45 protein-coding genes are annotated in these 57,671 nt (G+C 58.5%); 10 read left to right on the top strand and 35 right to left on the bottom strand.

Annotation, left to right across the window (positions count from 1 at the left end; translation table 11 throughout):
• Positions 1–18: 18 nt before the first annotated feature.
• From AC5RE1_RS07245 to AC5RE1_RS07270, 6 genes are all read right to left on the bottom strand, one after another.
• On the bottom strand, positions 19–792 hold the full coding sequence (locus AC5RE1_RS07245; RefSeq protein ID WP_103632854.1) for an amino acid ABC transporter ATP-binding protein: 774 nt from the start codon (positions 790–792) through the stop codon (positions 19–21).
• Positions 792–1,640 carry an amino acid ABC transporter permease gene (locus AC5RE1_RS07250; RefSeq protein WP_493938528.1) on the bottom strand — a complete coding sequence of 283 codons (849 nt, stop codon included), beginning with the start codon at positions 1,638–1,640 and terminating at the stop codon, positions 792–794. Before AC5RE1_RS07250 ends, AC5RE1_RS07245 begins: the two co-directional genes overlap by 1 nt.
• Positions 1,641–1,743: 103 nt before the next feature.
• Complete coding sequence (locus AC5RE1_RS07255; RefSeq protein WP_219585571.1) at positions 1,744–2,613, bottom strand: ABC transporter substrate-binding protein; 870 nt, start codon at positions 2,611–2,613, stop codon at positions 1,744–1,746.
• 124 nt (positions 2,614–2,737) lie between these two features.
• Positions 2,738–3,271, bottom strand: coding sequence for a cupin domain-containing protein (locus AC5RE1_RS07260; RefSeq protein WP_103632852.1), 534 nt, complete (start codon positions 3,269–3,271; stop codon positions 2,738–2,740).
• On the bottom strand, positions 3,268–4,569 hold the full coding sequence (locus AC5RE1_RS07265) for an amidohydrolase family protein (RefSeq protein WP_103632851.1): 1,302 nt from the start codon (positions 4,567–4,569) through the stop codon (positions 3,268–3,270). Before AC5RE1_RS07265 ends, AC5RE1_RS07260 begins: the two co-directional genes overlap by 4 nt.
• Positions 4,562–6,304 carry an adenosylhomocysteinase gene (locus AC5RE1_RS07270; RefSeq protein ID WP_103633002.1) on the bottom strand — a complete coding sequence of 581 codons (1,743 nt, stop codon included), beginning with the start codon at positions 6,302–6,304 and terminating at the stop codon, positions 4,562–4,564. The genes AC5RE1_RS07265 and AC5RE1_RS07270 overlap by 8 nt, the downstream gene beginning before the upstream one ends.
• A 152-nt stretch (positions 6,305–6,456) precedes the next feature.
• Here AC5RE1_RS07270 and AC5RE1_RS07275 point away from each other — a divergent pair, with 152 nt between their 5' ends.
• Positions 6,457–7,329 (top strand): Cof-type HAD-IIB family hydrolase, encoded by an 873-nt coding sequence (locus AC5RE1_RS07275; RefSeq protein ID WP_179370097.1) that lies wholly within the window; start codon positions 6,457–6,459, stop codon positions 7,327–7,329.
• A 329-nt stretch (positions 7,330–7,658) separates the two neighbouring features.
• On the opposite strand, the gene AC5RE1_RS07280 is transcribed toward AC5RE1_RS07275, so the two are convergent.
• Positions 7,659–8,288 (bottom strand): hypothetical protein, encoded by a 630-nt coding sequence (locus AC5RE1_RS07280; protein ID WP_103632850.1) that lies wholly within the window; start codon positions 8,286–8,288, stop codon positions 7,659–7,661.
• Between the two features lie 142 nt (positions 8,289–8,430).
• On the opposite strand from AC5RE1_RS07280, the gene AC5RE1_RS07285 reads away from it, so the two are divergent.
• Together AC5RE1_RS07285 and AC5RE1_RS07290 are read left to right on the top strand one after the other, a co-directional pair.
• A complete protein-coding gene (locus AC5RE1_RS07285; RefSeq protein ID WP_006680637.1) occupies positions 8,431–8,952 on the top strand; it encodes a peptidylprolyl isomerase in 522 nt (173 codons plus the stop codon).
• A 252-nt stretch (positions 8,953–9,204) separates the two neighbouring features.
• Positions 9,205–10,059, top strand: coding sequence for a rhomboid family intramembrane serine protease (locus AC5RE1_RS07290; RefSeq protein ID WP_103632849.1), 855 nt, complete (start codon positions 9,205–9,207; stop codon positions 10,057–10,059).
• A 148-nt stretch (positions 10,060–10,207) separates the two neighbouring features.
• On the opposite strand, the gene AC5RE1_RS07295 is transcribed toward AC5RE1_RS07290, so the two are convergent.
• On the bottom strand, positions 10,208–10,471 hold the full coding sequence (locus AC5RE1_RS07295; RefSeq protein ID WP_103632848.1) for a cell division protein CrgA: 264 nt from the start codon (positions 10,469–10,471) through the stop codon (positions 10,208–10,210).
• Positions 10,472–10,723: 252 nt separating this feature from the next.
• Between AC5RE1_RS07295 and AC5RE1_RS07300 the strand changes: the two genes are divergently transcribed.
• Genes AC5RE1_RS07300 through AC5RE1_RS07310 form a run of 3 tightly spaced genes read left to right on the top strand, consistent with a single transcriptional unit; the run spans position 10,724 to position 12,460 of the window.
• Positions 10,724–11,491: a DUF881 domain-containing protein gene (locus AC5RE1_RS07300; protein ID WP_285069533.1), complete on the top strand. Its 768-nt coding sequence runs from the start codon at positions 10,724–10,726 to the stop codon at positions 11,489–11,491.
• A gap of 18 nt (positions 11,492–11,509) precedes the next feature.
• Positions 11,510–12,259, top strand: coding sequence for a class E sortase (locus tag AC5RE1_RS07305; protein ID WP_103632846.1), 750 nt, complete (start codon positions 11,510–11,512; stop codon positions 12,257–12,259).
• A gap of 48 nt (positions 12,260–12,307) precedes the next feature.
• A complete protein-coding gene (locus AC5RE1_RS07310) occupies positions 12,308–12,460 on the top strand; it encodes a hypothetical protein (protein WP_006680642.1) in 153 nt (50 codons plus the stop codon).
• 384 nt (positions 12,461–12,844) lie between these two features.
• Here the strand turns inward: AC5RE1_RS07310 and pknB are convergent, their stop codons facing one another.
• From pknB to AC5RE1_RS07365, 11 genes are all read right to left on the bottom strand, one after another.
• Complete coding sequence (pknB, locus tag AC5RE1_RS07315) at positions 12,845–14,851, bottom strand: Stk1 family PASTA domain-containing Ser/Thr kinase (protein ID WP_493938517.1); 2,007 nt, start codon at positions 14,849–14,851, stop codon at positions 12,845–12,847.
• Positions 14,824–16,488, bottom strand: coding sequence for a serine/threonine-protein kinase (locus AC5RE1_RS07320; RefSeq protein WP_179370098.1), 1,665 nt, complete (start codon positions 16,486–16,488; stop codon positions 14,824–14,826). The genes pknB and AC5RE1_RS07320 overlap by 28 nt, the downstream gene beginning before the upstream one ends.
• Complete coding sequence (locus tag AC5RE1_RS07325; protein WP_103632843.1) at positions 16,485–17,939, bottom strand: peptidoglycan D,D-transpeptidase FtsI family protein; 1,455 nt, start codon at positions 17,937–17,939, stop codon at positions 16,485–16,487. Before AC5RE1_RS07325 ends, AC5RE1_RS07320 begins: the two co-directional genes overlap by 4 nt.
• Positions 17,936–19,327, bottom strand: coding sequence for an FtsW/RodA/SpoVE family cell cycle protein (locus AC5RE1_RS07330; protein WP_103632842.1), 1,392 nt, complete (start codon positions 19,325–19,327; stop codon positions 17,936–17,938). Before AC5RE1_RS07330 ends, AC5RE1_RS07325 begins: the two co-directional genes overlap by 4 nt.
• Positions 19,327–20,649 (bottom strand): PP2C family protein-serine/threonine phosphatase, encoded by a 1,323-nt coding sequence (locus AC5RE1_RS07335; protein ID WP_103632841.1) that lies wholly within the window; start codon positions 20,647–20,649, stop codon positions 19,327–19,329. The genes AC5RE1_RS07330 and AC5RE1_RS07335 overlap by 1 nt, the downstream gene beginning before the upstream one ends.
• Positions 20,649–21,143 carry an FHA domain-containing protein FhaB/FipA gene (locus AC5RE1_RS07340; RefSeq protein WP_006680648.1) on the bottom strand — a complete coding sequence of 165 codons (495 nt, stop codon included), beginning with the start codon at positions 21,141–21,143 and terminating at the stop codon, positions 20,649–20,651. The genes AC5RE1_RS07335 and AC5RE1_RS07340 overlap by 1 nt, the downstream gene beginning before the upstream one ends.
• Complete coding sequence (locus AC5RE1_RS07345) at positions 21,140–21,844, bottom strand: FHA domain-containing protein (RefSeq protein ID WP_103632839.1); 705 nt, start codon at positions 21,842–21,844, stop codon at positions 21,140–21,142. Before AC5RE1_RS07345 ends, AC5RE1_RS07340 begins: the two co-directional genes overlap by 4 nt.
• A 265-nt stretch (positions 21,845–22,109) precedes the next feature.
• Entirely contained in the window at positions 22,110–23,072 is a 963-nt protein-coding gene (gene nrdF / locus AC5RE1_RS07350; RefSeq protein WP_103632838.1) for a class 1b ribonucleoside-diphosphate reductase subunit beta, read from the bottom strand.
• A 218-nt stretch (positions 23,073–23,290) separates the two neighbouring features.
• A complete protein-coding gene (locus tag AC5RE1_RS07355; RefSeq protein WP_103632837.1) occupies positions 23,291–24,649 on the bottom strand; it encodes an alpha/beta fold hydrolase in 1,359 nt (452 codons plus the stop codon).
• A 183-nt stretch (positions 24,650–24,832) separates the two neighbouring features.
• Positions 24,833–25,777, bottom strand: a complete 945-nt coding sequence (locus tag AC5RE1_RS07360; protein ID WP_103632836.1) for a ribonuclease H family protein — start codon at positions 25,775–25,777, stop codon at positions 24,833–24,835.
• Entirely contained in the window at positions 25,774–28,152 is a 2,379-nt protein-coding gene (locus tag AC5RE1_RS07365) for a S9 family peptidase (RefSeq protein ID WP_006680653.1), read from the bottom strand. Before AC5RE1_RS07365 ends, AC5RE1_RS07360 begins: the two co-directional genes overlap by 4 nt.
• Before the next feature lie 56 nt (positions 28,153–28,208).
• On the opposite strand from AC5RE1_RS07365, the gene AC5RE1_RS07370 reads away from it, so the two are divergent.
• Positions 28,209–28,403, top strand: a complete 195-nt coding sequence (locus AC5RE1_RS07370) for a hypothetical protein (protein ID WP_006680654.1) — start codon at positions 28,209–28,211, stop codon at positions 28,401–28,403.
• Between the two features lie 317 nt (positions 28,404–28,720).
• Here AC5RE1_RS07370 and AC5RE1_RS07375 read toward each other — a convergent pair whose 3' ends face one another.
• The 10 genes from AC5RE1_RS07375 to AC5RE1_RS07420 form a co-directional block, all read right to left on the bottom strand.
• Entirely contained in the window at positions 28,721–31,276 is a 2,556-nt protein-coding gene (locus tag AC5RE1_RS07375) for an ABC transporter permease (RefSeq protein WP_493938518.1), read from the bottom strand.
• Positions 31,273–32,034, bottom strand: coding sequence for an ABC transporter ATP-binding protein (locus tag AC5RE1_RS07380; protein WP_464813068.1), 762 nt, complete (start codon positions 32,032–32,034; stop codon positions 31,273–31,275). The genes AC5RE1_RS07375 and AC5RE1_RS07380 overlap by 4 nt, the downstream gene beginning before the upstream one ends.
• A gap of 108 nt (positions 32,035–32,142) precedes the next feature.
• A complete protein-coding gene (locus tag AC5RE1_RS07385; protein WP_493938519.1) occupies positions 32,143–33,906 on the bottom strand; it encodes an ABC-ATPase domain-containing protein in 1,764 nt (587 codons plus the stop codon).
• 155 nt (positions 33,907–34,061) lie between these two features.
• Positions 34,062–37,613: a proline dehydrogenase family protein gene (locus AC5RE1_RS07390; RefSeq protein ID WP_493938520.1), complete on the bottom strand. Its 3,552-nt coding sequence runs from the start codon at positions 37,611–37,613 to the stop codon at positions 34,062–34,064.
• A 200-nt stretch (positions 37,614–37,813) separates the two neighbouring features.
• Positions 37,814–39,310: a sodium/proline symporter PutP gene (putP, locus tag AC5RE1_RS07395; RefSeq protein ID WP_493938521.1), complete on the bottom strand. Its 1,497-nt coding sequence runs from the start codon at positions 39,308–39,310 to the stop codon at positions 37,814–37,816.
• Positions 39,311–39,594: 284 nt separating this feature from the next.
• On the bottom strand, positions 39,595–40,428 hold the full coding sequence (locus tag AC5RE1_RS07400) for a hypothetical protein (RefSeq protein ID WP_493938522.1): 834 nt from the start codon (positions 40,426–40,428) through the stop codon (positions 39,595–39,597).
• Between the two features lie 268 nt (positions 40,429–40,696).
• Positions 40,697–42,853, bottom strand: coding sequence for a class 1b ribonucleoside-diphosphate reductase subunit alpha (nrdE, locus tag AC5RE1_RS07405; RefSeq protein ID WP_493938523.1), 2,157 nt, complete (start codon positions 42,851–42,853; stop codon positions 40,697–40,699).
• On the bottom strand, positions 42,823–43,239 hold the full coding sequence (nrdI, locus tag AC5RE1_RS07410) for a class Ib ribonucleoside-diphosphate reductase assembly flavoprotein NrdI (RefSeq protein WP_103632827.1): 417 nt from the start codon (positions 43,237–43,239) through the stop codon (positions 42,823–42,825). The genes nrdE and nrdI overlap by 31 nt, the downstream gene beginning before the upstream one ends.
• Positions 43,240–43,433: 194 nt before the next feature.
• Positions 43,434–43,697, bottom strand: a complete 264-nt coding sequence (gene nrdH / locus AC5RE1_RS07415) for a glutaredoxin-like protein NrdH (RefSeq protein ID WP_101628451.1) — start codon at positions 43,695–43,697, stop codon at positions 43,434–43,436.
• Positions 43,698–44,251: 554 nt separating this feature from the next.
• Positions 44,252–46,030 (bottom strand): L-serine ammonia-lyase, iron-sulfur-dependent, subunit alpha, encoded by a 1,779-nt coding sequence (locus AC5RE1_RS07420; RefSeq protein WP_493938524.1) that lies wholly within the window; start codon positions 46,028–46,030, stop codon positions 44,252–44,254.
• A 53-nt stretch (positions 46,031–46,083) separates the two neighbouring features.
• Here AC5RE1_RS07420 and mtnN point away from each other — a divergent pair, with 53 nt between their 5' ends.
• A complete protein-coding gene (gene mtnN / locus AC5RE1_RS07425; RefSeq protein ID WP_285067729.1) occupies positions 46,084–46,836 on the top strand; it encodes a 5'-methylthioadenosine/S-adenosylhomocysteine nucleosidase in 753 nt (250 codons plus the stop codon).
• Positions 46,837–46,879: 43 nt separating this feature from the next.
• A complete protein-coding gene (locus tag AC5RE1_RS07430; protein ID WP_040318353.1) occupies positions 46,880–47,368 on the top strand; it encodes a low molecular weight protein-tyrosine-phosphatase in 489 nt (162 codons plus the stop codon).
• A gap of 24 nt (positions 47,369–47,392) precedes the next feature.
• Here the strand turns inward: AC5RE1_RS07430 and AC5RE1_RS07435 are convergent, their stop codons facing one another.
• From AC5RE1_RS07435 to AC5RE1_RS07460, 6 genes are all read right to left on the bottom strand, one after another.
• Positions 47,393–48,763: an MFS transporter gene (locus AC5RE1_RS07435; RefSeq protein WP_285067730.1), complete on the bottom strand. Its 1,371-nt coding sequence runs from the start codon at positions 48,761–48,763 to the stop codon at positions 47,393–47,395.
• A gap of 59 nt (positions 48,764–48,822) precedes the next feature.
• The gene (locus AC5RE1_RS07440; RefSeq protein WP_493938525.1) at positions 48,823–49,689 is read right to left on the bottom strand and encodes a nucleoside/nucleotide kinase family protein; all 867 of its coding nucleotides are present in this window, start codon (positions 49,687–49,689) and stop codon (positions 48,823–48,825) included.
• Complete coding sequence (locus AC5RE1_RS07445) at positions 49,638–50,195, bottom strand: phosphoribosyltransferase (RefSeq protein ID WP_103632824.1); 558 nt, start codon at positions 50,193–50,195, stop codon at positions 49,638–49,640. Before AC5RE1_RS07445 ends, AC5RE1_RS07440 begins: the two co-directional genes overlap by 52 nt.
• A gap of 242 nt (positions 50,196–50,437) precedes the next feature.
• Entirely contained in the window at positions 50,438–50,944 is a 507-nt protein-coding gene (locus AC5RE1_RS07450; protein WP_040318354.1) for a SprT-like domain-containing protein, read from the bottom strand.
• Position 50,945: 1 nt separating this feature from the next.
• Complete coding sequence (locus tag AC5RE1_RS07455) at positions 50,946–56,180, bottom strand: DUF3418 domain-containing protein (protein WP_493938529.1); 5,235 nt, start codon at positions 56,178–56,180, stop codon at positions 50,946–50,948.
• A gap of 38 nt (positions 56,181–56,218) precedes the next feature.
• Positions 56,219–56,503: a hypothetical protein gene (locus tag AC5RE1_RS07460; protein WP_493938526.1), complete on the bottom strand. Its 285-nt coding sequence runs from the start codon at positions 56,501–56,503 to the stop codon at positions 56,219–56,221.
• A 119-nt stretch (positions 56,504–56,622) separates the two neighbouring features.
• Here AC5RE1_RS07460 and AC5RE1_RS07465 point away from each other — a divergent pair, with 119 nt between their 5' ends.
• Positions 56,623–57,669, top strand: a complete 1,047-nt coding sequence (locus tag AC5RE1_RS07465) for a PfkB family carbohydrate kinase (protein ID WP_006680673.1) — start codon at positions 56,623–56,625, stop codon at positions 57,667–57,669.
• Positions 57,670–57,671 lie beyond the last annotated feature (2 nt).

Consider the following 57,671-nt stretch of genomic DNA (forward strand, 5'->3'; position numbering starts at 1 on the left):
TGCACGTACCTGACAGCGTCAGTGCAGGATTCGTGACAGGAAGTCTCGAGTCGCGTCTTCCTGCGGATTGTCGATCACCTGCGAGGGTGTTCCCTGCTCGACGATGCGACCGTGCTCAAGGAAGACAACGCGGTCTGCAACGTTGCGCGCGAAGCCAATTTCGTGCGTGGCCATGAGAATCGTTGATCCTTGCGCTTTGATTTCGCGGACGAGGTCCAGAACTTCGCCGACCAAGACGGGGTCAAGTGCGGATGTGATCTCGTCCAGCAGAAGTAGTTCGGGGTTGGTGGCAAGCGCGCGGACGATAGCGACGCGCTGTTGTTGGCCACCGGACAGACGATCGGGGAATTCCTTCGCCTTGCTTTCCAAACCAATTCGGCTGAGAAGTTCCATGCCACGCTGGTCAGCCTTTTCGCGATCCCATCCGTGGACCTTGCGTGCCGCCAGAGTGACGTTGGCAAGAACGGACATGTGGGGGAACAAGTTGTAGTGCTGGAAGACAACCCCGATACGTGAACGAACCTTGTCGACGTTCACTGACGGATCAGTGATGTCTTCGCCAGCAAGGAAAATCTGGCCGTCGTCAACGCGCTCAAGCAGGTTGGCGCAGCGCAGAAGTGTGGACTTACCGGAGCCGGATGCGCCGAGCAAGACGACGACTTCGTGCGAATTGACTGCAAGGTTCAGCCCGCGAAGCACGACGTTGTCGCCGAATCGTTTGACGACGCGCTTGGCTTCAAGGACGGGCGTGCTTGCGGCGTTCAAAAAAACGTGGGCTGTGGGGGTGCTCATCAGACGGTGCCTTCCATTTGTTCGCGCTGGCGCAGGCGTGCCGTGTACCAGTCAGACAAGCGGATGAAGGGGAATGACATGACGATAAACAGCAGGCCAGCAACGACGTACGAGGTGAAGTTGTACGTCATTGCCTGGTAGATCTGCGCTCCGCGGATCGCGTCGACAGCGCCGAGGACCGAGATCAGGCCGACGTCTTTCTGCATTGAAATGAAGTCATTCATCAATGCCGGCGTGACCTTACGGATTGCCTGCGGGACGATGATGTGGCGCAAAGTCTGGCCGTGCGTCAAGCCAAGCGAACGCGCAGCGTAACGCTGGGACGGGTGAACCGATTCCAGACCTGCGCGCAGGACCTCGGCAACATATGACGTGTAGGTGAGGATCAGCGCGACCGTGCCCAAGAACGCGACTGGGATGCGCGTTGTCGGGTTGAGTGCCGGAATACCAAAGCCAATCAGGTAAAGAACCACCAGGAACGGGACACCGCGGAAAATATCCGTGTACGCAGCCGCTAAGAATCGGATGGGGAAGAAGATCGGGCCACTCAAAGTGCGTGCCGCAGCCAGCAACGTTGCGAAGAAGGCAACGCCGATGACGGACACCAGCAGAATCCGGATGTTCAGCCACAAGCCTTTGGCAACCTGCGGGAGCGCTTTGATGAAGTGCTCGCCTGAGAAGAAGGTTTCCTGCGTGCGTTCCCACCCGGGAGAGCGGGTGATAACGAACCACATGACCAGTGCGAAGACCAGTGTCGAGGCCATGGAGATCAGAATCGATCGTGTTGCACGCTTACGCCGATACGCGCGACGGCCGAGCTCCACGTCAGAAACGGGGAGCCCGGCCATCACGTCGGTAGCATCAGTGTTTACTGCTGGGGACACGTATTGTCCTTCGTTATCAGTGCCGGCTATCGTCCGAGCCGGCAGTCAAACTGCGGTTGACGAAACGTCACTTGATCAGCGGGACCGCGACAGTGTTAGAGAGCCACTTGGACTGGAGTTCAGAAAGGGTGCCCTTGTCACGCAGGGAATCAACGGCTGCGGTGACGGCTGCGGTCAGCTTCGATCCCTTCGGCAGAACAATGCCATAGTCGTCGCCATCGGAGGTGGCCTCGAACTGGCCGACAATGACGCCATTATCGATCTGAGCGCTGGTCATGTAGAACGCGGTCGGAAGGTCGACGACGATCGCGTCAACCTGGCCGTTCTGCAGGGCAGCAAGAGTGTCGTCGGAGTTGTTGTAGATCGAAGCCTGCTTGGACAGCTGATCGCCAAGCGTGTTCGTGATGAACTGCTGCGAGGTGGTGCCGGCCTGAACGCCGAACTGAACATCCTTCAGTTTTGCGATGCTCTGAGCGGAGGCAGCAGCGGAGCCTTCAATGGCAACAACAGCCTGAGAGGTCGTGTAGTACGGGCTGGAGAAATCAACGGCCTGCTTACGCTCGTCCGTGATGGAGAACTGCTGAAGGTTAATGTCCCAGTCCTTTGCGCCCGGAGCGATCGACGAATCGAAGGTTGCGCGGGTCCACTGGACGTTTTCCTTGCTGTAGCCGAGTTCTTCGGCGACAGCGTATGCGACGGCCGCTTCGAAGCCTTCACCGGATTCGGGAGCGTTATCGATAACCCACGGGGAGTAGGCTGGTTCGCCGGTGGCGATGGTCAGCTTGCCGGGGGTGACGGTTTCAAGCGCACCAGACTGAGTGGCGACCGATGTGGCAGATTCCGACGAGGTGTCAGCAGAACCCGAGCATGCGCTCAGGAACAGTGCAGCAGACGTTGCCAGCGCGAGAGCGGAGAATGAACGGACAGAACGGCGCATCAAATGCCTCCAGTTAGCCTGATGGGAAACTCAGTCGCAGTTTTCCGCGACCTCTTCAGCCTACGGGGCGACCATGTACAGATTCGTCTGCAATCTTGCTTCACGGACGTTTGTGACAAGAAAATCACACGTTTTCTGCGAGTCTCCAGTCTTCGTAGGTGAATTCGGGTGAGACAACACACGTTGCCAATGCAACGCTATCGCGTGCGAACGTTCGCTGCCATGTTCCTGCTTTCACCAGGACCTGAACAGGGTTCGCCGCGTCGGTGGGCACCTGCGGTGTTCCGGCCTGATCAGGTGAAGGCGATGCGGACTGGGTTCCGGCCTCGTTCCCTGTCGAAACCTGGGGTGCACCCAAGATGATGGTTTCGGGTTGGTTGCATGGCGCGTCCCCGGTTCCGCCGAACTGGATTTCGAGCGCGCCCGGCCCATGCCAGAGCCACAACTCATCGGAGCGGACGACGTGCCAGCGGGCTTCCATGTCCTGGTCGAGCAGGAACAGGATCGCGGACGCGGTCGCTCGTCGCCCACCCTCCGTTTCCACGACCGCGGGCGCTGTCCATGTTCTGCGGAACCAGCCACCCTCGGGGTGTGGCTCAAGGCAAAGAGAGTTCACGAGGCCGATCGCCTCGGTGGAAACGTCTAGCTGATCGGTCATCGGAGGCTTCCGTCGCGCGAGAACCTGACCTGACCTGCGATCACTGTTTCAACTTGGCGACCCGCGCCGTAGCGAACAACGTCTTCGATTGAGCCCGTGATGTCGGAAACAGGGACATCGATGACGCACAGGTCTGCCACCGCGCCCGCTTGAAGCTGACCGACGCGATCCGGTCCCGTCGCGAGTCCCATGGCCCACGCACCCCCTAGTGTTGCGGCGTTGAGTAACCTACGTGCCAGGTCGGACGCGCGATACCCCTGGTTGCGTGCGATATCGAACAGGACGGCAACATCTTCCATTACGTCCAGCGAGGGCGACGATGACAGCGAGTCGGTGCCGACAGCAATCATATTGCCCTCATTGAGGTAGGCGGCCACGGGTGGCGCATCCAAACCAATGACACGGTTCGAACGCGGGCAAAGCGCCACGGCAGTTGAACGAGAACGCAGACGGCGACGATCATCTGCCGTCATGTACACGCCGTGCGCAACGTGGCAGTCGGGGCCGAGAACTCCCAGCTGGTCAACGAACTGCGTCGCTGAGAAACCGCCACCGCGAGCGCGCATCGCCGTGAACGACGACGAGTCACCGGTGCGCCAGAGGTCTGAGAGTTCGCCCGTGCGGCCTTCAGCCCATTCGGCTTCCGAGTGTGATTCACCGAGGTGAATGTGCAGTCGAACTCCGCGTCTGCGCGCCAAGTCGGGCAGATCGAGTAGCGGGTCAGCTTCGAGTGAGTAGGGGGCGTGTGGCGAAATGCCGACGGCAGGAGGGGTGGGCATTGCGTCGAGAGCCTTCTCGACGGTTGCGGGCCCGCGCTCTTTCCAGTCGTCGTTCGTCCAGTCCATGACCTCCCAGTAGGCGATGCCGTGTAAGCCAGCGTTGTGAAGTGCGGACGCGGCTTCGGGATCGGTCACTACGTCGGCGGCGCTGGTCGTGCCCGCTTCGAGGAGCATGTGCGCGCCGGTCGACGCATCCTTACCCCAATCCAAACCGCCTGCGTCGTAGACGGCGTTGAACCCGCTGATCCAGTCGGGCATCCCTCTGTATTGCTTGACACCAACTTCGGCCATTCCCGTGTACTGCAGGTGCGTGTGCGCATTCACGAGGCCGGGAAGCAAAACCCCATCAAAGTGGCGCTCCGAATATGACAGTCCGCGCTCGGCCAGCGTTTCCAGAACCCAGTCGCGCGCCCCAACGTGCTCGATGCGACCATCTTTCACTGCGACAGCACCATCCATGACGGACGGAGCGGTAATCGGGATAACCAGTCCGGCAGACCAGACTTGAACGTTAGACATGAGTTTCCTTCGCGAAAGAAATTGGCTCGGGTTCGGTCGTCCACTGCAGGTCGAGCGCGCGCCGTGCGACCAGATTATCTGCATCCTCGGGCAGGGAGTGCACGCCCGGTGATAACGGATCGTGTGTGGGGTTCTCATGCGTGAGCAGTTCGCGCAGTGAAGACACCTGGACGGCGAAGCTCATATCCATGATTTCGATAGCGTTGCCTTCGCCGGCTGTGCAGTTAATGCACCCGCCCTTGTCGAGGATCGTGATGTGGCGGTGGGTGGCCTCGTTCCCCTGCGCACTACCTGGGAGAGCAGGATCTGTAGCCGTCGCGGGAACGTAGAGCAGACCGACTGCGCGATCATCGCTATCTTCCCAAGTCCAACCGGCTTTGAGAGCCTCTGAAAGGGCAACTTCGTCGGTTACGCCACCGGATACCGTCACCACGCACGCGTCGGGCATTGCAGTGAGGGCTTCGAGGGTGATCGTGTCATGTTCGCCGGTTGCGCTCATCACCCAATCGGCGTTCGCGCAGGCATCGAGAAGCGAGGCTGTCTGGAACCCATCCATGCGAGCACGCAGTTCGCGCACCGGATCGAGCTCCACCACCGTCACCAGAGCGCCACACGCGCGGGCAAAGTGAGCACCGCCCATGCCAACATCGCCGTAGCCCACAACCACGAAACGCTGATTCCAGAGCGGAACCCCCTGTAACTGCGGATCAACGAGGTCCAGAGAAGTCAGCAAACAGGACTGGCCCGTCGCATACGCGTTATCGAAAAGAGTCTTCGAGCGCGCATCATTCGATGCCATCACCGGGATGCGTAACGGAAAGCCCCGAAGCGGACGAATCCCCGACGTCGTCTCTTCCGCGGCACCCTTCAAGGTAGTCAGAGCATCAGGAGCGCGCGTCTCGTCATGCGCCATGCGGATCAGATGCGATCCATCATCGAGCAGGAACTCGATCCCACTGGTCAGAAACTGGCGAGCAAGCTCTTCTTCACGCTCCGGTGTCGCGCTCGACTCCGCAAAGACGGCAAGCCCTGCCGCGCGAAGCTGATCCGCCACATCGTCCCGAGTTTCATCTGCGTGCCCAAACACGCTGACCGTCGCGCCCGCTTCCTTCAGCAGGAGAGCGAGCACCGCCGTCTTCGGCTCCAATACCAACGCGAGCCCGACATGACGACCCTTAAGAGCGCCCGTTGCTACAAGATCACTGACCGTCGCCCGCGTCACCGGCATGAATGATCGCGCCCACGCCAGACGACGCTGCGCATAACTCGCATCATTCTTAGGATCATAGGGATCCCGAAGAAGCTTCCCGTCCGAATCAAGAACCTGAACGTGAGGAGGAATCTGGCGAACATCAGGCTCCTCATCCACATTCACATACATGCCAACCTGCGACGGATTCACACGCACAACGGGCGCCTCATTCACGCCCACCACCACACTAATGTGCCCTAACGACTGTTCGGCAGCCTCTTCGGGACGTACAACCACCGCGTCAGCGGTGGCCTCGTCAACCGAATTCACAAACCTGACATGCGCGCCAAACCCTGAGAGCAACGACCCCAGTGCCTCGTACACCTCGCACCACCATGGCGAGGACGCGCTCGCGGACGTCAGAATCGCAAACGAGCGACCAGCAACCAGCAGATTCGTCGTTGCCGCGAAACGACGCACCACAACCTGCGCGATGGCACGCGAATCAGAAGAGGTCGAAGCAAAAGGACGAACATATTTCATACCAACGACGCTAGCAAGACGTAGTCTCACGCACAGTCAGAGCACAAGAATTCGAACACAATCGCATAAACGTCGACAATCTCACGCATGAAATGAGACCAGGAACGGCTTTCGTGTCGGATACGTCCCCAACAATCGGGGACAATCGAAGCATGACACTGCTTGAACCCACCGACCTGTCATCCCTCGCTACCGACTGCGACCTGCGTCTTGTCGCTGTCGACATGGACGGCACCCTGCTCGATGACGACAAAAACTTCCCCGAGAGACTCCCTGAACTCCTCGACATCATGGATGAGCGTGGGATCGTGTTCGCCCCATCATCAGGACGCCAAGCATGGACGTTGCTCGACATGTTCCCCGGACGCCCCGGAATGACAGTCATCGCTGAAAACGGTGCGATTGTCATGAAAGACGGCAAGGAAGTTTCATCCAGCCCCATCGACCACGAAACTCTCCACCGTGCCATCGACATGGTGCGCGACGCCGTCGCAACCGGAATCAATGGTGGCCTAGTCATGTGTGGCAAGCAATTCGCCTACGTTGAACGCACGGACGACCTATTTGTTGACGGCGTCCTGCCCTACTACCACCGCACCAAACGAATCGCCGATCAGCACGAGATCATCGACATGATCGATTCCGGTGAAATCGACGACGACATCGTGAAGCTCGCCGTCATGTGTCTTGACCCGGTGGGCCCGCTGGCTGAAGCAACACTTGCGAACTTCGCGGACACTCACCAGTATGCGGTTTCCGGAGATAACTGGGCTGACCTGCAGATTCGTGGCGTCGACAAGGGTGATGCTGTGCTCGCACTGCAGGACGCTCTTGGCGTGACGCCCGCGCAGACCGCAGCATTCGGCGACTTCCACAACGACATCTCCATGTTCAAGTACGCCGACTGGTCGTTCGCCATGGCGAACGCTCACGCTGACGTTGTTGCGGAAGCCCGATATATTGCGCCGTCCAACAATGAGGATGGTGTCGGCCAGGTTGTTCGCACCCTGATAGGAGATGACTGATTTTCGCGAAGTGACCCCGACTGCGCTTGATGCGACACTTTTGTCCTGAAATGTGTGGTTGTGTCGCGTGGGGTGTAGTTGGTGACGCGCGACGAGAGAAACGCGCGAGCAAAGCTGGTGACCCACAAACGCACAACTGATGCTTCTCAAACACAAAACTGGTGGTCACGCGACATCAATCGCATGACCACCAGCTTTAACGTGTGATGGCGAGGGGTGTGAGGCTCAGTTGCGCTCTTCCGAGGGGTTCACTTTCCCGTGAATTCCACTTCGCTGTCATCTTGTTGCGCCGGAGGCTCACTTCTGAGTGAACTCACTTCGCCGAGAGCTCACTCTTCGGTTGCGGTGTCAATCTGCTCGACGCCTTCGACCTTTTCAGGTTCGGTGGTGGGAAGGTCGACAGTCGTTTCCAGGTCGGCCCAGTATTCTTCGGCCCAGGGATCTTCGATCGGCTGGCTACGCTTCCAGAGCACGTAGCCGGCGCCGGCGACGGTTGTTGCAAGGGCGGTCCATCCGATGGCGCGGAGGAAGCGGTGTTTCTTCACGATGACCTTCTTTGTCGGGGTGGTGAGAGCTGCCTGCGATGCTTCGCTGGCGTGACGTGCGCGTTCAAGCAACGGCGTTCCCTCTGCGGCGAGCGCTGCGCCACCTTCGTGGACGGCTCGCTGGATGCGCGGAATGTAGTCTTCGACGACCTCTTCGCGTGCCTTTTCGAATGCGGGGCGTGCGCGGTCTGCTGCGTCAACGGCGCGAGCGGTGACGTCTTCGACGACCGGTGTTGCGCGGTCGATTGCTTCGTTCAGTGCTGCTTGGGCGCGAGGTGCTGCCCAGTCGATGCCCTGTTCAGCGAGTTCGGTGGCTTTCACTGCCACCCGTCCGGCGTGCACGGCGACCGCGTCGCGCAGTTGGAGTGCTTCGTTGCGAAGTTTCTCCGTGTCGAAGTTCGGTGTGTTGGCCATAGTCCGAATCCTTCCAATAGTTGCTGCGGTTTGTACCGCGTCTTCCCATTGTGCACCGAAGTTTTGTGATCTGCACCCCTAGCGACAAAATCGGGTGGCTCCAGATCATGCCTTTTGGCGCCTTTTCTGGGACGATGAAGACATGGAAGCAACACTGCACACCTCTATGGGTGATATCAACATTGAACTGTTCCCGAACCACGCACCGAACACGGTGAATAACTTTGTCACGCTGGCTCGTGGCGAGCGCGAGTGGGTTGACCCGATGACCGGCCAGAAGACGTCGCGTCCGCTTTACGACGGCACGATTTTCCACCGCGTTATTTCGGGCTTCATGATTCAGGGTGGTGACCCGCTGGGCACCGGTACTGGTGGCCCGGGCTACCAGTTCAACGATGAGATCCACCCGGAACTCAACTTCAACAGCCCCTACCTGCTGGCCATGGCGAATGCTGGCAAGCGTATGGGCAAGGGCACGAATGGTTCGCAGTTCTTCATCACGGTTGCGCCGACCCCGTGGTTGCTGGGCAACCACACCATTTTCGGTGAGGTCAAAGACGAAGAGTCGAAGAAGGTTGTCGACGCGATTGCAACGACTGCGACGGGCGCGAATGATCGTCCAGTGAATGACGTTGTGATCGAGTCGGTTTCGATCGTCGACTGAGTGTGAGGTTGGCGTGTCTCGTGTTCGGCGTGGTTTCCCGCTTGGGTAATTGTTGCTGATTGGCGAGGCCGCCTCCACTTGATCGATCACGTTTTCTTCATTGTGGGGCGGATGGGGGAGCGGATCCCGTGTGGATTCGTGCGTCTGTCCGCCCTAGGTGTATTCAGACGGTAAGAGCGATTTTGGTTGCTCGTGAGCGTCGGGAGCGGGATGGTGTGTCTGGTTTCTGGCGGTGTGTGGAGGATATAGAGCATGTCGACGCCTTTGTATGGACAGCGTTCGAACCCGTATGCGGCTCCTGAGTGCCCGCGTCACCCGGGTGTGCGTTCGGTGGATTATTGCAAGAAGTGCAATCGTCCGATGTGTGTTGATTGCACGGTGCGGACCGAGGTTCGTTCAGTGTGCGTGGAGTGCGCGAACGTTCGCAGGCCACGTGTTCCCAGTGGTCAGCCGGTTGTGACGTACACGCTGATTGGTATCAACGTTGCGTTGTTCATCTTGTCCTTCGTGTTGCCGTTGGTGGGGAATTGGCTGTTCTTTAACCCTGCGGTGGGTTACCGCCAGGTGTGGCGGTTCTTGACGACTGCGTTCCTTCACAGCGGGTTCATGCATATTGCGTTCAATATGTTGGCTTTATACTCGGTGGGTATTGAGCTTGAGCAGGTGTTGGGGCGTACCCGGTATTTGTCTGTTTATCTGCTGAGTGCGATTGGTGCGTCGCTGTTTGTTTTGGCGTGGGTCTTGATTCAACCGTCGTCGCTTGGGACGGTGACCGTGGGCGCGTCCGGCGCTGTGTTCGGTTTGTTCGGTGCGATGTTCGTTTTGCAGAAGCAGTCGGGTATGGATACGAGGGCCGTTGTGGGCCTCTTACTTGTGAACTTGCTGATCGGTTTTATTGTCCCGAATGTGTCGTGGCAGGGGCACGTGGGTGGCCTTGCCACGGGCGCGTTGGCGACGTGGATTTATTGGCGTCAGGGGCGTGCAAAGCCTGGAATTACTGCGAAAAAGCAGGAACGTCAGGCCTTGTGGATAACTGTGGGTATGTATGTTGCTGCGATCGCCTTGATTGGCTTGACCTACGAAGTGATTTTCGAGGTTCTCGGATAAATTCGTTGAAATCTCGAGGTTTATGCGAGTTATCCACAATCTGTGTGATTGTCTAAGTTACACGGATGTAATTTATCCCCAGGTGTGGAAACACCTGGGGATAACTCTTGTGATTGTTGAAATCTAGCGGGAAACCTTTATCAACAGGTCATCGCCAGCGGAGCGTCATCAAGAAACCCACCATCATGATGCCCAGGCCGATCACCATGTTCCACCAGTCGATGCCGGGAATCGGGTAAACGCCCGAAGAAATGTAGTAGACCATCAGCCACACAAGGCCGATGAGAAGAAGGGCAACGAAAGCCGGTGCCCACCAGCTGGGGCTCAGCGGAATACCTGCGGTCCAGGCGTTGAGATCCTGATCTTCGGGAACCTGGTGCTTCGTATTCTTGCGCTTTTTGTTCTCAGCCACGTTTCTCCTCAATTGAACTTTGGTGCCCTTGCCGACTACTTCTCGGAAAGGCATCGCAGAACGCTAACCCCTTTAGCGTAGTCTTCCAAGTAACGACAAACCAAAGTGCAACGCGGGAAGGAGGCATTGATGGCACACAATCAGGACGATTCGCCCCATTTGACTCCACCCGAGGCATCACAAAAATCCGATTCCTCGAGCCCACCCGCCTTTGAACCGAGGTCGCGTTCGAAAAAGAAGGCGGCCTCGTCGATGAAACCCAAGCCCCACATTTCGCACTTCGACGGCCCCTGGCACGTGGCCCTGCGCAAGCTACGGAAGTTTGCGCCACTGTCTCCACGCGCGGCCACATCCGTTTTTATTGTCACCGCGGCTTGCGGCTTGCTGTTCATCGTTTCAGCGCAGGCGAAGAATGACGCCGACAACCTCGGGCGAGATACCAACCTGATTTCGCTGGTACGAGCCTCGCAGGATGAAGTCGAAACGCTTGATTTTGAGGTGAACGCACTGCGCGACATCGTCTCTCAATACGCCAACTCGTCCGGCCAAACGCAGACCGAGGATACGTCCATTACCTCACTGGCAGCACAGCCCGTGACCGGCCCAGGTGTGACTATTACGCTCACGGACGCACCCCAGCAGGCGATTCCCGACGGTGCTACACCGAACGACCTAGTCATTCACCAGCAGGACATTGAAGACGTGATGAACGCGCTCTGGAATGGTGGCGCGGAAGCCATGACTGTCCAAGGAGTACGCGTGACCGGACAAACAGTGATCCGATGCATTGGCAACGTGATTCTTGTTGACGGACAGCCTTTTTCTCCGCCATACGTGGTGGAAGCCATTGGTGATCCGAACGCGCTCACAGAGAAGGTCAACGCAAATCCCCGTATTGTTAATTACAAGGCCTACGTTGCTTTGTATGGCCTTGGCTGGGATCTGGAGACGAACAAATCCCTTCATCTTCCCGCGGCTAGCGTGAAGACATTTAACTCATACGCACAGGTGGTGGACTAAAACATGACAAGGCGTTCCATGGCAGGCGCACATATTGCACCCCAAAAGAAGGCCTCGCCGCTCAGCGTCGCTCTTGGAGTGATTGGTGAACTCTTCATTACCGTCGCCATCGTTTTGATTGGTTTCGCACTCTGGCAGCTCTACTGGACGTCTTTCAAAGTTGAAGGACCTCGCCAGCAAGCGATCGAAACATACGCCCAAGCGCACGCGCCCGCTACCACAAACGTTGGTGAGGAACGCACGGATGACCCGCCGTCAATGACCACCAGCGTTGACCCGAACCAGATCTACGGCCTTATTCATGTCCCAAAGTGGAACTGGATGAAGATTCCGTTGGCGGAAACCACGTCGACATTCGTCCTAGACCAGGGTTTCGCAGGCCACTATGAGGACACCGCTCAGCCCGGCGACATCGGCAACTTCTCTGTTGCCGGCCACCGTCGCACCTACGGTAATAACTTCCGCTGGATCGACCGCCTGTCCGTCGGCGACCCCGTTGTTGTCGAACTCGACAACCACTACGTCACGTACACTATGGAAACCAGCGAAATTGTTGAGGCCAATGACCCGGACAACTACCGCGTCGTCGCCCCCGTGATTGATGATGTCACGTGGAGCCAGGTGCCCACGGAACGTTGGATGACCATGACTACTTGCCACCCCGAATATGGGAACTCGCAACGTTTCATTGTTCACCTGAAGTTCAAGTCATGGACTCCTAAGGACACTGGCGTGCCCAGTGCGCTGGCGGACGAACCCGCAGCCTGATCCCATTTTCTCCGCTTGAACATCGCTTGAAAAGGACATTTGATCCACATGTACGCTTGGATTTTTCGTCATCTTCCCGGACCGACATGGTTGAAGGTGATTGAGTCGTTGGTTCTGATTGGCCTTGTTGCCTACGCTCTTCTTGAGTGGGGTTACCCGTGGGCCCAGGAATACTTAGAGTTGGGCGAAGCGTCCGTCTGACCTGTTCACCCGTTGACGCTTTCGCCGTTTCAGGTGGCGTTCGGCTGATACTTTTCCGCATACGCGCGGATGGTTCGTGCCGGTTCGTTTGATCTTGGTGTCGTTGTGACGCGTTGCCAACGTGTTCTGGCGCGTGGAATCGGCGTGATTCTATCAGGGTGGCTTAAGGGGGACGAGGCCACGCCTGGACGGGCGCGGAGCTTGAAGCCTGTTGTAGCTGAGCGGAAATACGCCACTATGAGTGAGGGCGCATAGTTAAGGTTTGCATCTGTTGATGTTGCGGTGAAAGTTCCAACAACCTTCAGCGTAACCTGGCGGGGATCATATGATCCCCGCCAGGCCTCGTCAATCAAATCCACCCACGGTGAATCGGATAACTACCCACTAGCTACCCGAGTTCGCCTGACCGGAATTGTTCGGATTAGCCGGAGGAGTCTGCGGACCCTTCGACACCGTAAGGTTCACGGTCGAACCCTGGGCGACAACAGAACCCTCAGTCGGATTCACCGCCAGAACACCGCCAGCTTCCAGATTGTTCGAGTACTGCTCCGTCACCGATGTGCGCAAGCCAAGCTCCTGCAAAGTCTGAACAACATGCGCCTGGTCGTAACCAACCAAACCTGAAGGAATCGTGATCTTGCCAGAAGACACAGTCAACGTGACCGCCGTGTCCTTATTAACCGACGTGCCAGCAGCCGGGTTAGTGGAAATCACTAGACCTTCCTTCTGGCTCGGGTCATCCGACACCTGAACGGAACCAACCGTCAAGCCCTTCGCAGCCAGAGCCTCGCGCGCCTGATCCTGCGTCATACCCGTAACATCCGGAACCTCAACGCTCTTCGGGCCCGACGACAGACTGACCTTCACGGTCGATCCCTTCTTGACCTTCGAACCAACCGACGGGTTCACCTGAGCAACCTTGCCTTCTTCCACATCCGCAGAAGCAACAGGGTCAGCGGTCTGTTCATACACAAGCCCCAGAGCCTCAATTGCCTGCTTCGCGGCATCCGGGCTCATACCCACTAGATTGTCAGGAATAACAACGGATTCAGCGCCACTCGACAACTTGGCTGTCACGGTCGAACCAACCTCAACCTGATCGCCCGACGGCGGATCAGTCTCGGCGACCTTGCCTTCTTCAATCTCGTCAGAGGCAACCGTCTCATTCGAAATCGCGAACACCAAGCCAACAGACTCAACTGCGGACTTCGCCTCCGCCTGCGTCATTCCGATCAGATTGTCGGGGACAGCGACCATCTCTTTATCCGAAGAAGCATGCGACAGTGCGTACCAAATACCGCCCATCAGTAGCAGAGCCACAATGACAAGCGCGATAATAATGCCCTTCTTCGACTTCTTTTTCGGTTCTTCCTCAAACTCCTGCGTCGCAACGGGCGCAAAGGTCGTTGTCGCATTTGACGGGGAAGCAACTGCCGGAGGCAACGTTTGAGTCGGCTGCGAATTAGCTACGTTTGCCGCAGCCATCGGAACCGTGTCCGCCCACACCGCAACGGCTGGAGCATTCACGTGGCCACCGTGCGACGCTCGCATCAAATCAGCCAGCATAGAGGCAGCTGACGTGTAGCGGTCTGTGCGATCCTTTGCCAGAGCCTTCATGACGACGCGATCAAGTGCCTCGGGAACATCCGGGGTGATCGACGACGGTGTGGGAGGCAACTGCTGAACATGCTGGTAGGCAACGGCAACAGCCGAATCGCCGGTAAACGGCGGACGACCGGTCAGCAACTCAAACAGGACAACGCCGGTGGAGTACAAGTCGGAACGCGCGTCCACCTGCTCACCGCGAGCCTGCTCGGGCGACAGGTACTGGGCAGTGCCAACGACAGCGTTCGTCTGCGTCATCGTCGCCTGCGAATCGGTGATCGCACGCGCGATACCGAAGTCCATGACCTTCACCTTGCCGTCATTCGTCAACATGATGTTGCCCGGCTTGATATCCCGGTGCACCAAATGCTGCGAATGGGAGTATTCAAGCGCGCCCAACACGCCGGATACGATGGCAACGGCCTCGTTGATCGGCACCGGAGTACCGTCAGCGAGCAGTTCCTTGACCGTGTGCCCCTCAACGTACTCCATCACGATGTACGGCACGGAGATAGCGCGACCGTCAGGGCCGGTCAGCATTTCCTCGCCCGTGTCGTACACGGCCACAATATTCGCGTGGTTCAAAGAAGCAGCCGACTGCGCTTCACGCCTGAAACGCGCCTGGAACACGGAGTCTCGTGCTAGGTCAGAGCGCAGCATCTTGATTGCGACAACGCGTGATAGGCGCGTATCGAAGCCCAGGTGGACTTCCGCCATACCGCCACGCCCGATCAGTGAGCGAACCTCGTACCTGCCGGCTAGACGGCGGCCCATGGAGTCTGCCATGTCTGAACCTCCTTCGTGGTGGGGAGCCCGTCACTGAGAAGCGACGTGAGTGACCCGAACATGTGCTGAAGAATGAAATATGCGCCCGCGAGAATCGCGATGATTATCAGGGCAATGATGATTGCTTGGATGATGCGTCGACCCTTTGAAACAGGTGGCGCAACCACCGACCTGTTGTACTGAGTCGGAGTCGGGGGCACGGTGCTCACCGGTGGCGCATTCCGCTTCGACACGGAGTACCAGACCTGCCTGCTCGCCTGGCTCGACGGCTTCGGTCTGACCCGCTTGGGTGGTGGCGACGACAGTTTCTGCTGGCGCGTCTTCGTCTGGGGGGACGAGGTCACGGCCTGCGTTCCTGAGCGCTTGGCTGAATCGATGGCCGAACGTTTGTCGGTGAGAGCCGGTGGTGGTGGAAGTGTCGGCGACACCGAAGCGTGAGCCGTGTCAGCCTCTTCGCGGACGCGAGCACGTTCCTTCAGTCGTTCACTGAGCTGACGACGACGCACCGCGGTTGGATCTAAGTCCACATCCCCCTTGTTCGATGGCATGGCATCTCCTGAGAGCGACTGTGAGTGTTCTGTCTGGGAGTTTACGTTTTGAGGATCCTGCGAATCTGACTGTTGCGTAAGGTTCTGCGGATCCGTTGGAGTATCAAGGCCCGCTGGGCGTTCCAGCAGTTCCTCGGGAAGACTGCGACGCTTCGTGTGATGAACCGGCGCTGCCACGGGAGACGGGTGAACCTGCGTCGGCTCCATCTTCGCCTCTGGGAATGGGTCGGGAAGCGGATGAGTTGCTACAGAAATACCCATCTGCTTTGCCGCCTTCGACAGCTCGCGGACCAACGCCACACCAGAGTCGGGGCGCTTCTCCGGCTTCTTTTCCAAGAGGTGACAAATGATGTCAGCAAGCGGACGCGGCACGTCAGAAGGCAGGGGAGGAACAGGATCATTCACGTGCGAGAACGCAATATCAACTTGCGTCTTGCCAGTAAAGGGTCGCTGCCCGGCAGCAGCCTCGTACGCAATCACACCCAAGGCGTACAAATCACCCAACGATGTCGCGATTTCCCCCATTGCCTGCTCGGGCGGAAGGTACTGAGCCGTGCCCATCACCATTCCCGCGGCGGTCAGAGCCGCCTGATTATTCGAGCGCGAAATACCAAAATCGGTCAGCTTCACGATGCCGTCGGGGCGCACCAGAATATTCGCGGGCTTAATATCACGGTGGACAACCCCGGCTTCCGACGCTGCGCCGAGCGCCATCGCGACCTGCATCAGCACGGGGACGAGGTCCTGCGTGGCAATGCGATGACCGTCTTTCAAGTAGTGATTGAGGGGCTTGCCTTCAACCAGCTCCATGACGATCCAGCCGCGACCATCCTGCTCGCCAGAATCCTGCACGTTCGCAATATTCGGGTGCTGGATACGCATCGCATTATTCGCTTCGATACGCAGACGCGACAGGGACAACTCTTCGCCAGAGAACTCCGGGCGCAATACCTTTGCGGCCACCATGCGACCGGTCACCTGATCGCGGGCCTTCCAGACCTCGCCCATGCCACCTTGAGCAATCGGCGTGAGTAGCGTGTAACGACCGCCCAGCTTCTTGCCCGCTGAATACTTTGTGGAAGAACTCATTGGATACCTGCCTCTAGAAGCGCGCGAGCAATTGGGCCGGCAACGGTTCCACCGTGAGGAGCTGGATCCGTATCGTCACCCTCGACAAGGACAGCGAAGGCAATCTGCGGATCATCAGCGGGAGCAAAACCCACCGCCCACGCGTTCGCGTGTCCGTTAGTGCCCGTTTCCGCCGTGCCGGTCTTCGCCGCCACGGAAATGCCGTCGATCGCCATGGATGTGCCCGTGCCATACGGCTGATTGACAACACCCTTCATCATCTCGGTCAGTTGCGTCGCAATATCGGCACTAATCGGGGTGCGCAACACAGTCGGGTTGGTCTCGGACTGGACAGCCAAATCAGCATCCACAACCTGCGACACCAAGTAGGGCTTCATCATCTGACCACCGTTAGCGATCGTCTGAGCAATCTCAGCCATTTCAAGTGGCGTCACCTGAACTGAATACTGGCCGATAGCGCTCATCGCCAACTGGGCCGCGTCCGTCGTTTCAGGGAAAACCGAAGGAGTCACAGCAAGCGGAATCGACTGGGACGCGCCGAAACCGAAACGCGACGCCACATCGGCAAGCTGATTGTGAGAAAGAGACTGCGCGGCAAGAATGAACGACGTGTTGCACGATCGTGCAAACGCTTCAGCCAACGTCGGATTCCCATCGCCACACGTCGAAGACTCAATGTTCGACACCGTCGTCTGAGTTCCGGGAAGCACTGTTGAAACGGGGGATTCCACATTCGTGGATGGTGAAGCGACACCATTTTCGATCAGAGCGATTGACGTCAAAATCTTGAACGTCGAACCTGGCTCATAGCGATTACCCGCGATCGCACGGTTCGATAGGGGCTCGTTCGGATCTTCCGTCAGAGCCTTATACGCGTCACTCACCGCCTCGGAATCGAAGGCGGCCAGAGAATTCGGGTCATAGCTGGGAGATGAATACATCGCCAAAATCGCGCCGGTCTTTGCATTCAACGCCACGACGGCGCCCTTGCGGTTACCCAACTGATCAGCGGCAATCTGCTGGAGGGTCGGATCCAACGTCAGCACCAAGCCACCGCCCTGGCGAGAAGCGCCCGTAAACAGGTTGTGAAGACGCTGACCAAGAAGAGCCTGAGACTGTCCGTCCAATGTTGATTCAGCGGCCGACTCAAGCCCGGTTGCCTGCGAAAATGCGGACGAGAAATACCCGGTCACCGAAGCATAAAGCGGACCCTGAGAATAGGAACGCTGGAAACGATGAGAGCCCTCAATCTTCGTTGACGACGCAATCGCCGAACCCGCAACAATGATCGGACCGCGATCCGTTTCCGCCGCGTGCAAAATAGTGCGTTCATTACGCCCATCGGCGTTTAAAGACGGAGCCTGAAGGAACTGATTGTTCGTTGCAGCCAAACCAAGCAGAGCAAACATTGCGAAGATGACGATGGACAAGCGACGAATCTGATGGTTCATGCGTTCACCTCACGTGCAACTGACGGTTGGATACCTGAGTTCCACGGAGCAGGTGTGGCGGCGGGACGACGAGCCGCATCGGACACGCGAATCAACAGCGCGACAGTCAACCACGACGACACCATTGACGAGCCGCCGGCTGCCAAGAACGGCGCCGTCAGACCCGTTAGCGGGATCAGGCGAGTAATACCGCCCAACACAACGAACAGCTGAATTGCCAGCGAGAAACTCAAACCCGTTGCCAGCAGCTTCCCGAAACCGTCACGAACGGAAATGGCGGCACGTAAACCGCGTTCAATCAGCACCAGATACAGCACCAGAATTGCGGCCAAACCGGTCAAACCCAATTCTTCGGCAAGCGACGAAAGAATGAAGTCAGAATTGGCAAGAGGAACCAACTGTGGGTAGCCACGACCCCAACCTGTCCCCATCAAACCGCCCGATGCCTGACCGAACAGCGACTGCACCAGCTGGAACGACCCGCCCGTCTGCTCATAAACCTCGGGATCCAACGCGTTCAACCACACCGAGAAACGATTCGCGACGTGCGGGAATGCCTTGACTGTCAGCGCAACAGCGGGCACGAACATGACGAAACCGATGACCAGCCACGACACTCGATTCGTTGCCACGTACAGCATTGCCACGAACAGGCTGAAGAACAGGAGCGAGGTACCAAGATCGCGCTGCAAAACAAGAATCGCAATACCGATCAACCAGACAAGCAGAATCGGACCCAAGTCGCGGGCGCGAGGCAATCGCATTCCAAGGAACTGACGTCCACCAATCGCAAGATTGTCACGATTCGTCACCAAGTAGCCGGCAAAGAACAGTGCCAGCGTGATCTTCACCAGCTCGCCGGGCTGGAACGACATCGAACCAATGCGGATCCAGACTCGTGCCCCGAACGTTTCGACACCGAGCCCCGGAATCATCGGGAGCAGTAGCAGGATCAAGGACAGGACACCGAACGTGTACGTGTAACGACGCAACGAACGATGGTCCTTCAACACGATCAGAATCAACGCGGCGACAGCAATTGCGATGCCCACAAACATCAGCTGACGCATGTCGACAGTCGCCTGACCAAGCGCATCGTAGGACATATCCAAGCGATAAATCATCGCCAAACCCAGGCCGGTGAGCGCTACCGCAATCGGCAGAATCACGGGGTCAGCGAAGGGTGCCAGGAAATGCATCCCCACCTCGGCGACAATCGCAATCGCCAGCAAAATACCGGCGTGCATCGCAAGATTGCCGGGCAACTCACCCGTGCGATTAATGTTGGTCAGAACATATCCGCCAATACCGACTGTCAAAGCAACCAGCAAAAGAATAATTTCAAGACCGCGACGAGGCTTCGCGGGAGCAACGGTCACAAGAGCCATCAGTGACCACTCGCCAAACTGTTATTCGTCGAACCTGATTGAGCTCCCGACTGTCCTGAGGACGCGGATTGAGCGCTATCGTCAGACTGAGAGTTATCAGCGTTCAGTGCAGACTTAAAGCTCTTCTTGTTCAGACGCAACTGATCAATGTACTGATCGATCTTCTCGCGCGACGAACGCAGAACAGGATCCTTCAGGCGTTGACGGTCCGCATCGGTCAACTCAGCCAACGAAAGATCCGTGACTTCGACGGCGTGCGAGAACTTCCACGGTCCCAACGACTGCGGAATGCCCTGGTAGATAACGACGTAGCCATCCTGGCCGATCACGTAATACTGGCTCTGCGTCCACGACCAACCAAGCCATCCGCCAACACCGAGCAGAACAGCGACAACAAGGCCCAAAAGCGGGGCGAACCAAGCGCGACGCTTCGTCTGATCCTCGCCGTCATCTTCGTCAATCGCCAAACGGCGTTGCTTCCGCAAAGCCGCCGCGCGCCCAGCCGCACCCTCGCCACCGCGAGAAGCAGCATGACGATCAATCGCCGCCGCGCCCACAATCTGGGGAGGCCCAACCGGATACGACCCGGGCTTGACAATGTCAGCAACAACGCACGTGATGTTGTCAGGACCGCCCGCGCGAAGCGCAAGGCGAATCAACTCTTCAGCGCACTCACCGGGATCATCAATTTCGGCAAGAACAGCCCCCAACGTCTCGGGAGACACAACACCCGACAGACCATCGGAGCAAAGCAACCAACGATCGCCGACAACCGCTTCGCGGATCGTCTCATCCGGAGTCACATCCGCCTGAGAATCGCCCAAAACACGCAAAACAACATTCTTATTCGGATGGTGTTCTGCCTCTTCAGGCGTGATTTGACCGGACTCCACCAGATACTGAACGAACGAATGGTCCGTTGTTACCTGCGTGAGAGCCTCTCCACGCAAAACATAGGCGCGCGAATCGCCGATATGAACCATCGCCAACTTATTGCCCGAACGCATCACAGCAATACACGTCGTCCCCAGACCCTCAAGATCCTTGTCTCGACGAGAACGATCCGACAGTTCATCGTGCGCATCCATCAACGCTTCGCGAAGCAACGGCAGCATCTTGTCCGCAGGATACGAATCCGAATCCAGAGGAACAAGGTGCGCAATCGCAACGCTTGACGCAATATCGCCACCGGCAGGACCACCCATGCCATCGGCTAAAACAAGCAGGTTCGGACCCGCATAACCAGAATCCTGGTTATTGCTTCGAACCAACCCAACGTCAGAACGGGCCGCGCAACGGAATTCAATCGGGGCAGCTGCCATCAGCTCACCAATTCAAACGTGGTCTGCCCAATACGCACAACATCGCCCGAATGAAGCAGACGAGGCTCGCTCAGACGCTCATCATCAACGAAGGTGCCATTACGGCTACTCAAATCCTCGATCCACCAGCCTTGCTCAGAAGGCTGAAGGCGAGCATGACGCCCCGACGCGTACTCATCCTCAAGCACAAGCGTCGACGCGGGCGAACGCCCAATCACAATCGGTGTCGTTCCCAACGGAAGAACAGTTCCCACAAGCGGGCCACCCGTCAGCAACACGTTCCGTGGCACATCGGGCTCTAAGTTCCGAGCCTGGTGGCGGTTTCGTCGATTCTCTTTACGACGCTGATCAGCGGCCTTTCTGCCCTTACCACGCGGGGTAACAACCGTGCCAAACACGTCGCGACGCAACGTATTCACGGCACCCAACACGAGCAACCACAGCAGGACCAGGTACCCGATCCTAAAAACCGTAAACGCGAGATCCGAGGTCATTCATCACCCCCCGTTTCCGGGTGAGTCCAAAAGTCGATGACAGTACGACCAATCGTCAGCTGGTTACCATCCAGCAGGGTCGCAGCATCAATCTTGTGGCCCTCAACAAACGTGCCATTCGTGGAACCAAGATCAGTAGCAATCACACCGGTCGGCGTGATTCGCAGTTCAAGGTGACGGCGCGAAACGCCGGTGTCGGCGACGATAATATCGGCTTCGGTACCGCGACCAATCACCGTCACGGGTTCTGTCAGTAGCCAACGCTCGCCATTCACCTCAATGATCGGGTGCTCAGGCGAAGGAGACGAGGCAGTCGCTGGCGCGACACTCCCACGCTTATTCGAAGCCTCGACGCGCAACTTGCCTGCCTGCTCCTTGTCATCCTCGCGGAACTCAACGCTTACCGGGCCAAGCAGGGCGTACCCGTTGTCCGCAGCATGCTCGGTCGCCTGCGTTGCGAATTCGTCCGCAAGAACATTCAAGTCAGCTTCCAACGAATCCAAATCAGCCGGCGTAGCAAACACCGTGAAATGATTCGCCGCGATCGTGCGCTCCGTTGACAGCTCCTGCGCCGAATCGTCCATCGCGCGACGAATAGCCGAGTTCACATCAACCGCTTTAATGCCGGAACGAAAAACCTTCGAAAAGGCATCGTTGACACCACGCTCAACTGCGTTCTCAAAGCGATCAAAGATGCTCATGCTCGGTACTCCTAGGGACAGGCGGTATTGGACGCTTTTCTGGCGGTTGATCGCCGAAATATCGACTCTCTTCCAACGGAAAAACGCTTCGCGTGAGCGTAAATGCACACACGTAACAAAAACAGTTTAACCGTCAACGCGAAAGTGAGGGTTTTTTGCGGACGCTTCTCCACGATTTCTAGGATAAATCCAGGGGTGAAACGAAAGAGCCCCGACAACCGTGCTGGTTGCCAGGGCCCTTGTCAGTTGTCTTGAAGGAGGGGCCTTAGAAGTCCCAGTCCTCGTCCTCGGTGTCGACGATCTCGCCGATGACGTAGGAGGAACCGGAGCCCGAGAAGAAATCGTGGTTCTCGTCGGCGTTCGGCGACAGAGCCGCCAGAATTGCCGGGTTCACGTTCGTCTCGTCGGCCGGGAACAGGGCCTCGTAGCCGAGGTTCATCAGCGCCTTGTTCGCGTTGTAGCGCAGGAACTTCTTCACGTCCTCGGTGAGGCCGAGCGGATCGTAGAGATCCTCCGTGTACTGCTCCTCGTTCTCGTAGAGCTCGTAGAGGAGGGAGTAGGTGTAATCCTTGAGCTCGTCGCGGCGCTCGGGAGAGGACTCGGCGACGGCGAGCTGGTACTTGTAGCCGATGTAGTAGCCGTGAACGGCCTCGTCGCGGATGATCAGGCGGATCAGGTCAGCGGTGTTCGTCAGCTTCGCGTGCGCCGACCAGTACATCGGAGCGTAGAAGCCCGAGTAGAAGAGGAAGGACTCGAGCATCGTCGAGGCGACCTTGCGCTTGGCCGGATCGTCGCCCTCGTAGTAGGACTTCACGATCTCGGCCTTCTTCTGGAGGGGCTCGTTCTCTTCCGACCAGCGGAAGGACTCGTTGATCTCCTCGGTGGACAGGAGGGTCGAGAAGATCGAGGAGTACGACTTCGCGTGCACGGACTCCATGAACGCGATGTTCGTGTAGACGGCCTCCTCGTGCGGGGTGCGCGCGTCGGGGATAAGGGAGATTGCGCCGACGGTGCCCTGCAGGGTGTCCAGCAGAGTCAGGCCGGTAAACACGCGGTTCGTCATCAGCTGCTCGTCCGGGTGCAGGGTTTTCCAGGACTGAATGTCGTTCGACAACGGCACTTTTTCAGGCAACCAGAAGTTGCCGGTGAGGCGATCCCAGACCTCGAGGTCCTTCTCGTCCTCAATGCGGTTCCAGTTGATCGCTTCAAAAACAGGCTGAGTGCTCACTGGTCTTCTTTCAATCCGGGGTGTGCTTCGTATCCAAGCGCGGGCGTTTGGGGGTATGGACATAGCCTACCCGCGATGTGGGTGGGTAGGTGAGGTGGGCGGGCGGCCGATCTTGTGAGATCGGCCAGTTGCGCACACATCGAGTGTGCACCAATCGACGAGGCCGCCTGCCGATCTTGGCTCTGCTCTTATCGCAGGCGGAGCCAGGGAGTCGGTGCTCAGTCGCGTACCAACTCGAAAAGGTGGTCGATAACGTTCGTTCCGGACGCGCGCAGACCGTCGTGCTGGTACTCGTTCGTGATCCACGTGCGTGCGCCACGGATTGTCGCCGCGGTATCGAGGGACAGTTCACGAGGCACAAACATGTCGTCGTAGTAGACGGCTGCTGCGACCGGGACGGTGTTGTGAGTCAGAACCTCGGGAATGTAGACGGCCGGCCAATCCGTGCGTGTCGCCAGAATGTCGCAGGCTTTGGCGAACGGGCGGAGGAACGGATCCTCGTCGAAGAAACGGCGCATCATGTGCTCGCCGGTCAGGTAGTAGGGCTCAGATTCGTCGAGTGGATCGGCATCCTTAGCGAAACCGGGGATTTCTTCGGCTAGACGGTCGGCGGACCAGTTCGTTGTCGTGCCCGCCAGGTCGGGGGTCGCACCCGCATAAATTGTTTCGTGCAGGACCGCGTACATGGGTGTACCTGCAATTTCCGCCGCGATGCCTTCGAGGAACTGGTGTGACAGACGACGCTGCCCACGCACCGTCGTCCACGGGCCTTCGAGCAGGTAGTGCAACATGTCTGTGCGCGTTGTTGTTCCCAGGCCCATGCCGATCATGCGGAATCGTGCGGGGCTGAGGCGTTCTCCTGTTGGCAGTAGTTCTTCGGTGTCGCGCAGGTGAGCGGCGATTTCACGGATCGTGCGCTCGTCGGATGCGTAGCGCGAGAAGTAGGTCTGGTTACGCTTCGCCGTGGCGGCGTATGTCCGGCGATAGATTTCGTCAACATGTGTAAGGCCCGGCAAACCACCCGTAAGTAGTGACTTTTCGAGGCCCTCTGGGGCGAGCGACAGATAAGCGGTCGTGATGAATCCGCCGAAGCTCTGGCCCAGAGTCGACCACTGTGCGTCGCCAGCCAGCTCACGGCGAACATGCTCGGCATCCCAGACAATCTGATCCTGGCGGAAAAGCATCAGGTAATCAGCCAACGCCTGGTCGTTGATGGACCCATCCGGGTTATCGAAGCGACCGGACTCCACCAAACTGCGCGCATCAAGGCGTCCCGACTGGCCAGTGCCTCGTTGATCTAATAGAACCAAGCGGTGGTCGTCGAGCAGACGCCCAAGCCAGCCATCGCGGAAGTCACCCGAACGAGGCGCGCCAAAACCGGGACCCCCCTGCAAATACACCAAGTAGGGGAGGTTTTCGCCACCGGGGCGGATCACCTCGCGCGCGAAAACCTCGATCGTTTCCAGCGTCTGCGGAGTCGATGCGGGTGCGTTCAGCGTCTTCCGGTGATCCAACGGGACGACGAAACGGTGTTCATTGACGGTGCAAGAGTGCTGAATATACGAGTTCACGAGCATGAACCCACTGTATCGCGGGCGGGCGATCCAATTCGCATACCCGCAACGATGTCAGTGAACCGAGAGCAAGCTGGCTCTTTGCGGGAGTGCGGTTGCAGGCTGGACATCACTCAGCAAATCTTGCGCGTGGGTCGCTACTGCTCGTTCGAGGGACGCACCGTGGACGTCAGTGTGGCCTGCCTCTTAACCTTTCAAGGTTGTCTGATGATGAACCAGGCTCAGCCCACGCGAATTCTCACTTGGCTCCCAGACCGACAGCTCAACGCTGGCGCCGTTCTTCCATCGCATCTCGTAGCGAACAAGCCAAGCGCTTCCTGCGGGAGTCACCGTCATGCGACTGATCTTCGCGTCGAGGGGAACAGGGCCCTCCAACGTCGTGGTCACGTTCCCGTTCGGCCAAACGCGCGTGCAGTCCGAGGCTGCAATCTGCTTTAAAACCGATGATTCTCCTGTAAGCCAGGCGGTGAGGAACACCTTTTCATTCTCAATCAGACGCGACCTGTTGTCCGATCCGGAACCGTCACGCATCTCCATGAAAGAAGAGTCAGAAGAAGAAACCGCCGGCTCCGCGACTGCGCTCGCGGAATCATCGCCGAAATCACCGGTTTCGTTGGACTGCGAAGCGGGAGTTTCTCCCCCACTACCAGCAAATCCGGGGCCAGGCTTGGGGATGCGACCCGCCTGATATTCCTCGGCGCATCCGCGCGCGAAGTCATCGGCGAGCTCGTTCATGGTGTGCCCAGCGTGGCCTTTCACCCATTCGAAGGTTACGTTCCGCCCAGCGATGACACGGTCAATTTCTTGAATCAGTTCAAGGTTCTTGATCGGCTTCTTATCGGCTTTCACCCAACCGCGCTTCTTCCACCCGTGCATCCACTGAGAGATCACGTTGATCGCATACTGCGAATCGGCCAAGATATGGAGCTCACAGTCAGCAAACCCAGCAGCTTCCGTGGCCTTCAACAGCTCAAGAACAGCGGTGAGTTCACCCAGATTGTTCGTCCCCGATTCCCAGCCACCGGCATCCCAGCAAGTGGCGTCAACGACCCACGCCCAGCCGGCGGGACCAGGATTCCCAAGTGAAGAACCGTCAACGGCAGCAACGATACGGTTACCTGCAGGCGTCATCGCTGATCACCAGCCTTGTCCATTGCTTCGGATGCTTCAGACGTACCTAGTTCCGATGCTGCGGGCTCGCGAACTCCGACCTGCCCGAGCGCGAAAGCGAACTCTTCGGCGCGAGCCTTCCAGCGCCCTTCACGGCCAGACGGCCCAGCATGACCTGCAACCATCTGAGTACGCAGAACAATCGGACGCGAGGCGGCAAGGTCAGCATCTGCGTTCTGCCCTGACGCTTCTCGTAGGCGTTGGACCCACTTGGTCGGCTCAACAAATTCAACGCGTGTGTCATTCACTGACGTTGTTGCCATAACCGCTGGCAGAGTGACGTTTTCTGGCACGTTCTCGTACGGCGTGTAGCCCTTCATAATCCGGAAGATCTCCGGGCTTTCAATGGGGTTACCCCACTCTTCCCATTCACCGACCGTCAAAGGAAGACTCGGATCCAAGATTGTCGTCAGAGCGTCGACGAAAGGAACGCCAGCGATCACCGTTCGATACAGGTCGGGAGCCATATTCAACACGGCACCCATCAACAGACCACCGGCACTTCGTCCCTCAGCAATGAGGCGTCCGGGAGCAACCCACCCTGATTCGACCATCCAACGCCCAACGTCAATGAAGTCGGTGAAAGTATTCACCTTCACGGCTTCCTTCCCATCGTCATACCACGCGCGCCCCAGTTCGCCACCACCACGGATATGCGCGATCGCAAACACCACACCGCGCTCAAAGATTGGCAGGCGGAGCGTCTCAAACTCGGGGTCATAGGAGACCTCGTACGACCCATATCCCAATTCCCACCCGGGATGTGTGCCGTCAGGTCGCACATCAACCCCGTGAATCAACGTAACCGGGATCTGAGTCTTCCCATCGCGAGCCGTTACCCACACACGCTCTTCCACCATCGTGGACGGATCCCAGCCGGGAGCCTCCGCGACCTTCAGTAATGTCGTTCCACCGCTGAACGGATCAACTTGGATCGTTGTTTCCGGTTGAATCTGCGACTGAACGCGCACGCGGAAGAAATGGTCATCAAAGCGCGGTCCATCGACGGAATCGATCGTGCGCACCGGAGCCTCGGCGTCGACGAAGTGTCCGCAGCCCCAGAGTTCGCCCAGTTCGTCGCCCGAAAGGGGACGAGGCCGGGCATCTCCACTGACGTCAAGAGCCGTGTTTCGTACCCGGTACTCCACTTGTGTCAGAGCATTCGAACGCATAGAAAGCACGCAGAACGATGCCCTAGCTTCCACTTCGAGCAGGCGTTCGCCTGTGCCCGCTTCGCGCACAGTGACCCACGCAGATGGGGGAGCAAAAGGCGCGGTTTCGTCAATCTCAATCGCTGATCCAGTTGCGCGATCGCCAAGAGAGCTACGTGAATAGTCAGCATCAACGGGAGTTGCCAGCGAAATAAGATCCGACGGATAAGTGGCAACGGCAAGCGTGCCCTCTTGTGACAGAGCAGTGTGCACCAGAAGCAGGTGATCGCCAGCAGAATCCACCGTCACCATCACACGCTTTGTCAGACCAGTTACTGGAAGTGGGCGCGTTGACGGACGATCCGGCAACCACACCCATGCCTGACCAGCGGTCGACGACATTGAATGAATGAGAACATGGAACGGGTCCCCACCATCGGAAATCCCCACTTCAAAACGCTCGTCAGGATCAACCAGAAGCAAACGATCCTGATCACGACCGGTGCCAAGCTGGTGCCACCAAACTTCGCACGCGCGCCACGCATCATCCACACCGATGTAAATAAACGAAGCGGAATCCGCCGCCCAGGCCAGCCCATAACCAGCGTCAACCACGGCTTCATCAACGATTTCGCCAGTATCGGCAACCTGAACAACCCACGTGAAGCGCTCATCCCCAGCAGTGTCCCGCGCCCACGCGATTAAGCGACCATCGGGGCTTGGCTGAATATCGGCGACCTTAAAGAACTCCTGTCCCTTTGCCAGAGCATTCTCGTCCAGAATCAGCGTCTCGCCAGGAAGAACATCATCAACACTGGGCTGAGGCGGAAGAGCAGACGCATCAACAATGCCCTTGCGATCGGCCGGCACACGATGATGCGTCGCATACGAATCGCCCTTATGCCACTTGCGGAAATACCAATAATCACCGTCCAAAACGGGAACCGAGACATCATCCAGAGCCGTATGCCCCTTCACCTCGGCTGTAATCGCTGCAGCCAATGACTCAGTTGGCTTACACACTTGATCCGCCCAGTGATTCTCTGCATCCAGGTGCGCGACCACATCAGCATTCGACTCATCGCGCAACCAATCCCAGCCATCATCAAAATGATCGCCGTGAATATCGCGGATGCGGTAGCCAAATCGACGTTCGGCCACAGGTGGAAGGGTGAATGTGCTCATGCACAGACTTTAACCCGCACCATGCACAATTGTTTTACATGGCCCCGTACGGGTAAATGAGCCTGCGCCTCAGCATCGACACCTTCACCGTCAATCCGGCAACCGCACGCGTCGGCGCGTTTAATGCTTCCCGTGGTCAAATGCGCTGGTTCGGCAAAGAAGACATGATGACCTTGGCCGACCTGCCAGCCAATGAGCGTTTGAACTCCCTGTTCACCGTTCTTACGGCATCGGTGCGCGCTCGAAAGTAGGGGAGTGGTTGGGCTTTCACTGGCTGGTTTTTGAGAGACTGACCGGTTTGTGTGCACGGGCTGCACCTGACGCGACGGTTTAGTGTCTGAGGGCGTGGTTGTGTCGCGTGGGGTGTAGGTGGTGCGGTGAGGAGGCGGGTTTTGTGCCCCGAACTGCATCTGACGCGACACTTTTGCCCTGAAAACCCCAGATCCGTCGCGCTAGGTGCAGTTCGTGTAGTCCCACGCAACACGCGAAAAACCGACGAGGTTCGGGCTTGAACGAAACTCGGGGTGCATCCGAATGGATGCACCCCGAGCCCCGACACGGAGCCGTGTTACTCAGTCGTCAGTGCCTCCACGGGAGAGACCTTTGCAGCCTTGCGTCCGGGCAACCACGAGGCAATCAAAGCGGCCAACACGGACACAGCAACAACCGCAATCAGCGTTCCCCACGGCATGGCGATTGCAATGGTCACATCCTTTAAAGGCAGGGCGTATGTTCCCGCGATTCCAAAGATAATCCCCAGAATCACACCGATGGTTGACCCAGCCAACGCGATACAGACAGCTTCGACACTCAGCATTGTCTTAATATTCCGGCGGGTCATACCAAGAGCGCGCAACAGACCGTTCTCGCGGGTGCGCTCCGCAACAGACAGACTGAGCGTATTCGTCACACCGACCAGTGCAATCAGAACCGAAATACCGAGCATTCCGATCACGACCAGTAGGACTTGATCGATCGCCCGGTTGTAGGTTTCGCGTTCAAGAGCGGTACCGTTCACCGAGTACTGGTCGTTGAGCGACAGCAGAGCGGACTGTACTTCGGTAGCACTCGCCTGGTCGTCCAGCTTCACTTGAATCGCACTCACACCGGCTGATGAATCCAGTTTGCCGAGGGCGTTCGCAGAGATTGAAACGTAGTCAGCCGGGGAGCGCTCATCGATGAGAGCGGTGAAATCCGCACACTTTCCATTCGAGGTACACACCTGAACCGTGTCTCCGGTCTTCACTGTGCTGCTCGAAAACTTTGCGGTCGAATCATCCAATACGTCAACCGTGGAGTGTGCGACCGGATTCAAGTCGGGCACGCCGTCGATGAAGACATCAAGCGAATCGGTCCCCGCTGTCATCGTTCCGCTGGTCCCGTGAATCTCAACCGCCGCGACAACACCTTGTGTCCCAGTGACCTCCGACAGAGCGGATGCGGGTAGCTCACCGCTGACAGACTGCACGGTCAGATCGTAAGGACGAGCAGAATCAACCTCGGAAGTGAGCGTCTGACGCATTGATGCTGCGCCCACGCTCATCATGGTGATCAGGGTGACGCCAATGGCGATAGCAACACCTGTTGCTGCGGTGCGACCAGGATTGCGAAGAGTATTTTCGCGTGCCAGCTTTGACGTGGTTCCCCGTCCAAGACTGCCCCACAGACGTGCCAAAGCCGGGATGAAAACGATCGATGCGCACATCATGGCGACTAGCGCGACCATTCCGGAAAGGAATGCGAGCAGGAAACCGCTGGTTGACCCACGCATGGACAGGCCAACACCCATACCTGCGAAGGCAAGCGTCGCAATGATGAGCGAAACAATGAAGAACACGCGATGCGACTTCTGCGAGGATGCGGTTTCCGTTTGATTACCCAGTGCCTCGATCGGAGACATGCGAGCAATCGAGCGCGCGGGGCGCAGGTTCGCGGCGATGGTCATCAGCGTGCCAGCTGCCCACGTGCCCGCCAAGGCGATCGGCGAGGCAGCCGAGACAACTGCGTCAGAGAACGAGACAATCCCGAACCCGTTCAGGATCGCAAACCCACCCAATGCGCCCACGGCGGTACCGACCGCCGACGAGATGAGGCCGATCAATGCGGCCTCGCGCATGACCAACGACCGAGTTTGCTTCTTCGTTGCGCCAATGGCGCGTAGCAGGGCGAGCTCGCGACGCCGCTGAGTCATTATCACCTGGAAGGTCGTCGCAACAACGATAATTGCGACAATCATCGAAATCACGGGGAAGATCAGGAATATCGCTCTGAGTGTTGCTGACCCGACGGCCAGTTGCTCAAGATCTCTTTCGTATGCCGCTTGGCCGGTCATTACTGTCAGACCGGTGTCATCGAGTGTCGTTGTCAGCGTGTTCGCCAACTTTTCTTGCTCAGCAATCGACGGGGAGGCGCTCGATGAGGCAACCAGAATGCTGGTCGTGTACTGCGAGTGATTGGACGCGGCAACCAAGCCGTCCGGTGTCATCATCGCAACACCTTGGCTCGTCGGCCCGGTTTTCATCAGGCCCGAAACGGTCAGGCTGGTCTTTGGAGCAGAAGCATCCTGCGTGTACGCAGCGCTTGCCTGAATCGTGTCGCCTACCTTCACGCCAAGGTTGTCGGCGGCGATCGTGTCGAGGAAGATCTCAGTGTCGCTGTTCGGAAGGGCACCTTCTGTTACTTCACTGCGGTGGAAAGGTTCCGGCTGGGTAGAGCTTGCCATGCGAACCGTGCGCTTAGCGCCATTCGACAGATTGAGGAAGGCCCGCTGTTGCGGTGCAATTGCCGTGACACCGTCGGTTGCCTTCAACTGATCGGTGACCTCTAAAAGATCCGAGTGGCCGGCATCGTAGAACTCGTCAGTAGCCTCGACCACCGCGGCAGCACCGTGGTAGGAATCGCGCGCACTCGCGGTCAGTGATGCGGTCATGCCGTTGCCGAGTGCCAGGAACACCATGATGAACGCGGTTGAAATCGCGACGGCGAGGCCGGTCGCCACGTAGCGATGACCGTGCGTCTTCACGTTGGCGCGGAGCAAGTGGCCAAGGGTTCCACGCGTTGTGGAAGCGTCGGTACGAGGTTCGGATGTAGGGGCGAAATCGCCCGGTTGTTTAATGGAGCTCATCGTGCAGCCTCGCTCAGCTGAGCTTCGGTCGGCTTGGTCAGATCGGCGCGGATCTTTCCGTCGCGCATCACCAGGACACGGTCGGCAATCAGAGCGGCGTTTTGATCGTGCGTCACCATGATGACGCTCTGCCCCAGCTGATCAACGGTGGCGCGAAGAAGTTGCAGGACCTCGCGCGAGGAAGCGGAGTCCAGGTTGCCGGTCGGTTCGTCGGCGACGATCACTGCTGGCTTCGATGCGAGCGCACGGGCAACGGCGACGCGTTGCTGCTGGCCACCAGACATTTCCTGCGGGCGATGCTTCAAGCGATTCCCGATGCCGAGCACGTCGATGATCATGGAGAGCCAACGGCGGTCAGGCTTTTGTCCGGCCAAGTGAAGGGGAAGCTCAATGTTTGCGCGCGCATCAAGAGTGGGAACAAGGTTGAAGCTCTGGAATACGAAACCGATGCGGTCGCGACGAAGACGGGTCAACGCGTCATCATCCAGTTGCGACAAGGTTTTACCTTCGATCCGAACCTCGCCACTGGTCGCCAAATCGAGACCGGCAAGCATGTGAAGCATGGTCGACTTACCTGAGCCCGACGGACCCATAATGGCGGTGAAGGTGTGCTCGTAAAAGTCGACGCTGACGTCGTCGAGCGCTGCGACGCGCGTATCATCCTGACCGTAAATCTTGGATACGTGATCAAGCGCGACAACGGGCGCGGACGACGAAACGGATGAGACTGACTGAGATTGTGGAAGTGAAATGCTCATGCTTCAACTGTGCGCCGAGCAACGAGCTACGCACTATGAGGGAAGCGCCCATTTCCACCCCCATTTTCTTGTGGGGGATGTCCCCGATTAACCTCGAATAGAGGGGGCTCAGTCCTTTTCCACGGAGTCGGTGGCGACAATACTGAGCCCGCGGAAACGGTTGATCGCGGCCCCAATGTCGACGCGTCGCGGGCGAGCCAAGAATGCCGGGTATGAGCGTGCCCCGAACTTTGTCAGCGCGTCCAAGCCTTCGGATGCGAACTGACGTTCAAGACGAGCAAGCAGTTCGGCTAGCGCCATCTTGCCGGCAGCATAGTTTTCCAAAACTCCTCGGACCGCCCACGCGATTGCTTCGGTCTGACCCGGATCGACGATTTGCTCCACGTCCGTCAGGGTGATTGTCTGGCGGTCGATCGTGATTTCGTCCAGGCCCGCGGACTTTGTCTTCGGGCGGTCGGACGTGGGGCGCAGGCGATGGGGGATACGAGGCGCGGGCATCGCGAATTCCTGCTTGTCATTACGAGGCCGCGGCATGTGTTCAGCTACATCCTTGGCGCGGGCGGTGACGTCCACGCAACGGTAAGTGTCAAGCATGAGGACGCAGTCGGCAACGTCCAGATAGTCGCCAGAACCGCCCATGACCATAATCGTTGAAACATTCTGCTTTGCAAGAGCTCCGATACGGTCAACGAGGGGAGTGATCGGCTCTTTTTCGGTGGCGACGAGGGCGCGCATACGCTCATCACGGATCAAGAGGTTCGTTGCCGAAGTGTCTTCGTCGATCAGCAGAAGAGGAGAGCCGAGTTCCACAGCCTCCATGATCGCCGCAGCCTGAGAGGTTGAGCCTGAAGCGTTCGACGTCGAGAAGTTCGTCGTGTTCGCGCCGCCCGGCAAATGTGAAATAAAGGGAGAAACATCGACTCCGGTCACGGTACGACCATCGGCTGCGCGTACCTTCATGGCGTCCGGAAGAGTTGCTACGAGTTCGCGACCGTCGCTTGGAACATGCGCGTACACGCCTCGTTGGATTGCTGATAATAGCGTCGACTTGCCGTGGTAGCCACCGCCGACGATTACGGTGACACCGGGAGCAATTGCCATGCCACTGACTGTGCCCGCGTGAGGAAGGTTCACCGTCTGACGCAGAGTCTGCGGGGACTCAAAAGTTACCGCGGTATCGGCGTCCATCGGAACCTGCGAAATCCCCGACTTACGGGCAAGCAACGAGCCATCGGCGATAAAAGACACCCAGTTGTTTTCCGCCAGAGAATCGATCAGAGCGCAATGATCCTCGTACGTTGCAATGTGGGTTTTCAAGGCAGAAGTCTTGGCGATGGTGATGTCATCGTCAGACACAAAATCAAACGTGTCCATCACAATGTTCGGAATATCCACGTCGAAAATACGGGCAGCTTCGCGGCCCATGATCGTTCGACCTCGCGCAGGCATCTGAACCTGGAAACGGATCTCAACATGATCGGGCATCACCTTCGCGCTTGAACGCTGCAGGATCTCTGGACCCGGGTGAGCGATCCGAATGGCACCACCACGAATGCGGTTTCTGATTGCTACCTCGAAGGCTCGCGCCAGGAAGTCAGCCGTCGCCAGACGAGCCTGACCATTGGCCAATGCTTCAGGTGGCAAGCCCATTCGATCAGGTTTCGCAGTTGCGCGAATCGACGACGGAGGAGCGTAAGGGTCGGACTGAATCCGATCAATGCTCAGCGAAAAATCGCCGTAATCCCAGTCGCCGATCACCGACTTATACGACCCGTAGGAGCGACCATCTAGACGGTCGAGGTCACGAATCAACTCTGTGTCAGAGCCAGAGCGTTTGTGGAACTTATCGTCGGTGTGAAAGCGAGGGACCATGCCCCTATCGTATCGGGTCGCTCCACCCCGGGCACAGGTCGCGCCGGCGGGCATTCCACGCACATAACGTGGTCGCTTTCCGATGCCCGCCGGCGCTATTCCTCACTCACACGGTTGAGGAAGCCTGTGCAGTACCCCGCACAGGGGCACCTCAGTCAGCCCTGCAAGACCTGCGTCGACAGGGGAGTGCGATTACCGAAACGATGGTTCGTGATCGACACTGCCTGCTCGTGAACGAACGGCAGAACCTCTACACGGCCAGAGTTTGTGACGGGGCCATCCCAGACGGCCACGTCAATCGAGCCACCCACGGCGCAACGCAGGTCGTCGCCGGCCTCGTCAATGAGACGAATACGCTCGTCGTAGTTGAATTCCACCTGTGTCAGACGCATAGTGAACTGATCGAAGTCTTCGACAACAACCCCGATACCCATGTGCGCCAGTAGCGACGCGATCGACGTGGGTAGCGGTGTGGTCGTGGAAACGGTCAGCTCAACATCGCCCCAACCGCCGCCGGTGGTCTCGCGAATCATTCCCTCACCCAGTGGATTCGAAGCGAAGGAACCCGTTGCCACGCCAGCCGAGATGACGCGCAGAATATCGGTCAGCGAAGCGCCCGCTCCGGCGCGAATCGTTGCACGTGCTGGAATGTAACGTAGAATATTGCGCTCCGCGGGCACCGCGCTCGGGTCATGTAAGACGTCGAATTCGGTGAACGCGGCCTCGTTATCCGACGAAATTGCCTTCGCCAAACGCTCCATCTCTTCGCCGTCAAGCACCTCGGACGCCGAATCGAGCAGATCACGCAACTGAGGCTTCAACGTGTGCGTCGACGGAGCGGAATCGAGTGGCGCGGACGCCAGCGAACCGAAGCCCAGCAGGTAGTTTGGGCCACCGGCCTTCGTGCCTTCGCCGACAACTGAACGCTTCCAGCCACCGAACGGCTGGCGACGCACGATCGCGCCCGTGATACCGCGGTTAACGTACACGTTGCCAGCTTCGACGTTGTTCAGCCAGTAGTTGATTTCGTCCGGATCCAGCGAGTGCAGGCCGGCGGTCAGACCGTACTCGACCATGTTCTGCGCTTCGATCGCCTCATCGAGCGTATCGACGCGGATAATGCCGAGGATCGGGCCGAAGTATTCGGTCAAGTGGTACTCGCTACCGACCTGGACACCCGAGCGGACACCAGGACTCCACAGTCGGTTCGTGTCATCGAGAGGCTTTGGGGTGATTTCCCACTTCTGACCTGGCTCCAACGTGGTCAGACCGCGCAGTAGCTTTCCGGTCGGCTCGGTCGCCAGCGGACCCATCTGAGCGCTCAGGTCATCCGACCAGGCGACATGCAGGGAACGAACCGCGTCAAGCAACTGGTTGCGCACGCGCTTCGAGAAGCCGACCGAACCGACCAGAATCACATAGGAGCAGGAAGAACACTTCTGACCAGCGTGACCGAACGCTGAGTTCACAACATCCTTTACGGCCAGATCAAGGTCGGCCGACGGAGTGATGATGATCGAGTTCTTACCCGAAGTTTCTGCCATGATCTTCATCGTTGGATCCCAGGAGCGGAACAGTTCAGCCGTCCCAGCCGCGCCTGTCAGGACAACGCGACCCACACGCGGGTGCGTGACGAGGTCCTTACCCAGCGTGTCCTCGCCGACGGAGACAAACTGCAGGACATCCTTCGGGACACCCGCAGCCCACAGGCACTCGGCAATAACGGCGCCACAGCGACCAGCCGGATCAGCAGGCTTCAAAATGACAGCCGATCCTGCAGCCAAAGCGGCCAGAACGCCACCGGCAGGAATTGCCAGCGGGAAGTTCCACGGCGGAGTAACCAAGGTCAGATCCACCGGAGTGAACTGGGCGCCATCGAGTTTTTCGAGCTCCAGAGCAAGCTGTGCGTAGTAGTGGGCAAAGTCGGTAGCTTCGGAAACCTCGACGTCAGCCTGCTCCAGGGACTTGCCCAGTTCGGAGCCGGCAACCTCGATCAGATCCGCGCGACGACGGGCCAGCTCAACACCTGCGCGGTGCAGGATATCGCTACGCTCTGCGGCGCTACGGGCCGCCCATTCCTTGCCGGCGTTCGCGGTCGCCTCGACGAGGGTGTCCAGGGTTTCGCGATCAGTGATCGTCCCCGCTTCAAGGGTCGAAGTTCCCAGAGTTGAGGTCGGGATACGCTCGGCGATTTCACGTGCCCACTGCAGGTTGACCGGAAGAGCCGGATCCGAATCCGCAGTGTTCGCGAAGACCCAGTTACCGTTCGAGTCCTTCAACGGTGCAGCCAGGTCGTCGGCAGTTTCCGACGTGCGGTCCTGGGTACGATTTGCGCCAACACGGCTGATTCCCTCGCGCTTCATCTGCTCAACTGCGGCAAGGAAGCGAGTCTTTTCCTTATCGAATGACACTTGCGAGGTGCCGATATCGAAGATCGACGCCATGAAGTTATCGTCCGCGGAGTTTTCTTCCAGTCGGCGCACCAGGTACGCGATGGCAACGTCGTATTCGTCGGGGTGAACGACGGGCACGTACAGTAACAGGTTGCCGACTTCCTGACGAACTGCGGCCGCCTGCTGCATCGCCATACCGGACAGCATTTCGAATTCAACGTGGTCGGTAACACCGCGTTCCTTCGCCAGCTCCCATGCGCAGGCGACTGTGAACAGGTTGTGTCCCGCGACGCCGATGTTGACGTTCTGAATACGATCGGGGTGCATCGCCCAATCCAGGACTCGCACGTAGTTCGCATCCGTCGACTGCTTCGAATCCCAGGTCGTCAGATCCCAGCCGTGCATCGCGGCATCGACGCGCTCCATTGCCAGGTTTGCGCCCTTCACGACACGCACCTTGATCGGTGCTCCGCCACGCGCTCTGCGTGCTGCTGCCCATTCCTGCAGATCCTTCATGACGTTCAGGGTGTCGGGCAGATAGGCCTGAAGCACGATGCCGGCACGCAGACCCAGGCATTCTTCACGGTCGAGGATTGTCTTGAACACGTCGACCGTCAGCTGAAGGTCGTGGTATTCCTCCATGTCCAAGTTGATGAACTTGCCACCGGCGCTGACCGCGTACTGGTAGAGCGGAAGCAGTTCGCGCACCGCGTGGTTAACGATCTGGTCGTATCCCCACGGGTTGTGCGGGCCGGTCACCGCCGAAACCTTCAGTGAAACGTAGTCAACATCCGGGCGCTCCAACAGACGACGAGTGTCGTCGAGGCGCTTGCGAGCTTCCTTCTCGCCCAGCACGGCTTCGCCGAGCAGATTCATGTTCAGGCGCGCGCCATCTTTACGAAGTCGCTCGATTGCTGGACCGAGCTTCTCGTCGGACACATCAACAACAAGATCACCAACAAGGCGTGCAAACACCTTGCGGGCGGCGGGAACAGCGATTGACGGAACTAGCGTGCCAGCCTTCCCGCCAATCAGTGCAGGGGTGCGCAGATACCACGGCAAGAACTTCGGGTTCTTCGCGCCGACCTCGGCAAGGTGGCGTGCGGCCACCTTCTGGTCTTCGGGGCGAACCACTCCGTCAACGAATGAAACGGTGTAATCCAAGCCCTCTTCGTCCTTCAACACGCCGGCCAGCAACTGTGCTGCCGGGTCAGTCGGGAACTGTGTCGATGATGTCGCCCAACGCCTCGCGGTAGCAAGCGCGCGGTCAACGATCGTTTCGAAATCCGTGGTGGGGTTTTCTGATTCAGACATTCTTCCTCGATTACTTTGTTCAGTGGTGTGTGAGTGAGTTGGAAAGATTCAGTGCGGTGATGTTCAGTCGACGAGGCCGCCCACCCCGTTTCAGGCCGTGGCGGTTCAGTGGGCGAGGTGGCCTCGTCAATTCTGAAATAGAGGGATCTGACTGCTTCGCGCCACCTGCGTTCGTGGCGAAGTAGCGCGAAGCTGAGGCGTCAGATGCCCTGAGTTTCTGCGATTGTCTGGTCGAACTCGGCATCAATGTCCGGGTTTGGCTTCCACGTTGCACGCGACACGATGGCCGCAACGATGAGGTTCAGAAGGAAGCCGGGGACGATCTCGTACAGGTCGAAGATGCCACCCGAAATGTTGCCCCAGATGCCAACGACGACCGCGCCGGTCACCATGCCGGCGATTGCGCCTGCCGAGGTGAGTTTGCGCCAGTACAGTGACAGGATCACGATCGGACCGAATGATGCGCCGAAGCCGGCCCACGCGAACGCCACCAGACCCAGAATCGAGTCGGATCTTTGCCACGCCAGAAGCGCTGCGATCAGAGCGATCACGCCAACCGCGATACGGCCAGCAAGAACACCGTCAGCGCCGTTCAGTTCGCGTTTCGTGTAGGCGCGGTAGATATCTTCGACCAGTGCGGACGAGGTCACCAGAAGCTGGGATGAAATGGTCGACATGATGGCGGCGAGGATCGCTGCAAGCATGAAGCCTGCGATGAAGGGGTGGAAGAGCAACTGCCCGAGGCTGATGAAGACGCCTTCGGGGTTCGCGAGCTTTCCTTCGTCATGCTGGTAGACGGCGATGCCGACAATTGCTGTCATGCCTGCACCAATCACGGACAGGAGCATCCAACTGATACCGATGCGACGACCCTGCTTGGCCTCCGCGGTAGAACGCAGTGCCATGAAGCGGACGATGATGTGCGGCTGACCGAAGTAGCCGAGGCCCCACGCGAGCGCCGACACGATGCCGAGGATTGCTGCGCCGGACAGGGCGCCTTCACCGTGAGTGAGCGAGAGGATCGTCGGATCGATGCGGTTCACTTCGCTCATCAGATTGGAGAAGCCACCAACGTGGATGATGCCCACAACCGGCACCAGGATGAGCGCGATCAGCATCATGATGCCCTGAACGACGTCGGTCCACGATACGGCAAGGAAGCCACCGACCAGCGTGTACAGCACTGTCGTCGCAGCGATGATGACCATACCCAGGTGGTAGTCCATGCCGAATGATGATTCGAAGAACGCGCCACCGGCGACCATGCCCGATGAAACGTAGAACGTGAAGAACACGGTGATGACAAGGCCGGCAACGATACGAACAATATTGGAGGTATCGCGTAGGCGTTGGCCGAGGAACGATGGAACGGTGATCGAGTTCGATGCGATCTTCGAGTATGCGCGAAGCCTGGGGGCGGTGAACTTCCAGTTCAGCCATGCGCCGAGGGTCAGGCCAACTGCGATCCAGCCTTCGATGAGGCCGTTGAGGTAGAGCGCACCGGGCAGGCCCATGAGGAGCCAGCCGGACATGTCGGCTGCGCCTGCGGAAAGGGCTGCGACGCCGGGGCCAAGATCTCGGCCACCGAGCATGTAGTCGTCAAGGCTCTTAGTGCGGTTGTATGCGAAAAGACCGATCATGACCATCGCCAATAGGTAGATGATCATCGCCACGGCCTGGAAAGTAGTCTCAGTCATAAGGAGCTCCTAGCGTTGTCGCATCATCGGGGCCCGAGGTGGTGGGCTCGGATAGTGGTGCGAGTTGGGAGCCAGCGTGCTAGCTGGGATGCCCCGAAGCGCCGTTGCGTCGGGTTGTGTTGAGCATAACACCTCTAGGACTTTAGTCGCACATGGTTTTGGGATGAGATATTGCGCGAAAAAAACAACCGCTCACTGCGACATTTCGGAGAATGCCTCCGAAATGTCGCAGTGAGCGGGAGAGTCAGTTCGGTGAATGCGGTGAGCTCACCAGCAGAGCGTCGCTAAACAAACAGTACGGTGAGCGCGGCGATCAAGAAGAACAACACGAGAAACGCTGTCGCAACGCCCCACAAGGCAACACCGACAATGCCGAGAATGCGACCGACCTTCGCATTCGACACGATGTCGGCGCTGACCCCGTTTTCCTGAGCCTGGCGCAGGATCGAATTACCCCACAGCCACGCGGGAATCGAACCAAAGAGGCCGATGAGCGCCAGTCCGAGAATGCCGAGGATCAAGACGATGGTCGAATTCGACTTCAATTCCTGCGCCAGAGGAGTCATCTGGAACGTCATCCCATACGGTGCCTGGGCTCCATACTGACCGCCGTTGTACTGGCCGTATGGGTGCTCGGGCTGGACACCCGGTTGCCCGTAAGGATTCTGCTGATCGAACTGCGGTGCGGTGTAGGCACCCTGGCTAGCGGTTGTCGGCTGCTCGCTTGCCGGCGATGCCCACGGATTCTGTTCCCACGTTGGCTGAGTCGGGGTTGAATCCTCGACTACATCCGCCTCAACGTCTTTCACTTCAGGGGCGGGTTCACTGGCAAGTTCCGTCGTCTCAGCGGTGTCCTTAGTGGGAAGCACCATGGTTTCTTCGACAGCGCCCACAGTGGAATCGCCAACGGGAAGCTCAGTTGTCTCCTCGGTTGTCTCCTCGGTCGGGAGCAGTTCTGTTGCTTCTTCTAGCGGAGAATTCTTCTGTGCAACAGGCTCTGGCGAGTCAGTATCCGCAGGTGCTACCTCTGCTTCTTCAGCGTTCGCTTCAATGACCTGCTCTTCAGCTGGGGTGCCTTCCTGCTTTTCGGCTTCTTCGGGGTTCGACTGCTGATCCATCAGAATGTCCCTTCAACTTGATGTTGATACCAGTCTAGGAAAGGCGGGTGCACCTCAATAGTGGGGACTCCCCTGACTAATCCCCGATCAACCCCCGTAACGTCCCCTTTCCGTCAGAGTGCAACAATCAAGCAATTCCCTAGTCGTTTGGGCAATGCACTGTGAAAGTGGGAAAAGAAATCCCGGCCTCGTGAATTCAAATCAACGAGGCCGGGATTCTCAGTGGCCAACTACCACCGCGCCGGGGGGCAGGTGGCAGACTGAATGCTTAGAGCATGCAGGACACGCACCCCTGAACTTCGGTGCCCTCCAGCGCCATCTGACGAAGACGCATGTAGTACAGGGTCTTGATGCCCTTCTTCCACGCGTAAATGTAGGACTTGTTAATGTCACGCGTCGTCACGGTATCCGGGTAGAAGAGCGTGAGCGACAGACCCTGATCCACGTGCTGAGTAGCAACCGCGTAGGTGTCGATGATCTTCTCCGGGCCGATCTCGTAGGCGTCCACGTAGTACTCGCGGTTCTCGTTCGTCATGTACGGAGCCGGGTAGTAGACACGACCGATCTTGCCTTCCTTACGGATCTCAATCTGAGAAACGATCGGGTGGATCGACGAGGTCGAGTTGTTGATGTACGAAATCGAGCCGGTCGGCGGGATCGCCTGCAGGTTCTGGTTGTACATGCCGTACTGCTTCACATCGGCGGCTAGAGCCTTCCAATCGTCAGCCGTCGGAATGTGGATCGTCGACTTTGCGAGCAACTCACGGCACTTGTCCGTGGCCGGTTCCCACGTGCCATTGATGTACTTCTCGAAGTACTCGCCGGACGCATACTTTGAATCCTCGAAGCCTTCGAAGGAGACGCCGCGTTCTTTCGCGATCAGGCAGGACGCCTTGATTGCTTCGTAGGCGACAGCCAGGAAGTACATGTTCGTGAAGTCCAGAGCCTCTTGAGAGCCGTACATGACGTGTTCGCGAGCAAGGTAACCGTGCAGGTTCATTTGGCCCAGGCCGATCGCGTGGCTCATCGCGTTGCCTCGAGCAATCGAGGGAACCGATTGAATATCCGACAGGTCGGAGACAGCGGTCAGACCGCGGATCGCCGTTTCGATCGTTGTCGAGAAGTCCTCAGAATCCATCGTCTTGGCGATGTTCAACGAACCCAGGTTGCAGGAAATGTCCTTGCCGACGTGGCTGTAGGTCAGGTCAGCGTTGTAGGTCGAGGCCTCGGACACCTGCAGAATTTCGGAGCAGAGGTTCGACATCGTGATGCGGCCCTTGATCGGGTTCGCGCGGTTCACAGTATCTTCGAAGACGATGTACGGGTAGCCGGATTCGAACTGAATTTCAGCGAGGGTCTGGAAGAAACGACGAGCGTTGATCTTCTTCTTGTGAATGCGGCCGTCGTCAACCATCTCGCGGTACTTTTCAGAAACGGAGATTTCAGAGAAGGGAACGCCGTAGACGCGCTCGACGTCGTAGGGGCTGAACAGGTACATGTCCTCGTTGTTACGCGCGAGTTCGAACGTAATATCGGGGATCACAACGCCCAACGACAGGGTCTTGATGCGGATCTTTTCGTCAGCGTTCTCACGCTTCGTGTCGAGGAACTGCATGATGTCCGGGTGGTGTGCGCTGAGGTAAACGGCACCCGCACCTTGACGCGCACCCAGCTGGTTCGCGTAGGAGAAGGAGTCCTCCAGAAGCTTCATGACCGGGACAACGCCACTGGACTGGTTCTGGATCTTCTTAATCGGAGCGCCGGCTTCACGCAGGTTCGTCAGCGACAGGGCGACGCCACCACCGCGCTTCGACAGCTGAAGAGCAGAGTTAATGCCACGGGCGATCGACTCCATGTTGTCTTCGATACGTAGCAGGAAGCAGGATACGAGTTCGCCACGCGCAGCCTTGCCAGCGTTCAGGAAGGTCGGGGTTGCAGGCTGGAAACGGCCGGCCATGATCTCTTCCACGAACTGCTGAGCGAGCTTCACATCTCCGCGAGCCAAGTACAGGGAGACCATCGCAACACGGTCTTCGAAACGCTCCAGGTAGCGCTTACCGTCGAACGTCTTCAGCGTGTAGGACGTGTAGTACTTGAACGCGCCGAGGAACGTGGGGAAGCGGAATTTGTGCGCGTAGGCGCGCTTGAACAGGTCCTTGATGTCCTGGAACTCGTATTGGTCCAGAACAGCCTGCTCGTAGTAGCCCTCTTCAACCAGGTATTCCATCTTTTCTTCCAGGTCGTGGAAGAAGACGGTGTTCTGGTTGACGTGCTGCAAGAAGTATTGGCGAGCTGCCTTACGATCTGCGTCGAACTGGATCTTGCCATTGGCATCGTAGAGGTTCAGCTGGGCGTTCAGAGCGTGGTAATCGAGCTCTGGGTTACTGATTTCTTCTACGCCTGTGTCGGTGAGATTTTCTGCCAAAACTCTTTCAGTCCTTCTCGAACTCGTGAGACGTCCTCGGGGGTTCCGAGTAGCTCGAACTTATACATATGGGGGACACTCAGCTTCGTTGCAACGATATCGCCTGCGAGGCAGTACGCGGTGCCGAAATTCGTATTTCCTGATGAGATGACTCCCACGCAGTGAGACCTGTTACCCGGGTCGTTGAGGAAGGCGATGACCTGCTTGGGAACCGCGCCCTTGAGGTTGCCCCCGCCGTATGTGGGAACAATCAGCACGTAGGGCTGGTCGACGTGCAGGAACTCGTCGCTTTTCAGCAGCGGGATGCGCTGCGCGGGCAGGCCAAGCTTCTCAACGAACCGGCGAGTATTCCCGGTTGCTGAGGAAAAGTAAACGATGTTCACCATGATGGACCTGCCGTTTGTGCTGCTGTGGTGTGGCGCACCGTGCGCCTAGGTGCGATTCGATTGTATTGACGAGGCCGGACATCTCAGTACTGTTTGAGAATGTTGCCGGGGATCGTCATCGCGTTCGTGAAACTCTGTCCGTGAACGCAGTTCGCCCCGGCCACCTCTATCGGTAACCGGGACGGAAGAAAAGATCAGGCCTGGCCGACTGCGAGGGGCGTTGCGGCAGCTGCCGCAACTGCGACGGCCTTGATGCGGTCCGGGCGGAAGCCACTCCAGTGGGTGTCGCCAGCCATGACGACAGGAGCCTGCTGGTAGCCGAGGCCCTTGATGTAATCGAGCGCTTCGAGGTTTTCCGTCACGTCGATCTTCGTGTAGTCAAGACCCTGCTTGTCGAGAGCGCGGCAGGTTGCGTCGCACTGGGGGCAACGGGGCTTCGAGTAGACGGTGATCGTCATGGGATTCTCCTAATTAAAGAGATGGAAACGCGTATCTTCAGGGGGTATCCCGAAGACCTCTTAACACTACACCTTGTGGGTGCTTGAAGGAATAGGCACAACATGTTGTGGTCGTAACGTTGTGTGACTCAGACTGTGGATAGAGGGAGGCGGATCTGTGAATACGGTGTGGATGGGCTTACTGTTCATATAAAAATTGTCCGTTGAACCGTGGGTAAATCGTTTTACAGAGCACCTCGAAGAGGGCATGATTATGCGGAAATCACACGATTGTCATTCTTCGGTTCCAGGTCCACACGCATGTGCATGGAGGCGAACACATATGTGCCTACCTGTGGATAACTTCGGATGCGAATGGAAAAAACTGCCTCAAAATTCGTGTGCGTCATCGGCGTGTCGCATATGCCAGACCCCTACATGTAGGGGGTGGATTGCGCACACCCTCCCTATATGTAGGGGTCGTGGTAGATGAACCACTACTACTGGTGGCGCGCCTGTTGGGTACCGCTACGAGAGGTAAATGTCCCTATCGAGTGGGAGCAAATGATGTGAGCTCAGCATTCGACGACGTTCACGGCCAGGCCGCCCGTCGACGTTTCCTTGTACTTCGACAGCATGTCGTTGCCGGTTTGGCGCATCGTTTCAATGACGGCATCCAGCGACACCGTATGCCGACCATCACTCCAGAGGGCCATACGTGCCGCGTTAATCGCCTTCACCGCGGCGATCGCATTGCGTTCGATGCAGGGGATTTGAACCAGGCCAGCAATAGGGTCGCAGGTCAGCCCCAGTGAATGCTCCATCGCAATTTCCGCGGCATTCTCAACTTGTTCGGGGGTTCCACCCAACGCTTCGGCCAAGCCTGCGGCCGCCATCGCGGACGCTGAACCAACCTCGCCCTGACAGCCAACTTCAGCACCAGCAATCGACGCGTTCGTCTTAATCAGCGAGCCAATCGCCGTTGCTGCAAGCAAGAAATCATGGACTGCCTTACGCCTGCGCGCCCACGCCTCCCCGTGAATGTCGGAAGCGCCGGAAAGAACCTCGACCCCCTTTGAGCCGAAACGCACATGAGCAAAAGGAGCCTCAGGTGAGTCGAACAGCGCCGGAGCCGATGCGGCACCAATCGTTGCACCAGCTTCAGGGCAGTAGGAGACCAGGTAGCCGAGGACCGCAGGAATCACGCCCGCAGCGCCATTCGTCGGCGCGGTGACGATGCGGTGGCCGGCAGCGTTCTCTTCGTTGACCGCCAGCGCGAACAGGTTCACCCAGTCCATCGCGCGCATCGGGTCGTCGGGACTCGAGGCCCAGGGAGCACCGGGAAGCGGTTCGCAGCTGGTACGAGCACGTTCGGACAGTTTTGCGCTCAGTGCTTTCGCGCGACGAGGGACGTCCAAACCACCCGGAAGAATGCCACTGGCACTGGTTCCGGCATCCACGCACTCAAACATCGTGTCCGCGATCGCATCCAAATACTCATCGAGATCTTGAGCAGTTCGCACAGCTTCTTCATTACGACGAACCAACTCGGAGATGCGCAAACCAGACTGCTTACACTCGTGGAGCAGGCGTGCACTGGTCGTAAAGAAGAACGGCGCAGGAGCATCAATTGTCGCGGCGCTCATGCCGGTCGCCAGCGATGCGACCTCCGGATTATCCACGTCATCATTCATCTGCACCATCACGAAGCCACCGCCCACCGAGTAATAGGTGTGCTCCAGAATTTTCTCGTGGCCATCAGTTTCGCGCCACGCCGTGATCGTCAGAGCGTTCACGTGATACTTCAACACCGTGCGCGGAACGAAACGAATATCGCGCGCAATATCAAAAGGAACCTGACCGCACGGAGTCGGCAAGAAACCGGTCGCGGCAATCGCCGGGAAAATACCCTCAACCGTATCAATCTCAACGCTCTCCGGGCTGTAGCCCGCAAGGCCCAGCAAGACTGCGCGGTCAGTGTTGTGCCCGCGACCCGTCGCGCCAAGCGAACCAAACAGGTCGATCGTAATGCGGCACGGCGCCTGCGACTCCGCCCCTTCTTCGGGGGAGCGTTGAGACGTGGAGGCGGCCTCGTCCCCTTTATCTCTGGCGAGCAACGACGCCAACTCGCCTGTAAACGCAAGACCGGCGCGCATCGGACCAACCGTGTGTGACGACGACGGGCCGATACCGATGCGGAACATGTCGAAAACCGACAGGGGGTGCGCAGCCTGAGAAGCGGGAACCTCACCGGAAAGCACGGCAGCGGGCGTTGCCTCGCCAGCGTCGAAACGATCTGGCGTCACCTGAGCAAGCGGAAGAGCGGTCGGAGAATCGGCGGCGTCAAAAGTCATGCGAACTATTGTGCGCTTTCATCACCGTAAGAGCGAACCGTAGACTGGGCGCTATGACAACCAGCATCGAATTTCCTGCTCGTCCGACCGTCGTCGCCATCATCCAATGCGCCATGGAAATGGAAGCGGCACCCCTGCGCGCCGCGTTGCACCCCTGCGCCGGTAGTGACGCGGTCACCGAACTCGTCGTCGGAATTGAGGGCCACGCACAACAGCGTTTTGCGCTCGGTGCTCTTGACGGTCACGACGTTCTGCTTGTGCAAAGCGGAATTGGTCTGGCGAACTCCGCGTCCGCGACCGCGCGCGCCCTCACCCTGGTTGATAGTCCCATCATCATCGCAGCGGGCACCACCGGTGGACTCGCCGCGGACATCAACGTCTCCACCATCGCTGCCGGCACCTCGACCATCTACTCCCAAGCCGACGCCACCGCCTTCGGCTACGCCATGGGCCAGGTTCCGCAGATGCCCGAAGACTACCGATCCTCCGACGAAACCGTTGCTCGCGTCGCCCTGCTTGCCAAGTCCGACACCCTCACCGTCATGACCGGTCGCGTCCTGTCCTCCGACTCGTTCATCACCGCCCCCATCGCCCAGCCCATGCGCGAAAAATTCCCGGACGCTATTGGCGCCGACATGGAAACCTGCGCCATGGCGGAAGTCGCCTGGTCCAGCGGTGTTGACTGGGTCAGCCTGCGCGCCGTCTCCGACTTGTGTGGCCCCGCTGCCGACCAGGACTTCCACATGGACTCCGAAAAGGCAGCCGGCATTAGCGCGCTCGCGGTCCGCACGTTCCTGACGCTCTGACCTGCATTTTTTAATTGGAAGGATCCCAGTGAAACGAGTTCTGATGGTCTGCACCGGCAACATCTGCCGGTCGACGATGGCTCACCAGATTCTGCTTGAAGCCGCGCGCGATGCCGGCGTTGACATCGTCGTGGATTCCGCAGGAGTTTCCGACGAAGAAGAGGGCAACCCGGTCGACCGTCGCGCTGCCCGGGTCTTGCGCGAATACGGCCACGAGGTCCCCAACCATCGTGCGCGCCAGATCCGCATGAGTGAACTGGCGGACTGGGACCTGATCCTTGCCATGACCGGCCATCACCTGTCTGCATTGAACCGCCTTCGCGATCGCGCCGGGCTTCGTGCCGATGCGGCTTCTGATTCACGAGGCTCCGCTGGGCCTGATATCCGTTTGTTCCGTGATTTTGATCCGCAGGCCACCCCGTCAGACCATGATGTCCCCGACCCGTGGTACGGCGGATATCAGGACTTCGTCGAGACGCTCGAGACGATTGAGCGCACGACGCCGTTCATCGTGGAAGAGCTGTCGAAGTAGCGAAGCGACTAGGCAGTGACTGTGTCATTGTCTGTCACGCTGGGTTGCGGGTTGCCCGCTCATCTTCAGGACCTCGCGGCCGGGCTCAGCCATGAATGACACAACCGTGAATCCGAACGCGACGATGCCACTGATGATGAAGATCCACTGAATCGAGAATCGGTCAGCAAGCGGCCCGAACGCGATCATGCCAATTGGCATACCGAGCACTGCAACGATGTTGATCAGCGAAAACACGCGACCCATGTACGTCTGTTCGACCGTGGTCTGAACCAGTGTCATGACCGGCGCGGAGAAGAACGGGATCAGTAGCGCGATGATGAACATCAGTACGAACAGGGCGAACAGGCCGACGGTCGTCCCCAGGAATGGCGTCAGGCCAAGGGCGGCGGACAATAGGCCGAAGCTCCCGCACGAATAGAGAAGCATCCGGCTCTGATTCCACTTCACGGCAAAGGTCGCGATCGCCAGACCGCCCAGCGCCATGCCCGCTGAGAATGAGGTTTCCATGACCGTCAGCGGCCAGACAGCGTCGGTGAAGTCGCGCGCGATCATCAGTGGCACCATGAAGTTCGGTGCGACGATCAGCGTGAAGATTACTGTGTAGAGGACCATCAGCCAGAGGATCGTGCGGTGTCCCGCAACGTAGCGCAGCCCGTCCATCAGATCGTGAGCGAACGACTTTCCATCTTCGCCACCGCTTCGCACCGTCGCAACGGGGATCGTCAGGACAATGCCGACGCCGATCAGGGCAGTGACAACGTCGATCCAGAAGGTCGGAACCAGGCCACCCCAGCCGTAGACCGCGCCCGCGATCACCGGAGACAGCAGTGCCATCGCCGAGTTAATTGTCTGATTAATGCCGTTTACGCGCATGAGCTGACTGGTCGGGGTCAGCTGTGGTAAGAGAGCGCCAACCGCGGGTTGTTGGAAGCCGGCACCTACGGAGCGAATGAAGACCGCGCCGTAGATCAGCCAAAGTGAGGTTTCACCCGCAATCATTGCTACTGCCAACCCTAGGGTGACCAGCGCAATGATCGAGTCGGAAACGGCGATCACCGTTCGGCGGTTCATTCGGTCGGCAAGCGTGCCACCAAACAAAGACAGAATCGCTTGGGGGACGAAAGCGACAACGGCGTACAGGGTGATGACCCACCCGGTCTTGAGCGTCAGCGTCAGATACCACATGATCGCGTACTGCACGATCGAGGAGCCGAACAGGGAAATCGCCTGCGCGATCAGGAATAGGGTGACGCGACGCTTCCAATGCGGGTCGGTTTCCGCGGGTGCGCTGGGGGTTTCGTTGATCGACGAGGCCACCTCCACGGGATCCGCGTTCTCCTGGTCTAAAGGGCGGGTCTCATCGGCGTGAGGTGAGGTGAAGCTGTCAGTCATGTGATGAAACGCTAGCAATACCAAGGGTTATTGTGTGCGCCGAGCGCACGATGTCACAGTTACTCTCCTGTTTGGGGCGAGACGATCGCATCGGCGCGCGATGCGCATTCGGCGACCAATTCAATGTTGGGGGCGTCCACGGTGCGCACCCAGTGGGCGGCATCTGCGCGACATTTTCCGAATGCTTCGTGGCGGGTGACGAGGCGCCGCATGACAGCGTCTGTCGGCGTATCAATGTGGACGAGGAAGTCAATGTGCCCGCGAGCCTCGCGCCACCCCGGTTCGTCGAATGCCAGGTAGTTGCCTTCGGTGATGACGATGCCCTCAGTTGGAATCAAGATGGACGCTGCGACAGGTTCGTGCAGGCCACGGTTGTAGTCGGGAGCAAAAACGGGGTGCTCGCTCGCTTGAATGCGTGCCAGCAGGGCCTGGTACCCCCAGACGTCAAACGTGTCGGGAGCGCCCTTGCGGTCGTGGCGCTCCAAGTCGTCCAGCACGGCATTCGACATGTGAAAGCCATCCATCGGCGCGATGCCAGCCACCGCAACATCGGCAGTTTCAAGGATTTCTGCGACGAGGGCTGCAACGGTGGTCTTCCCGGTTCCGGGAGGGCCGGTCAGACCGAGGACACGAATGTTTTCTCCGTTTGCCAGCCGGTGAAGGACAAGGTCAACGACCTGTTGAGCGACGGACAGCGACGCGGACGCACGTTTAGAGTAGATGGCGTAGGGTGCGGATCCGCTGATGGAGCCAGCGGGTTGATTGTCTGCGGTGTCAGTGTGTGTGCTCATGGCCGAAACCTCGTCGTTCTGGGGCGGAGCGGAAACGGTAAATGAAAGAGCCGGCTGCGACGCGCGCAACCGGCTCGACACAATCAGGCGTTTGCTGTGATTGTCGGCAGTGTCGACCAGGGGAAGTTGATCCACTTGTCGGTTTCTGCCCAGATGTAGTCGGGGGTGATGATCGAGCGTGATTTCTTGTAGATGCAGACGCTGCGCGCGTCAACCTTCACTTGGTTTTCACCGTCGAGGGACAGGCCGTCTTCGGCGATCATGTCCATGACCATCTTGAGGGTCTTGCCGGAGTCTGCGACGTCGTCAACGACCAGGACTCGCTTGCCTTCCATCGCGGAAATATCCATGAGCGGAGGAAGTAGGATCGGTGCTTCGAGGGTTTCGCCAACGCCGGTGTAGAACTCGACGTTCATGGTGCCGCATGCCTTGACGTCCATTGCGTAGGAGATGGCGCCCGCAGGGATCAGGCCACCGCGCGCGATGGCGACGATCAGTTCGGGGATCCAGCCGGAGTCAACGATCTGCTGAGTGAGTTCACGGCTTGCAACGCCGAAACCTTCCCACGTGAGAACCTCGCGATCTGCAACGTTGGGAACGTCCGTGGACTGAGCAGTGGTGGTGTTCGGCTGATCCGTCATGTCACTCCCTGGGTAGCGGCTTTATGGTGGTCGGCTATGGGTGGGCCGTCTCAATAAACCAAATAAAGAACTTAGGGACAAGAGTAGTACTCCGCGCGCGGTGGGTGATACCGAAATTGGGTGCGGAAGTGATGGTCTCGTCACTGTTCGTGTTCAGTTGCGCAACTTCGTGCGCGTGGGGGACGAGGCCACGCTCGATTGCTCAGCCTGCCAGCGTGCTACCGGCGCGGTTTTGGGTGGCCTCAGGCGCGTTCGATGCGTCGCAGTTCTTTGAGGTAGGCGGTGCCGGGGTTACGTGGATGTCCTTTATATGTCCAGGTCAGAATGCGTTCGACGTCGAAGCGTCGCGCGCAGTGTCCGCAGGCGGTGACGCGACGCGGTGGCCGGTAGAGCTTGCGTTGTGCTCCGCATTTGGGACAAGTTCCGACCCAGGGTTCGTCCGGGGAAGGCAGATGCGAGGGGAGCTTTGCGTCATCGGGGGCGCCCAGACCGCGAGCAACCTTCCGCCACGTTGCATCGTGGTGATGGTCTGGGCCGACAAGGGCGTGCGCGATTTCGTGGAGGATGACGCCACGAACGGTGTCCTGATCATAGAGATCGGTGAGCGGTCCGGACAGAGTGATCGTCTTCGTCCGGTAGGCGCAGGATCCTGCGCGGCGTTTTGCTGTGTCGAATTTGAATGTCCAGTCGCCCAGTTCGGCGGCGTCCATCAGCATGCGCGCTTCTTTTCGTGCGATTCGTCGATCCATTTCAGATCGTCTCAATCAGGCCGAGGACGCGTTTCACCGACACCTTGTTGGGCGTGCCCAGCTGTTGGGCGAAGAAGGAGACGCGCAGTTCTTCAATCAACCACCGCACGTGCGAGATCGTTGTAGCCGACTTCGCGTTGTAAGGGTGCGCGCGAGCACTCTCTTCGGCTTCGCCCAAAGCGTCGAGGATGTCGTGGATTCGGTCCCTATTCTCCAGATCGCGATCGAGTGCTCTGGGGGATGAGGCTGCGCGTTCAATACGCATCGCTCCGGCTCTCAGATAGCGCGCCAGGTGAGGCATCGCCGATAGGGGCGTATCAAGAACAAAACCCGGATACACCAGAGAACCAACGTGATCTCGCACATCAGCAACTGTTTCGCGCATGGATTCTTCCGTGTGAGAGCGGATCGCGGACTCAATATCGCCGTGGGCTTCCATGGCTCGTACAACGTAGCCGAGAATCTCGTAGACCCTGTCCTCGTGCAGGTTTCGTGCACGATTGGCGAGGTCTTCGAATGAGGCTGCGTCTCGAATCGATCCGGGACCGGCCTGGCCTGACAATTCATCTACTAGCGAGAGGGCGGAAGCCAACTGAGTGTCCGCAATCAGTGCAGTGGTATCCGGGTAGGGCGATGCGGCGAGCATCAGAGCTTGGCGTCCCGTCCAACGTGTCGTCACTCGAGTCTGTTGCAAGCGAACTCGGCGAACCAACAGGCGTGCAAGGCCCTCGCGGTGATGGCGGTCAGCGTCGCTCGAATTCGCCATGAGTCTTACGCCAGCGCTCGGATCTGTGGCGCTACCTTGAGCGACAAGCGCGGGGAAGGCGCGCAGTGTTATCACCTGGGTACCTTGCGAGCTGGATGTTTGACCGGGAGAGTCAATCGACCGGGGAAGCGGGTCAGCTGGGAAATCTGTCAGCCCATCAACGTGCAGGTGGGTAGCAACCTCGGGGGAACCAGCGGAACCTGAATGCGCATGACCAGCGTTGTTCTTCGCTTCGCTGAAGCTCGCGCGCGAACTATCTGTGCGCGAACTGGGGTGGCTTCGTCGATTGGAGCGATCCTGTGTGGCGTCGAGAAGAGCCTCGGCGACAGCGCCTCGCACCGCGTCACGAATCGCATTGTCTGCTGACGATGCCAACGTGCGTTGCAGGTATGTGAGGTCGGTGCCCGAACCGAGTTCAGCGCCGTGCGAATCAACAACGCTGAATGTCATCCGCAGATGCGCGGGTAGGTTGCCGTGAGCGTGTGCAAGGTGAGAATCGCTCAGATCGATTCCGCGCAGAATCCTCACTGCGGTGCGGAAAGCCTCGCTGAATGAAGGGCGTTCTCTTGACCAATCAATCACCGTCGACTGTGGTGGGGTCGCGGGTGTCTCTTCAGCCTGAGGTTCTGGCATCGGCGCAGGCTTTTTTCCGCGATCCTTCTGCTTCGCATTCCCAGTCGTGGCACCCCAGCGAGCAAGACGATCCATCGCTGCCGTCAGGCTCATCGGATCGACCCCCGTAGAAGCCTCGTCACCGTTCTTGGATGACGTGGCTGCGCTGGAATGCTGCGAAGCGACGCCGGACTCGGCTTCGGTCAAGGTTCCTGCGAGCGCGCGCTCCATCCATGCTCCGGCCTGAGCGCCGACCTCGGGCGCGGGGGCAAGTAGACGACGCTGAGCCTTCGGCAGAGCGCGAATCGACTCAGTAATGAGCTCGATCAGCATGCCGGGAACCAACCAGTCCGTGCCAACATCATTGACGCGTTGCAGGACTTCGACCGGGATTATCATCGTGACGCCGTCGCGCGCACTGCCGGGCGTGAACGCATACGACAGATCAAGCTTCAGGCCATTCGATTCCCAGGTATCGGGGAAACCGTCAGCATCTTGGCCGATCCCTCGCGGAAGAAGCAGGGAAGAAGTGTATGTCAGCAGGTCAGGATGCTTTTGGCGCGTGTGTTTCCACCAGCGATTGAAGTGCCCGGCGGACACAATATCGTCGGGAAGCAGGTCGTCGAAGAATGCGAAACGCGCGTCCTGGTCAGCAACCAAACCGTGGGTGCGTGAACGTCGTTCGACTTCGCGCGCCTGCTCCAGTAGCTCATCGTTCGTCTTTTGGAAGCGGTGGCGTTCGCGCCATTCGCCGTTCACCAGCGCGTGGCGGATGAACATTTCGCGGGCGAGTATTCGCGCCGTCAGCGCAGTGTCAGTGGTCGACGAGGCCGGGATCTTGACCTTATCGATCGGCGGGGTGGTGCTCGACGAAGATGCCCCATTCGACTGCTCGGGTGTTTCATTGCTGGGAGCCAGGTTCGCTAAGTCGTCACCATCGCTGGATGTATCGAAGCTGGTCGACGGCAGATTGAGGGCACCAGCCAATGCCATCGCGAGGAAGTCACGACCAATAGAGCCTATCTCGGTACGAGAACGACGATCCGACGTAGGTACACCCAACAGGCCCTGAGCGATTCCGGCCAAGGAACCCGCCGTGACCACGCGAGACGAGCGCGAATCCGAACCCGCGTCAATCACGTGGTCACCCAAACGACCCAGTAAGACAGGACGGTCGGCAACTAAAGTCAGCCCGTAGAGAAGGACCTTTTCCTTCACCATTGCCGCACCCTTGGCGCTCGACCAGAAGGGCTCGGAATATACGCGCTTCAACAGTGGGCGAGCCACCGGCTCAATCCACGCCGGATCAATCCGCGCAACAGTGCGAGCAAAGAGGCGACTGGTCTCAACCAATTCAGCGGTCATCACCCACGCAGGATGTGAGCGCGCTAAACCTGAACCCGGCCAAATCGTGAAGTGAGTACCGCGGGCACCCTGATAATCACGTTTTGCCTGATCCCACGAACCCAAGTTCGACAGGAAACCAACAAGCAGTGATCGGTGAATCTGGTCGGCGTCCACACTGCGCGAACCATCCGTGAACGCCACAACCGCACGCGCTGCCGCATCAGTCAAACCGCCCACTTCCGCCGCATGAACAACATCGCTAGACGACGGAATATCAATCGGATGCACATCCAACCCGAGCGGACGGGCCATCTGCTGCAACTGAACAACAACGTCACGCCACTCGTTAAAACGCAGATAGTGCAGGAACTCGGCCCGACACATGCGACGGAACGCCGCACCCGATAGATCCCTCTGCTGGACTGTCAAGTAGCGCCATAAATTCAAGTAGGTGACGAAGTCAGACTTCGGATTCGCCAAGCGAGCATGAGCAGCATCGGCAGCCGCCTGATGTTCAGCGGGGCGTTCGCGGACATCCTGAATTGAAAGTGCTGCCACGATGACAAGGACTTCGGAAGCACAGCCGTTTGCGTCGGCTTCCAGAAGGATTCGTCCCAGCCTGGGGTCAATCGGCAACCGCGCCAAATCCCGACCAATTGCGGTCAAGCGGTGTCCAAAGGAACGCCTTGAACCTGCCCCACCAGCACTGTTTGAATCCGCGTCCTTTGCGCTCGAGGGCGAAGACATGTGCGTGGCCTCGTCATCTTCTACGAGAGCGCCAATCTCCACCAGAGTCGCGATGCCATCGCGAACCGCGCGATGCTCGGGCGGGTCGAGGAAGGGGAAGTCGGCAATTGAACCGAGGCCCAGCGCCGCCATCTGTAGGATGACCGACGCGAGCGAGGTGCGCAGGATTTCCGGTTCGGTGAAGCGAGGACGATTCTCGTAGTCGCGTTGCGAAAAGAGGCGGATTGCGATGCCGTCAGCGACGCGACCACAGCGTCCAGCCCTCTGATTAGCGCTGGCCTGCGACACCGCTTCGATCGGCAGTCGCTGCACCTTCGTCCGGTTGGAATAGCGAGAAATACGCGCAAAACCAGGGTCGATGACATAGCGAATGCCCGGGACAGTCAGCGAAGTTTCCGCAACATTGGTTGCCAGAACAACGCGACGCAGTCGGTGGTCCTCGAACACGCGATGCTGCTCGGCTGCACTCAGGCGCGCGAACAGCGGAACGATTTCAATATCCGTCGGGCGAGCCTTCGCAGTCTCACCCGCTTTTACCCCGCGCGGACCTAGATGGTCGAGTAATGCCTGTTCGGTATCGCGGATGTCGCGTTCGCCCGGCAGGAAAACAAGGATGTCCCCCTCGCCCTCACCAGCAAGTTCGTCAACGGCGTGACAGATCGCGGTCTCAACATCAGTGTCCTCGCCGAGCCCGTACCCAAGCGACGGCAGATCATCGTCAGGGTCTTCCAAGACCAGCTGTTCTGCGCCCAGGTGCAGATTATCGTCTTCGATTGACAAGGCGTCGCCCGGTTCCTGCTCAGTGCCCGGAGTGGACGACGAGTAGTGCGTCATCACGTCAGCGGTGAGGGGGCGATAGCGGACTTCGACGGGGAAGGTGCGACCCGAGACTTCAATAACAGGTGCCGGCTGCTTCAACGTCCCACGACCGGGCAGACCATCCCACACACCGAAGTGCTCAGCGAAACGCTTCGAGTCGATCGTCGCCGAGGTGATGATGACTTTCAGATCCGGGCGCGCCGGAAGCAGACGAGCCAGATAGCCCAAGATGAAGTCAATGTTCAGACTACGTTCGTGGGCCTCGTCAATAATCAGTGTGTCGTAGCGACGAAGCAACGGATCGGACTGGATTTCCGCCAGCAGAATGCCGTCGGTCATCAGCTTGACTAGGGTGGTGGGCCCGACCTTGTCTGTGAAACGCACCTGATAGCCGACAACCTGGCCAGGTTCGCGTCCAACTTTTTGCCCGAGTTCTTCAGCGATGCGGTCAGCGACCGAACGCGCTGCGATACGCCTGGGTTGAGTGTGTCCGATCATTCCGGAGACGCCACGACCCAGTTGCATACAGATTTTCGGGAGCTGCGTGGTCTTACCCGAACCCGTTTCACCAGAAACGATAACAACCTGGTGGTCACGTATCGCCTGAGCGATTTCGTCGCGGCGAGCACTGACCGGCAGGTCAGGGAAAGTCACGACGGGGATTGCGGCTGCGCGCGCGGCCAGCTGTTCGGGAGTGAACGGCTTAAACGTGTGTGCGTGTTCGTATTGAGGACTGCGCCTACGACGAGGCTTGTGGTGTGGCTGGGTGGCAGAGTGCCCGTTGCGCTCGCGGGAACCTATGGGAGTACGAGGCTCCTGCCCGACGCGGCTTTTACGCTGCTGCCCCTTGCGCGGAGTGTCCTTTTTGGACGTGCCAGAATTTTGCGGGCGCGCTCCACCGCCACGGCGGCCGTGCTGAGACGACCCCGATTCATTGGAACGCACTGGTTTTTCTGGCACCCGCCTAGTCTAACGAGGCACGTTCACACGTGCGGAGCGAGAACAGTGCGCGTGTGGATAAGTGCCACGACCATAGCTACGTGTGGATAAGTAGCCTCGTATTCGCGCCCTACAGCAAGGACTGTCATGCCGTTCGGATCCATCCGTAGCGAAATGAGAGATCCGTCAATGGTGCTGATCATTGAACAGCCGGCGAGTTTTGCTCCCTTGCGGCACAGGTTTGTTCGAACCGTGTTCTGTTCGATTTGTTCTGCGATCTGAGCCGGCATGTCACACACGTTGAAGCAACCGTTGTGGAGCCCGTACATCAGCCTGTCGGAAATATAGGGGGCAGTGAACGCATCATTCTTAGTCGATGCGCCATCGAAGACCCTGTCATTCTTCCCGCAAAGATGCGAGTGTGAAGCGTTGTGGGCAAGATTGAGTTATGCACGCACTTTTCGCTGGCCTGACGACGCTTGACGTCATCCATGCCCTCGACCACGAGCCAAATATTGCCACCAAAACAACCTCCACGGATCATGTGATGGCAGCGGGAGGCCCGGCAACGAATGCTGCGGTTACCCTTTCCGCCCTTGAGAAAGCCGCGGGGTGTGCGAGGGGGGCAGCCTCGTCGATCAGTCTGCTGAGCGCCATCGGTGAGGGGATGATTGCCAGCGTGATCAGCGCGGACCTCGCCAGCGCCGGCGTGCATCTGCTGGACGCGACCAGCGTGGATTCAGCGCAGAAGACGCCCGCGATTTCCTCCATAGTTGAGCACCCGGGTGGCAGGATGGTTGCTTCCACCAATGCGCGGATCGACATCGACGTGCACGAGGCCACCCACCTGCTCGACTCTGTACTGGTCCAGGACGGAGCTCCGGACGTTGTCCTTATTGACGGCCACAATCCTGCGATTGCCGACTGCGTGTTGCGGGTGGGGACGCTGGGGGAGCCCGATCCTGATGAGGATCCTTTCGCGCACCTAGAAGCCAAGCCGTTGCACCAACGGATCCTTGATGGTGGGTCGTGGAAGCCGTGGCTCGCCCCGTTGCTGGGGTTCGTTGATATTGCGGTGGTGTCTGCTGACTTCTGTCCGCCGTTGCTGAATGAGCCGACCGGACCCGAGGTTGCCAGCTTCCTCGCCGGTTTCGGAATTACGCGGACGATCCGCACGCGAGGATGTGAATCGGTGCAGTGGTATTGGGATGGGCGAGAAGGTGAAACCGAGGTTGATCAGGTGGATGCCATCTCAACCCTGGGTGCGGGCGACGTTTTCCACGGTGCGTTCGCGTGGGCGGTGGGCAGATTGCACGTAGCTGATGTGCCAATGCCCAAGGACCCGAGTGACTTGATTCGTTTTGCGTCGCGTATCGCCGGGTTCTCGACGACGAAATTTGGTACACGTTCGTGGTGCGAGGCACCGGAAGTGGTGACCGCGGTCGAGGAGTTCCTCGGCTCGTTTGCCTCAGGTGTGGTCAAATCCTCGCGTTAGGT

Source organism: Actinotignum sp. usb-actsch-rep-73, assembly GCF_059082735.1.

Coding starts and splice junctions, on each gene's coding strand:
- AC5RE1_RS07385 (WP_493938519.1), bottom strand. CDS start 33,906: ATGGTCCCTCGCTTTCACACCGACGATAAGTTCCACAAACGCTCTGGC.
- AC5RE1_RS07245 (WP_103632854.1), bottom strand. CDS start 792: ATGAGCACCCCCACAGCCCACGTTTTTTTGAACGCCGCAAGCACGCCC.
- AC5RE1_RS07250 (WP_493938528.1), bottom strand. CDS start 1,640: ATGGCCGGGCTCCCCGTTTCTGACGTGGAGCTCGGCCGTCGCGCGTAT.
- AC5RE1_RS07320 (WP_179370098.1), bottom strand. CDS start 16,488: ATGAGTTCTTCCACAAAGTATTCAGCGGGCAAGAAGCTGGGCGGTCGT.
- AC5RE1_RS07340 (WP_006680648.1), bottom strand. CDS start 21,143: ATGACCTCGGATCTCGCGTTTACGGTTTTTAGGATCGGGTACCTGGTC.
- AC5RE1_RS07435 (WP_285067730.1), bottom strand. CDS start 48,763: ATGACTGACAGCTTCACCTCACCTCACGCCGATGAGACCCGCCCTTTA.
- AC5RE1_RS07280 (WP_103632850.1), bottom strand. CDS start 8,288: ATGGCCAACACACCGAACTTCGACACGGAGAAACTTCGCAACGAAGCA.
- AC5RE1_RS07375 (WP_493938518.1), bottom strand. CDS start 31,276: ATGAGCTCCATTAAACAACCGGGCGATTTCGCCCCTACATCCGAACCT.
- AC5RE1_RS07450 (WP_040318354.1), bottom strand. CDS start 50,944: ATGGATCGACGAATCGCACGAAAAGAAGCGCGCATGCTGATGGACGCC.
- AC5RE1_RS07335 (WP_103632841.1), bottom strand. CDS start 20,649: ATGGCAGCTGCCCCGATTGAATTCCGTTGCGCGGCCCGTTCTGACGTT.
- nrdH (WP_101628451.1), bottom strand. CDS start 43,697: ATGACGATCACCGTCTACTCGAAGCCCCGTTGCCCCCAGTGCGACGCA.
- AC5RE1_RS07380 (WP_464813068.1), bottom strand. CDS start 32,034: ATGAGCATTTCACTTCCACAATCTCAGTCAGTCTCATCCGTTTCGTCG.
- AC5RE1_RS07465 (WP_006680673.1), top strand. CDS start 56,623: ATGCACGCACTTTTCGCTGGCCTGACGACGCTTGACGTCATCCATGCC.
- AC5RE1_RS07290 (WP_103632849.1), top strand. CDS start 9,205: ATGTCGACGCCTTTGTATGGACAGCGTTCGAACCCGTATGCGGCTCCT.
- AC5RE1_RS07305 (WP_103632846.1), top strand. CDS start 11,510: ATGGCAGGCGCACATATTGCACCCCAAAAGAAGGCCTCGCCGCTCAGC.
- AC5RE1_RS07310 (WP_006680642.1), top strand. CDS start 12,308: ATGTACGCTTGGATTTTTCGTCATCTTCCCGGACCGACATGGTTGAAG.
- AC5RE1_RS07285 (WP_006680637.1), top strand. CDS start 8,431: ATGGAAGCAACACTGCACACCTCTATGGGTGATATCAACATTGAACTG.
- AC5RE1_RS07260 (WP_103632852.1), bottom strand. CDS start 3,271: ATGACCGATCAGCTAGACGTTTCCACCGAGGCGATCGGCCTCGTGAAC.
- putP (WP_493938521.1), bottom strand. CDS start 39,310: ATGACTGAGACTACTTTCCAGGCCGTGGCGATGATCATCTACCTATTG.
- AC5RE1_RS07265 (WP_103632851.1), bottom strand. CDS start 4,569: ATGTCTAACGTTCAAGTCTGGTCTGCCGGACTGGTTATCCCGATTACC.
- AC5RE1_RS07345 (WP_103632839.1), bottom strand. CDS start 21,844: ATGAGCATCTTTGATCGCTTTGAGAACGCAGTTGAGCGTGGTGTCAAC.
- AC5RE1_RS07300 (WP_285069533.1), top strand. CDS start 10,724: ATGAAACCCAAGCCCCACATTTCGCACTTCGACGGCCCCTGGCACGTG.
- AC5RE1_RS07390 (WP_493938520.1), bottom strand. CDS start 37,613: ATGTCTGAATCAGAAAACCCCACCACGGATTTCGAAACGATCGTTGAC.
- AC5RE1_RS07270 (WP_103633002.1), bottom strand. CDS start 6,304: ATGAAATATGTTCGTCCTTTTGCTTCGACCTCTTCTGATTCGCGTGCC.
- AC5RE1_RS07430 (WP_040318353.1), top strand. CDS start 46,880: ATGGTCTGCACCGGCAACATCTGCCGGTCGACGATGGCTCACCAGATT.
- pknB (WP_493938517.1), bottom strand. CDS start 14,851: ATGGCAGACTCCATGGGCCGCCGTCTAGCCGGCAGGTACGAGGTTCGC.
- AC5RE1_RS07330 (WP_103632842.1), bottom strand. CDS start 19,327: ATGGCTCTTGTGACCGTTGCTCCCGCGAAGCCTCGTCGCGGTCTTGAA.
- nrdI (WP_103632827.1), bottom strand. CDS start 43,239: ATGGTGAACATCGTTTACTTTTCCTCAGCAACCGGGAATACTCGCCGG.
- AC5RE1_RS07255 (WP_219585571.1), bottom strand. CDS start 2,613: ATGCGCCGTTCTGTCCGTTCATTCTCCGCTCTCGCGCTGGCAACGTCT.
- AC5RE1_RS07325 (WP_103632843.1), bottom strand. CDS start 17,939: ATGAACCATCAGATTCGTCGCTTGTCCATCGTCATCTTCGCAATGTTT.
- AC5RE1_RS07355 (WP_103632837.1), bottom strand. CDS start 24,649: ATGCTCGTGAACTCGTATATTCAGCACTCTTGCACCGTCAATGAACAC.
- mtnN (WP_285067729.1), top strand. CDS start 46,084: ATGACAACCAGCATCGAATTTCCTGCTCGTCCGACCGTCGTCGCCATC.
- AC5RE1_RS07275 (WP_179370097.1), top strand. CDS start 6,457: ATGACACTGCTTGAACCCACCGACCTGTCATCCCTCGCTACCGACTGC.
- AC5RE1_RS07370 (WP_006680654.1), top strand. CDS start 28,209: ATGAGCCTGCGCCTCAGCATCGACACCTTCACCGTCAATCCGGCAACC.
- AC5RE1_RS07400 (WP_493938522.1), bottom strand. CDS start 40,428: ATGGATCAGCAGTCGAACCCCGAAGAAGCCGAAAAGCAGGAAGGCACC.
- AC5RE1_RS07460 (WP_493938526.1), bottom strand. CDS start 56,503: ATGTACGGGCTCCACAACGGTTGCTTCAACGTGTGTGACATGCCGGCT.
- AC5RE1_RS07360 (WP_103632836.1), bottom strand. CDS start 25,777: ATGACGCCTGCAGGTAACCGTATCGTTGCTGCCGTTGACGGTTCTTCA.
- AC5RE1_RS07420 (WP_493938524.1), bottom strand. CDS start 46,030: ATGACTTTTGACGCCGCCGATTCTCCGACCGCTCTTCCGCTTGCTCAG.
- AC5RE1_RS07445 (WP_103632824.1), bottom strand. CDS start 50,195: ATGACGGATCAGCCGAACACCACCACTGCTCAGTCCACGGACGTTCCC.
- AC5RE1_RS07365 (WP_006680653.1), bottom strand. CDS start 28,152: ATGAGCACATTCACCCTTCCACCTGTGGCCGAACGTCGATTTGGCTAC.